At 70.0% G+C, this 54434-nt stretch carries 59 protein-coding genes and 3 pseudogenes (1 of these 62 only partly in view); 26 read left to right on the plus strand and 36 right to left on the minus strand.

The features are described from left to right. Positions 1 to 78: 78 nt before the first annotated feature. From AAT21_RS21055 to AAT21_RS21070, 4 genes are all read left to right on the plus strand, one after another. Complete coding sequence (locus AAT21_RS21055) at positions 79 to 891, plus strand: hypothetical protein (protein ID WP_235438989.1); 813 nt, start codon at positions 79 to 81, stop codon at positions 889 to 891. 668 nt (positions 892 to 1559) lie between these two features. Next, a complete protein-coding gene (locus AAT21_RS21060) occupies positions 1560 to 1985 on the plus strand; it encodes a subtilase-type protease inhibitor (RefSeq protein WP_046778306.1) in 426 nt (141 codons plus the stop codon). A gap of 278 nt (positions 1986 to 2263) precedes the next feature. Beyond that, positions 2264 to 2875, plus strand: coding sequence for a CAP domain-containing protein (locus AAT21_RS21065; RefSeq protein ID WP_046778307.1), 612 nt, complete (start codon positions 2264 to 2266; stop codon positions 2873 to 2875). 189 nt (positions 2876 to 3064) lie between these two features. Beyond that, positions 3065 to 3292 carry a hypothetical protein gene (locus AAT21_RS21070; protein WP_046778308.1) on the plus strand — a complete coding sequence of 76 codons (228 nt, stop codon included), beginning with the start codon at positions 3065 to 3067 and terminating at the stop codon, positions 3290 to 3292. 582 nt (positions 3293 to 3874) lie between these two features. On the opposite strand, the gene AAT21_RS21075 is transcribed toward AAT21_RS21070, so the two are convergent. Both AAT21_RS21075 and AAT21_RS37690 read right to left on the minus strand, forming a co-directional pair. Further along, positions 3875 to 4357 (minus strand): hypothetical protein, encoded by a 483-nt coding sequence (locus AAT21_RS21075; RefSeq protein ID WP_046778309.1) that lies wholly within the window; start codon positions 4355 to 4357, stop codon positions 3875 to 3877. A gap of 621 nt (positions 4358 to 4978) precedes the next feature. Beyond that, on the minus strand, positions 4979 to 5389 hold the full coding sequence (locus tag AAT21_RS37690; protein ID WP_157879759.1) for a hypothetical protein: 411 nt from the start codon (positions 5387 to 5389) through the stop codon (positions 4979 to 4981). A 701-nt stretch (positions 5390 to 6090) separates the two neighbouring features. Between AAT21_RS37690 and AAT21_RS21085 the strand changes: the two genes are divergently transcribed. Next, complete coding sequence (locus tag AAT21_RS21085; RefSeq protein WP_046778311.1) at positions 6091 to 6570, plus strand: ricin-type beta-trefoil lectin domain protein; 480 nt, start codon at positions 6091 to 6093, stop codon at positions 6568 to 6570. Positions 6571 to 6685: 115 nt separating this feature from the next. On the opposite strand, the gene AAT21_RS21090 is transcribed toward AAT21_RS21085, so the two are convergent. Further along, a complete protein-coding gene (locus AAT21_RS21090) occupies positions 6686 to 9079 on the minus strand; it encodes a phosphoketolase family protein (RefSeq protein WP_046778312.1) in 2394 nt (797 codons plus the stop codon). Between the two features lie 268 nt (positions 9080 to 9347). Between AAT21_RS21090 and AAT21_RS21095 the strand changes: the two genes are divergently transcribed. Then, positions 9348 to 10259: a universal stress protein gene (locus tag AAT21_RS21095; protein WP_046778313.1), complete on the plus strand. Its 912-nt coding sequence runs from the start codon at positions 9348 to 9350 to the stop codon at positions 10257 to 10259. 50 nt (positions 10260 to 10309) lie between these two features. Here the strand turns inward: AAT21_RS21095 and AAT21_RS35935 are convergent. Further along, positions 10310 to 10642 (minus strand): annotated as a pseudogene (locus AAT21_RS35935) (LuxR C-terminal-related transcriptional regulator); the annotation flags it as partial. A gap of 226 nt (positions 10643 to 10868) precedes the next feature. Between AAT21_RS35935 and AAT21_RS21105 the strand changes: the two are divergent. Further along, positions 10869 to 11195, plus strand: coding sequence for an STAS domain-containing protein (locus AAT21_RS21105; RefSeq protein ID WP_046778315.1), 327 nt, complete (start codon positions 10869 to 10871; stop codon positions 11193 to 11195). A gap of 142 nt (positions 11196 to 11337) precedes the next feature. Continuing rightward, positions 11338 to 11805: a pyridoxamine 5'-phosphate oxidase family protein gene (locus tag AAT21_RS21110; protein WP_052757934.1), complete on the plus strand. Its 468-nt coding sequence runs from the start codon at positions 11338 to 11340 to the stop codon at positions 11803 to 11805. A 215-nt stretch (positions 11806 to 12020) separates the two neighbouring features. On the opposite strand, the gene AAT21_RS21115 is transcribed toward AAT21_RS21110, so the two are convergent. Together AAT21_RS21115 and AAT21_RS21120 are read right to left on the minus strand one after the other, a co-directional pair. Beyond that, a complete protein-coding gene (locus tag AAT21_RS21115; protein WP_046778316.1) occupies positions 12021 to 12893 on the minus strand; it encodes an aldo/keto reductase in 873 nt (290 codons plus the stop codon). A 287-nt stretch (positions 12894 to 13180) separates the two neighbouring features. Further along, on the minus strand, positions 13181 to 15370 hold the full coding sequence (locus AAT21_RS21120) for an endonuclease (protein ID WP_235439058.1): 2190 nt from the start codon (positions 15368 to 15370) through the stop codon (positions 13181 to 13183). A gap of 423 nt (positions 15371 to 15793) precedes the next feature. Between AAT21_RS21120 and AAT21_RS21125 the strand changes: the two genes are divergently transcribed. Further along, positions 15794 to 16486, plus strand: a complete 693-nt coding sequence (locus AAT21_RS21125; protein WP_046778318.1) for an N-acetylmuramoyl-L-alanine amidase — start codon at positions 15794 to 15796, stop codon at positions 16484 to 16486. A 16-nt stretch (positions 16487 to 16502) separates the two neighbouring features. Here AAT21_RS21125 and AAT21_RS21130 read toward each other — a convergent pair whose 3' ends face one another. From AAT21_RS21130 to AAT21_RS21150, 5 genes are all read right to left on the minus strand, one after another. Then, positions 16503 to 17999 (minus strand): M1 family metallopeptidase, encoded by a 1497-nt coding sequence (locus AAT21_RS21130; protein WP_235438990.1) that lies wholly within the window; start codon positions 17997 to 17999, stop codon positions 16503 to 16505. A gap of 119 nt (positions 18000 to 18118) precedes the next feature. Further along, on the minus strand, positions 18119 to 19168 hold the full coding sequence (locus tag AAT21_RS21135) for a DUF5914 domain-containing protein (protein ID WP_046778320.1): 1050 nt from the start codon (positions 19166 to 19168) through the stop codon (positions 18119 to 18121). After that, on the minus strand, positions 19165 to 20181 hold the full coding sequence (locus AAT21_RS21140) for a phytoene/squalene synthase family protein (protein ID WP_046778321.1): 1017 nt from the start codon (positions 20179 to 20181) through the stop codon (positions 19165 to 19167). The genes AAT21_RS21135 and AAT21_RS21140 overlap by 4 nt, the downstream gene beginning before the upstream one ends. Continuing rightward, entirely contained in the window at positions 20178 to 21698 is a 1521-nt protein-coding gene (gene crtI / locus AAT21_RS21145; RefSeq protein WP_046778322.1) for a phytoene desaturase family protein, read from the minus strand. The genes AAT21_RS21140 and crtI overlap by 4 nt, the downstream gene beginning before the upstream one ends. Then, on the minus strand, positions 21695 to 23101 hold the full coding sequence (locus tag AAT21_RS21150; protein WP_052757911.1) for a polyprenyl synthetase family protein: 1407 nt from the start codon (positions 23099 to 23101) through the stop codon (positions 21695 to 21697). Before AAT21_RS21150 ends, crtI begins: the two co-directional genes overlap by 4 nt. Positions 23102 to 23355: 254 nt before the next feature. Here AAT21_RS21150 and AAT21_RS21155 point away from each other — a divergent pair, with 254 nt between their 5' ends. From AAT21_RS21155 to AAT21_RS21165, 3 genes are all read left to right on the plus strand, one after another. Beyond that, on the plus strand, positions 23356 to 24570 hold the full coding sequence (locus AAT21_RS21155; protein ID WP_235438996.1) for a lycopene cyclase family protein: 1215 nt from the start codon (positions 23356 to 23358) through the stop codon (positions 24568 to 24570). Between the two features lie 77 nt (positions 24571 to 24647). Then, complete coding sequence (locus tag AAT21_RS21160) at positions 24648 to 25367, plus strand: class I SAM-dependent methyltransferase (protein ID WP_046778323.1); 720 nt, start codon at positions 24648 to 24650, stop codon at positions 25365 to 25367. Continuing rightward, complete coding sequence (locus tag AAT21_RS21165) at positions 25364 to 26938, plus strand: FAD-dependent oxidoreductase (RefSeq protein ID WP_079025838.1); 1575 nt, start codon at positions 25364 to 25366, stop codon at positions 26936 to 26938. Before AAT21_RS21160 ends, AAT21_RS21165 begins: the two co-directional genes overlap by 4 nt. Before the next feature lie 14 nt (positions 26939 to 26952). Here the strand turns inward: AAT21_RS21165 and AAT21_RS21170 are convergent, their stop codons facing one another. Then, complete coding sequence (locus AAT21_RS21170; protein WP_046778324.1) at positions 26953 to 27132, minus strand: DUF6480 family protein; 180 nt, start codon at positions 27130 to 27132, stop codon at positions 26953 to 26955. A 250-nt stretch (positions 27133 to 27382) separates the two neighbouring features. Between AAT21_RS21170 and AAT21_RS21175 the strand changes: the two genes are divergently transcribed. Both AAT21_RS21175 and AAT21_RS21180 read left to right on the plus strand, forming a co-directional pair. Further along, a complete protein-coding gene (locus tag AAT21_RS21175) occupies positions 27383 to 27970 on the plus strand; it encodes a TetR/AcrR family transcriptional regulator (protein WP_046778325.1) in 588 nt (195 codons plus the stop codon). After that, positions 27967 to 28347 carry a hypothetical protein gene (locus tag AAT21_RS21180; RefSeq protein ID WP_046778326.1) on the plus strand — a complete coding sequence of 127 codons (381 nt, stop codon included), beginning with the start codon at positions 27967 to 27969 and terminating at the stop codon, positions 28345 to 28347. The genes AAT21_RS21175 and AAT21_RS21180 overlap by 4 nt, the downstream gene beginning before the upstream one ends. 118 nt (positions 28348 to 28465) lie before the next feature. Here the strand turns inward: AAT21_RS21180 and AAT21_RS21185 are convergent, their stop codons facing one another. Both AAT21_RS21185 and AAT21_RS21190 read right to left on the minus strand, forming a co-directional pair. After that, entirely contained in the window at positions 28466 to 28711 is a 246-nt protein-coding gene (locus AAT21_RS21185; RefSeq protein WP_046778327.1) for a ferredoxin, read from the minus strand. Beyond that, positions 28708 to 29901: a cytochrome P450 gene (locus AAT21_RS21190; protein ID WP_046778328.1), complete on the minus strand. Its 1194-nt coding sequence runs from the start codon at positions 29899 to 29901 to the stop codon at positions 28708 to 28710. Before AAT21_RS21190 ends, AAT21_RS21185 begins: the two co-directional genes overlap by 4 nt. Before the next feature lie 708 nt (positions 29902 to 30609). Here AAT21_RS21190 and AAT21_RS21195 point away from each other — a divergent pair. Further along, on the plus strand, positions 30610 to 31455 hold the full coding sequence (locus AAT21_RS21195; protein ID WP_046778329.1) for a hypothetical protein: 846 nt from the start codon (positions 30610 to 30612) through the stop codon (positions 31453 to 31455). Positions 31456 to 31620: 165 nt separating this feature from the next. Here the strand turns inward: AAT21_RS21195 and AAT21_RS35940 are convergent, their stop codons facing one another. The 4 genes from AAT21_RS35940 to AAT21_RS21220 all read right to left on the minus strand — a co-directional run bounded on the left by AAT21_RS35940 (position 31621) and on the right by AAT21_RS21220 (position 34995). Continuing rightward, entirely contained in the window at positions 31621 to 32175 is a 555-nt protein-coding gene (locus AAT21_RS35940) for a LysR substrate-binding domain-containing protein (RefSeq protein WP_327152754.1), read from the minus strand. A 30-nt stretch (positions 32176 to 32205) separates the two neighbouring features. Beyond that, positions 32206 to 32679, minus strand: a complete 474-nt coding sequence (locus AAT21_RS21205) for a nuclear transport factor 2 family protein (protein ID WP_046778331.1) — start codon at positions 32677 to 32679, stop codon at positions 32206 to 32208. A 359-nt stretch (positions 32680 to 33038) separates the two neighbouring features. Next, positions 33039 to 33497 (minus strand): RpiB/LacA/LacB family sugar-phosphate isomerase, encoded by a 459-nt coding sequence (locus tag AAT21_RS21210; RefSeq protein WP_046778332.1) that lies wholly within the window; start codon positions 33495 to 33497, stop codon positions 33039 to 33041. A gap of 538 nt (positions 33498 to 34035) precedes the next feature. Next, positions 34036 to 34995: an alpha/beta hydrolase family protein gene (locus tag AAT21_RS21220; RefSeq protein WP_046778333.1), complete on the minus strand. Its 960-nt coding sequence runs from the start codon at positions 34993 to 34995 to the stop codon at positions 34036 to 34038. Between the two features lie 173 nt (positions 34996 to 35168). Here AAT21_RS21220 and AAT21_RS21225 point away from each other — a divergent pair, with 173 nt between their 5' ends. Next, positions 35169 to 35765, plus strand: a complete 597-nt coding sequence (locus tag AAT21_RS21225) for a TetR/AcrR family transcriptional regulator (RefSeq protein WP_046778334.1) — start codon at positions 35169 to 35171, stop codon at positions 35763 to 35765. A 181-nt stretch (positions 35766 to 35946) separates the two neighbouring features. Here AAT21_RS21225 and AAT21_RS21230 read toward each other — a convergent pair whose 3' ends face one another. Further along, positions 35947 to 36810: a LysR family transcriptional regulator gene (locus AAT21_RS21230; RefSeq protein ID WP_107081354.1), complete on the minus strand. Its 864-nt coding sequence runs from the start codon at positions 36808 to 36810 to the stop codon at positions 35947 to 35949. A 93-nt stretch (positions 36811 to 36903) separates the two neighbouring features. Here AAT21_RS21230 and AAT21_RS21235 point away from each other — a divergent pair, with 93 nt between their 5' ends. The 3 genes from AAT21_RS21235 (at position 36904) to AAT21_RS21245 (ending at position 40699) form a co-directional block, all read left to right on the plus strand. After that, the gene (locus tag AAT21_RS21235; RefSeq protein WP_046778584.1) at positions 36904 to 37641 is read left to right on the plus strand and encodes an SDR family oxidoreductase; all 738 of its coding nucleotides are present in this window, start codon (positions 36904 to 36906) and stop codon (positions 37639 to 37641) included. Between the two features lie 562 nt (positions 37642 to 38203). After that, on the plus strand, positions 38204 to 39229 hold the full coding sequence (locus AAT21_RS21240) for an NAD-dependent epimerase/dehydratase family protein (protein ID WP_046778336.1): 1026 nt from the start codon (positions 38204 to 38206) through the stop codon (positions 39227 to 39229). 447 nt (positions 39230 to 39676) lie between these two features. Beyond that, positions 39677 to 40699, plus strand: a complete 1023-nt coding sequence (locus AAT21_RS21245; protein ID WP_157879760.1) for an SDR family NAD(P)-dependent oxidoreductase — start codon at positions 39677 to 39679, stop codon at positions 40697 to 40699. Here AAT21_RS21245 and AAT21_RS21250 read toward each other — a convergent pair. Next, positions 40696 to 41067, minus strand: a complete 372-nt coding sequence (locus tag AAT21_RS21250; RefSeq protein WP_157879761.1) for a hypothetical protein — start codon at positions 41065 to 41067, stop codon at positions 40696 to 40698. The genes AAT21_RS21245 and AAT21_RS21250 overlap by 4 nt on opposite strands. Positions 41068 to 41337: 270 nt before the next feature. Between AAT21_RS21250 and AAT21_RS21255 the strand changes: the two genes are divergently transcribed. Further along, entirely contained in the window at positions 41338 to 41601 is a 264-nt protein-coding gene (locus tag AAT21_RS21255) for a GlsB/YeaQ/YmgE family stress response membrane protein (RefSeq protein WP_046778338.1), read from the plus strand. A gap of 35 nt (positions 41602 to 41636) precedes the next feature. Here AAT21_RS21255 and AAT21_RS21260 read toward each other — a convergent pair whose 3' ends face one another. The 8 genes from AAT21_RS21260 to AAT21_RS21295 form a co-directional block, all read right to left on the minus strand. Continuing rightward, on the minus strand, positions 41637 to 41975 hold the full coding sequence (locus AAT21_RS21260) for a gas vesicle protein K (RefSeq protein ID WP_079025864.1): 339 nt from the start codon (positions 41973 to 41975) through the stop codon (positions 41637 to 41639). Between the two features lie 61 nt (positions 41976 to 42036). Further along, entirely contained in the window at positions 42037 to 42282 is a 246-nt protein-coding gene (locus AAT21_RS21265) for a gas vesicle protein (protein WP_046778340.1), read from the minus strand. After that, positions 42279 to 43136 (minus strand): GvpL/GvpF family gas vesicle protein, encoded by an 858-nt coding sequence (locus tag AAT21_RS21270; RefSeq protein WP_046778341.1) that lies wholly within the window; start codon positions 43134 to 43136, stop codon positions 42279 to 42281. The genes AAT21_RS21265 and AAT21_RS21270 overlap by 4 nt, the downstream gene beginning before the upstream one ends. Continuing rightward, on the minus strand, positions 43133 to 43546 hold the full coding sequence (locus tag AAT21_RS21275; RefSeq protein WP_046778342.1) for a gas vesicle protein: 414 nt from the start codon (positions 43544 to 43546) through the stop codon (positions 43133 to 43135). The genes AAT21_RS21270 and AAT21_RS21275 overlap by 4 nt, the downstream gene beginning before the upstream one ends. Positions 43547 to 43568: 22 nt before the next feature. Then, the gene (locus AAT21_RS21280) at positions 43569 to 43817 is read right to left on the minus strand and encodes a gas vesicle protein GvpG (RefSeq protein WP_046778343.1); all 249 of its coding nucleotides are present in this window, start codon (positions 43815 to 43817) and stop codon (positions 43569 to 43571) included. 47 nt (positions 43818 to 43864) lie between these two features. Then, a complete protein-coding gene (locus tag AAT21_RS21285; RefSeq protein ID WP_046778344.1) occupies positions 43865 to 44581 on the minus strand; it encodes a GvpL/GvpF family gas vesicle protein in 717 nt (238 codons plus the stop codon). Between the two features lie 3 nt (positions 44582 to 44584). Continuing rightward, positions 44585 to 45040, minus strand: coding sequence for a gas vesicle protein GvpJ (gene gvpJ / locus AAT21_RS21290; protein ID WP_046778345.1), 456 nt, complete (start codon positions 45038 to 45040; stop codon positions 44585 to 44587). Between the two features lie 27 nt (positions 45041 to 45067). Further along, positions 45068 to 45442 carry a gas vesicle protein GvpO gene (locus AAT21_RS21295; protein ID WP_063838130.1) on the minus strand — a complete coding sequence of 125 codons (375 nt, stop codon included), beginning with the start codon at positions 45440 to 45442 and terminating at the stop codon, positions 45068 to 45070. 214 nt (positions 45443 to 45656) lie between these two features. Here AAT21_RS21295 and AAT21_RS38145 point away from each other — a divergent pair, with 214 nt between their 5' ends. Continuing rightward, positions 45657 to 46691 (plus strand): hypothetical protein, encoded by a 1035-nt coding sequence (locus AAT21_RS38145; RefSeq protein ID WP_046778586.1) that lies wholly within the window; start codon positions 45657 to 45659, stop codon positions 46689 to 46691. Positions 46692 to 46693: 2 nt separating this feature from the next. Further along, on the plus strand, positions 46694 to 47770 hold the full coding sequence (locus AAT21_RS21305; RefSeq protein WP_046778347.1) for an SRPBCC family protein: 1077 nt from the start codon (positions 46694 to 46696) through the stop codon (positions 47768 to 47770). A gap of 651 nt (positions 47771 to 48421) precedes the next feature. Here the strand turns inward: AAT21_RS21305 and AAT21_RS38150 are convergent. From AAT21_RS38150 to AAT21_RS21320, 4 genes are all read right to left on the minus strand, one after another. Further along, complete coding sequence (locus AAT21_RS38150) at positions 48422 to 48592, minus strand: hypothetical protein (protein ID WP_167350606.1); 171 nt, start codon at positions 48590 to 48592, stop codon at positions 48422 to 48424. Positions 48593 to 48693: 101 nt separating this feature from the next. Then, positions 48694 to 48867 (minus strand): CsbD family protein, encoded by a 174-nt coding sequence (locus tag AAT21_RS21310; RefSeq protein WP_046778348.1) that lies wholly within the window; start codon positions 48865 to 48867, stop codon positions 48694 to 48696. 72 nt (positions 48868 to 48939) lie between these two features. Next, complete coding sequence (locus tag AAT21_RS21315) at positions 48940 to 49338, minus strand: ATP-binding protein (protein WP_046778587.1); 399 nt, start codon at positions 49336 to 49338, stop codon at positions 48940 to 48942. A gap of 55 nt (positions 49339 to 49393) precedes the next feature. Beyond that, positions 49394 to 49714: an STAS domain-containing protein gene (locus AAT21_RS21320; protein ID WP_046778349.1), complete on the minus strand. Its 321-nt coding sequence runs from the start codon at positions 49712 to 49714 to the stop codon at positions 49394 to 49396. Positions 49715 to 50013: 299 nt separating this feature from the next. On the opposite strand from AAT21_RS21320, the pseudogene AAT21_RS39235 reads away from it, so the two are divergent. After that, a pseudogene (locus AAT21_RS39235) lies at positions 50014 to 50160 on the plus strand (serine/threonine-protein phosphatase); the annotation flags it as partial. A gap of 362 nt (positions 50161 to 50522) precedes the next feature. After that, positions 50523 to 50747, plus strand: a complete 225-nt coding sequence (locus AAT21_RS21330) for a DUF6480 family protein (RefSeq protein ID WP_046778351.1) — start codon at positions 50523 to 50525, stop codon at positions 50745 to 50747. A 45-nt stretch (positions 50748 to 50792) separates the two neighbouring features. On the opposite strand, the gene AAT21_RS21335 is transcribed toward AAT21_RS21330, so the two are convergent. Both AAT21_RS21335 and AAT21_RS21340 read right to left on the minus strand, forming a co-directional pair. Next, a complete protein-coding gene (locus tag AAT21_RS21335; protein ID WP_046778588.1) occupies positions 50793 to 51305 on the minus strand; it encodes a hypothetical protein in 513 nt (170 codons plus the stop codon). Positions 51306 to 51650: 345 nt separating this feature from the next. After that, positions 51651 to 52376, minus strand: a complete 726-nt coding sequence (locus AAT21_RS21340) for a hypothetical protein (protein ID WP_046778352.1) — start codon at positions 52374 to 52376, stop codon at positions 51651 to 51653. Between the two features lie 240 nt (positions 52377 to 52616). Here AAT21_RS21340 and AAT21_RS21345 point away from each other — a divergent pair, with 240 nt between their 5' ends. Together AAT21_RS21345 and AAT21_RS21350 are read left to right on the plus strand one after the other, a co-directional pair. Further along, complete coding sequence (locus AAT21_RS21345) at positions 52617 to 53060, plus strand: hypothetical protein (protein ID WP_046778353.1); 444 nt, start codon at positions 52617 to 52619, stop codon at positions 53058 to 53060. 24 nt (positions 53061 to 53084) lie between these two features. Then, a complete protein-coding gene (locus AAT21_RS21350; RefSeq protein WP_046778589.1) occupies positions 53085 to 53576 on the plus strand; it encodes a hypothetical protein in 492 nt (163 codons plus the stop codon). 102 nt (positions 53577 to 53678) lie between these two features. Here AAT21_RS21350 and AAT21_RS35955 read toward each other — a convergent pair. After that, positions 53679 to 54101 (minus strand): annotated as a pseudogene (locus tag AAT21_RS35955) (transposase); the annotation flags it as partial. A 44-nt stretch (positions 54102 to 54145) separates the two neighbouring features. Next, positions 54146 to 54434, minus strand: partial view of a hemerythrin domain-containing protein gene (locus AAT21_RS21355; protein ID WP_046778354.1) — the 3' portion only. The gene runs 272 nt beyond the window's last position; only the last 289 of its 561 coding nucleotides appear in the window; the start codon falls outside the window, past its right edge; the stop codon is at positions 54146 to 54148.

The following is a 54434-nucleotide window of genomic DNA, read 5'->3' on the forward strand; positions in this document are numbered from 1 at the left end:
GGTGTCTGGACGGAGGAGTCCACCCCAGCAGCCAGCTGGGCACTACCTCCAAGCCCGGTCCTTCAGGGCCGGGTCAAGTTGACCAAGTCCCTGTTCGCTGCGTACATCCAGGCTCTGGACGCAAGCCGTGCCCAGCTGGACCGGGACACCTGCGCCTGCCCGCCCGACGCCCATCCCGCGGACCTGGACTCGGAGTACGCGGTCGAGGCGGGAGCGAGCATGCTCAGCGTGGCCGGACGGGCCGCGTTCGCCGAGGACTACGGTCTCGATGAGGAGGAGCTGGCGGCGTTCGACTGCGAAGGGTTCCTCGCGGACCTCGCCGACGAGGCCCTGGCCCGCCTGCACGAGGCCCACCAGGAGCTGTTCGGCGACATCGACGTCTCCCACCTGGACGTTAAGTTCCTCCTGGAGGACGGAGGCGTTGACGTCGTCGCCCTGCAGGAGGCGCTCAGCCGCAGTTGGGAGCACAACAGCGGTCAGGTCGCTCTGTGGTCCGCCCGCCGCTGGCTCGCCGGGCAGGTGCGGGACGAGGAGCGGATCGCCGTGTTCCTGTGCCTGTGGATGGGCATCTCCCAGTCGTACGCGGGCCTGCCGCCCTCGTACGCGCGCGACCTGGCCGCCGCGCTCGCCACCATCGACCTGGACGCCTCCTGCGAGCACCCTCGGCACCCCTGGTCCGCCGCCGAATCCACCGGGCAGTCCCAGTACCGCGCGGTGGTCCACCTGCACGCGCCGGACGACCACCCCGACACCCCCGTGCCCGCCGAGCTCTCGTCACGCGAGCTGTGGGAATGCCCGGTGCACTACGCCCAGTTGGCGCGGGAGGCGCTGAAGGAACTCGAAGGATGGCGCACCATGCGCGGCGGCGACGCGGAGGACTGGGAGGACTGACCGGTCCCGCTACCGCTACCGCTACCGGTCCGGTCCAGTCCCGGTCCCGCTCGGCGCCGGTCGCCTCACCCATCACCCGTCTCCGTATTCCCTCACGACGACCGAGATGAACTCACGCAGGGAACTGGCCGGGCGCCGCTTGGTCGACCGCCTTGGTCGTCTCCGGCGCCCGCCTGGTTCACCTCCTCCCGACCCATGACGAATACGGCCTCGTCGGACGACTCCCGCCCGCCAGAACCGCCCGGCGGCCCACGTCCGCCCCGCACCCGCCCCGCCGGCGGTGAGGAGGGCGAGGCGCTGGGGGCAATGGTTCCGGAGCCTCGGGACTTGACGTCCCTCTGCCTCCTCCGAGAGCCCGCCCGACCGCAGTCATCCCGTCACCCTTCACCGCGAATCGGCGCACTGTGCAACGCCGTCACCAGGGAGGTACGGGCCGCCGAGGGCTCCGAAACCCCGCCTCCCCCGCCCCGCGCGGGGCCTGGGATGTGCCGCGCGAGCTGCGTGAATGCGCGACCGCACGCGGCTGCGGTCCGGTATCCGGATGATGTGTCCTTAAATCGACCGCCGATTAGCCGCGCTCCTTTGAACCTGCCAGTCTGAATCTCAGTTGAGCGCAAGATCGCAGCCGTGAATACCAATCAACCCTAGAATCGAAGGCGAAACTTGTCATGCGTCACCACGTCATCGCCGTATCCGCCCTCAGTCTTCTCTGTCTCGCAGGCAGCACCGGTCTCGCGGAGGCTCAACCCGCAAGTGCCCACGGCCCGTCCGCGATGGTCTTCACCGTCATCCAGGGCTCCGGCGAGCCCACGGACACCGTCCTGCGCGCCACCACCCTGAGCTGCGCCTATACGGCCGAAGGCACTCACCCCGACCCGCGGGCCGCGTGCGACGCCCTCATCGCCACCGACGGCGAACTCAACCGCCTGCTGACGGCGCCGGACCCGTCGCTGGCCTGCCCCATGTACTTCGACCCCGTGACGGTCACGGCGGACGGCGTGCTGAACGGCCGGCGCGCGGCCTGGAAGCACACCTTCTCCAACACCTGCGTGATGTCCGCGAACCTGAACTCCAGCCCGGTGTACGCCTTCTGACGCCGTGCAGCCTGTAGCTCGTTCCAGCCCGGAGGATGGCGGCCCATGGGCTCGCGGAGGGCGGCTGGGCAAGGCGGCGGTACGTCCGCCGGCCCAGCCGCCCGCTCACCTGCGCACCGGCCCGCTTGCCTTCCCGCGGCCGGATGGCGGGCCGGTACGACGGCTGGCAGCCTGGAAGAGAGGCCGTAGCGGAGGCCTGTGCCACGCGCCGCCACTCGCGCGACGCGGCACCTCAACCGCTGGAAACCACAGTTCGTGTTCGCAGGAGGTGGACCTCCTTGACCAGGCACGCTTCACACACCAGAACCGCACGGAGCCTCGCGGCGGCCGCCATCCTGTCGGCCGCGCTGGTTCCCGTATCGGCAGCACCGGCGCCGGCCGTCGCCTGCGACACGGCGGCCGCTGCCCGGGCGCCGAGCAGCAGTAACGACACTGCCGTCCGGAACGCGGTGGTATGCCTCATCAACGCTCAGCGCACGCAGAGGGGGCTCCCCGCCCTCACCGTCAACCAGGCGCTGACGACGGCGGCGCAGCAGCACTCCGCGGCCGCCGTGCAGCTGAAGTGGTGGGGACCGGGCCAGGATTCGCATCGCAATCCGCAGACCGGTTCGACACCGGAAAGCCGGATCAAGGCCGCGGGCTACTGCCCGAACCCCAGGTCCTGGGCCGTCGCCGAGATCACGTACACCGGCTGGGGCGGCTACGGAACCCCGAACGCCGCGGTCAACTGGTGGATGAACGTGAGCACGTGGGGCCACCGCCAGAGGATCCTCGACCCGTCGATGCGGGAGATCGGAGCCTGGGCCCAGCCGGGTGCGGCCGACCGCGCCGGGGCCGGCGCGAGCCAGGCCGGAACCTACGTCGTGACCTTCGGGCGCTGCCAGCAGTGAATCACGTCGCCGGACGAGTAGACATTCCTCACCCGGGTCGGCGTACAGCGGCTACGGCAATCACTGCTGCTACCCGACATCCGCCGACCATTCCACGTCGCCGCGGTGGGCGGACTGCATCCTTCGGCCTACCGGGTTTTCGGACCTGCGGAGGACGATCTCTCGGCACCGCCGCGAGAGGGTTGATGCGTGCGAACAACCATTGGATACACCGTCGAAAGCATCGGCTACGTCGTAGGAGCCCAGGGGGTCGTCAGCTTCGCGTCGCAGACCTTCTTCGGCACCGAGTGGGGCTGGCTGCACAAGGTCGTCGACCTCCCGTCCGCCGCTTACCTCGGCCTCGTCGCCCTGGGGCTGGCCCTCGTCGCCGGCGGCGTGAAGACACGCAAGGCAGCCGAGCGCCAGGAGACCGCCTGACCGCCTGACGGGCAGAGCACCGGACCGCCGAGCCCGCCGCTCACGGTGGGTTCGCCGGCGCTGCCGGGCATGCGCTCACCTTCCGCCGTGGCTGTGTCGCGAACCCCGCCGAATCCCCCAGACTGCCGCCCGTTTCTGCCCCTGCCGTAGCTTTCCGGCCATGGAAACGAACCCACAAAACGATGAGATAGAGCTGATCCGGCCGGCCGACCCCGCCCAGAGCGTCAGCGTGCGCCTGCGGTCGACCGCCCCGACCCTCGAAAGCCTGGGCGGCCCGGGCTGCCCTCGACACAGCGGATTACCGAACAGAACGTCGTTGAATACGATGGCAGACGGCATACCGGCGCTTCGTGAAATGGACGCGGGACCGAGTCGGGGCCCGAGTGCATCGGGTCGCCCTGGACGAGCTCGGTACCCAGGGGAGAACCGGACTGGTTGCTGTGTGCCATGACTCGTGGGCATCCGTGCCCTCGAAGGGAGCCGCTGACCGGGACCGAATGCGACTGATCGCCCGCCGTGGAGCGACCTCTCCCCACATCCGGGCGGCAGCCGTGGCCTGGACCGTGTCGGCGGGCGGACCGGTCAGTGCGAGGCCGGTCCCACACTGCGGACCCACACGGGAAAAGGTGCGGCATCCATCTCGGGAGCGGTCTGGTCTGACTGGCCGTTTTCGGCCTCAAGTTCCGACCAGGGGACCAGGCCAGGGTCCTGGTCGCAAAGGAAGCCCTCGACGACAGGACCGAGATCGTCGGTAGGCACGTAGGCGCCACCAAAGGGCAGCTTGTCCGCGGCCACCGATCCGGTTGAGCACCGGAGCTGCCCAGCCTGCTCGTCGTGCCATACGTAGAACGTCGCCACCCCACCGAAGCCCATCTCGCGGATGCGGAGCCGGATGCCTTCGGCAGTCCGCTCGAAAGCGGCGACCACCTCCGGCACGGACAAGGCGCGCCTGTCCTCCTCCTCCGCCCCCAGCCACCAGGTGTTGGTCTCCGTCTCCACCCGCCGATCAGCCGGCTCCAGCACCAGAGGTTCGTCCGCCACCTCGGCGATCCATGTCAACAACATCTCAGAATTATCCGGTACACCCCGGCGTGGTGGACACCATCGCCCTTCAAGCGGCAGCCGCGGAGGTTCTTGCGGAGAACGGAGGTATGCCGTCGATGCTGCGCGTCAGCGGTGGTTTCTCCGTCCTGCTTCGGTGAGGGCCAGGGTGAGGCACCCCAGCCACTCACCGGATGGCCCGAGAGAGCCATCCCGCGCTGTCCAGCGAATTTTGTTTTGATGGGCCGGCTGCCGTCGGCTCCATCGCTGCTACGCACGCAAGCCCGAACACGTCCTGGGCCTTCGCCGGCAGAGCCGCAGCCGTCGTCCAACGCCGGCGTTTTACCAGGACCCAACTCTGACGCCGGCGAGGATCCGGCTGGATGCGCTGGTCAGTCGAGACCAGCTGAAGGAGCCTCGATGAGCCATTACTTCGACCTCGGCGACGAGACACTGTGGAAGGCTGCCACCATGTTCGACGGATGATTCGAGCGGAAAGTGAGGCGCGGTACCCTCCGCACCGGGCTTGTCTGTTGGGTTCGGGTGCACCCATGGCATCGATCGTTCCAGCAAACTCGGCCTGCCAAGGACCATCCCAATCTGTGGCCCGAGTGTGCTTCTGCGACGGCCCGTTGGTGGTCGGGGCTACCGTGCGGCGTTGAACGAGTAGGTGGCGGTGCCCTTGAAGAACTTGTAGTCGTCGAGTTTGCCGAGTTCGAACTCGTAGGTACCCGCCGGATGGTCTTCGAACTTGGCCGTCTGGCCGTCGCGACACTTGATCTTCTCGGTGCCGGAGACGTAGTTGTAGCCGTCGGTCCGCCGCAGGAGCACGGTCATGTCCCCGTTGGGGTGATCGCACTTCTTGACGGTGAAGTGAATGCGACCCCGAATGCCCGTCTTGAACTCGGGTGTCAGCCAGATGTGCTGGTACTCGAAGTTGACAGTCCTGCTTGCCGCGCTGGCCGACGCCACCTGCGTAACGGCAAGCGTCGTGGAGCAGCACAGGATCGCGGCGATGCGTGACAGGTGTCGCAGGGCGGCGTGATGGGTGGGCATGTCGAACACTTTCCGTCGGTGCGTACGATTCATCGCTCATCCTCCCCGAGGGGGTGCGGCCGGGGCATCGCGCGCACAGGTGACAGCGTTGCGATGGTGTTGACCGGCGTCCGCAACGATCCGTCCTGGTGTACTCCCTGAGCGGCCGCGCCTGTGGGCTGCGTTGTGCGAAGCGCGTCTGCATCGCCTGACGGGGGTGCGGTGACGTTTTTGCTTCCCTGTCCGCCGCTCGGCGCGTATCGCGGGTATCGCATCGGATATCCGCCATATCGACGTTCCGGCTGGATTTCGCTTATGGGGTGGTCTTGAGGGATATGTCGAGGTGGGTGTGAGGAACGTTTCGGCAATTCGGTGGATGTAGTGGCGAGGGATTACGCCGGGCGGGCTTTTGTCGTGCTGCGTATGTGCTGATGACCCTGAGGGTGGCTCGTGTGGGGGTGGGTGAGGCTGGATGGGCGGTGACTTCCTTCGGTGTCCCTGGGGGTGGTGCGGGGAGGGTTTTCCGGCCAATTCTCAAATGTGTGAGGCGGTCGGCTTTCTTGGGTGAATCGTTTCTCGGAGATCATCGGATGTTCCGGTGACTGCGTGTTCCGAGTGAATGGGCTGTTCAAATTTATCGACGGGCCTGTGGGGGCTGGTAGTAATTCCCTTGCGCTCGGATTCGAGCCGATTAGCCCTGTACAGAGAATGGAATCCGCACCATGGGCATCGCCCTGCGCAACACCGTCGCCCTCGCCGCGCTGGCAGTGACCGCCTCCCTCCTGCCGGTCGCTCAGGCAGGCGCGGCGAGCACCACCCAGCAGAGCGCGCGCATCCCCGGCCGATACTGTCTCGCCAACGCCTGGGAGACCCCGAACATCTCCACCAAGCCCTGCGACGCCGCCGACCGGGGCCAGCACTGGACCGTCTCCGGCCACCAGATCTCCCTCACCAACGCGCGCGCCTACTGCCTCGCCAACACCTGGAACACCGCACAGGTCTCGGTGAAGCCGTGCAACCCCAACGACCAGGGGCAGTACTGGAACATCTCCGGCCAGCAGATCTCCCTCACCTACGCCCCGGCCTACTGCTTCGCCAATGCCTGGGAGACCCCGAACGTCTCCACCAAGGCGTGCGACCGCGCCGACCGCGGGCAGAGCTGGGCGGTCTTCAACGACCAGGTCAGCCTCGGACTCGCCTGATCCCTGACCCCTGATCCCCGATCCCGCTGCCGTGCCCAGGGCCGATGCCTCCGCCCTGGGCACAGCAGTCAGGACTCCGCTCCCACGCGCCGCGCTGAAGGTGGTCGGTTCCTGGTCAGTACGGCCAGGACCAGTTCGCGACCTCCGGGAGGTCCGTGCCGTGTTCGCGGATCCAGGCGTGGTGGCGCACGCGCTGGTCGGCCATGGTCCGGCGCAGCCCCTCGGCGCTGCCCGTGAGGCCGGGGACGCGGTCGATGACGTCCATCACCAGGCGATAGCGGTCCATGTCGTTGCGGACCACCATGTCGAACGGGGTCGTGGTCGTGCCGGACTCCTTGTACCCGCGCACGTGCAGCCGGGGGTGGCCGCTACGGCGGTAGGCGAGGCGGTGTACGAGCCACGGGTAGCCGTGGTAGGCGAAGATCACCGGCCGGTCCGTCGTGAACAGGGCGTCGTACTCGGAGTCCGTCATGCCGTGCGGGTGTTCCCCGTGGGGCATCAGGCGAGCGATGTCGACCACGTTCACGACGCGGACGGCCAGCGAGGGGAGGTGCTCGCGGAGCAGGGCCGCAGCGGCCAGCACTTCCATGGTGGGTACGTCGCCGGCGCAGGCGAGGACGACATCGGGCACGCGGGAGCCGTCGTCGGTGCCGGCCCACTCCCATGTGCCGGCACCGCGCGCCACGTGCGTGCGCGCCTCGTCGAGCCCGAGCCAGTCGAAGCAGGGCTGCTTGCCGGCGACGACCACGTTCACCTGGTCGCGGCTGCGCAGGGCGTGGTCGGCCACGGCGAGGAGTGTGTTGGCGTCCGGCGGCAGGTAGACCCTGACGACCTCGGGGCTCTTGTTGAGGACGTGGTCGACGAAGCCCGGGTCCTGGTGCGAGAAGCCGTTGTTGTCCTGGCGCCACACGTGCGAGGTGAGCAGGTAGTTGAGAGAGGCGATCGGCGCGCGCCAGGACAGTTCGCGCGAGGTCTTCAGCCACTTGATGTGCTGGCCGACCATGGAGCCGACGATGTGCGCGAAGGCCTCGTACGTGGAGAACAGGCCGTGGCGGCCGGTGAGGAGGTAGCCCTCCAGCCAGCCCTGGCAGACGTGTTCGGAGAGGATCTCCATGACCCGGCCGTCGCGCGACAGGTTCCGGTCGGTGGCCTCGGTGATGCCCTGCCAGGCCTTGCCGGTGGCCTCGTACAGGTCGTCCAGCCGGTTGGAAGCGGTCTCGTCCGGTCCGACGACCCGGAAGTCCCTCCGTCCGGCGGTGTCCCGCATGACTTGCGCGAGGAAGTGCCCGAGAACGCGGGTCGGTTCGTGCAGCGTACGTCCCGGTTTGTCTACCGGGACGGCGTGCGCGTCGAGCGTGGGCAGGGGGAGCGGCCGGAGCAGTCGGCCCCCGTTCGCGTACGGTGCGGCGCCCAGCCGGCGGTCTCCCTCCGGGATGCAGGCCAGGACCTGGTCCACCGGGCGGCCGGCGGCGTCGAAGAGCTCCTCCGGCCGGTACGAGCGCAGCCAGTCCTCCAGCTGTTTCAGGTGCGCCGGATTCTCGCGCACCCCGGCGAGCGGGACCTGGTGGGAACGCCACGTGCCCTCGACCGGGTCGCCGTCGACGCTCGCGGGCCCCGTCCAGCCCTTCGGCGTGCGCAGCACGATCATCGGCCAGCGGGGGTACTCCCGGCCGGAGCCGGAGCCGGAGCCGGAGCCGGAGCCGGAGCCCGCCGCCCGCGCCCCGCGCTGGATGGCCGCGATACGGTCCAGGGCGTGGTCCATCGCGCGCGCCATGGCCTGGTGCACCTGGGCGGGGTCGCTGCCGGTGACGTACAGCGGCTCGTGGCCGTAGCCGCGCAGCAGCGCGTCGAGCTCGGCCTCGGGGATCCGGGACAGCACCGTAGGGTTGGCGATCTTGTACCCGTTGAGGTGCAGGATCGGCAGGACCGCGCCGTCGTGGACCGGGTCGAGGAACTTGTTCGCGTGCCAGGACCCGGCCAGCGGCCCGGTCTCCGCCTCGCCGTCACCGATGACGCAGGCGACCAGCAGGCCGGGATGGTCGAAGGCGGCTCCGTAGGCGTGGGCGAGGGCGTATCCGAGCTCCCCGCCCTCGTGGATGGACCCGGGCGTCTCCGGGGCCACATGGCTGGGCACGCCGCCGGGGAAGGAGAACTGCCGGAACAGCGCTGCCATGCCACCCGCGTCGCGCGTCACGTCCGGGTAGCACTCGCTGTACGTCCCCTCCAGCCAGGAGTTGGCCAGTACGGCGGGGCCGCCGTGCCCCGGACCCCAGACGCACAGGGCCTCCAGCGAACGCTCCTTGATCACGCGGTTGAGGTGGGTGTGCACCAGGTTCAGGCCCGGAGAGGTGCCCCAGTGGCCGAGCAGCCGCGGCTTGATGTGCTCCGGCCTGAGCGGTTCGGTCAGCAGGGGATTGGCCATGAGGTAGATCTGGCCCACCGCCAGGTAGTTGGCGGCGCGCCAGTGGGCGTCCAGCTCCGAGACGGAGTGCGCGGTCAACGCGGTCATGTCCGCTCCTGAGGGCGAGTGTGAGGGCGAGGACGAGTACAGGGGCGAGGGACGTTCGTCGACTGGGTCGATGCCGACACTGTGCGCGCCTCCCGGGTGCGCCGGGGAGGGGAGGACCGGCCCTCGGGGAGGGACCGTCGGCCCTTTCGCGCACCTGCCCGGCCCGGGGAAGGTGAATCCCGGTGGCGCCCGGTCCTTCCCCCGGCCGGCGCCACCCGTACCTGCCATCGACCCCGATGCCTCGCGCATCAGTACGGAGGACAGCACCGTGAAGCGCACCGTCGTCGTCGGCGTGGACGGCTCCCCCGAGAGCCGGGCCGCAGCCGACTGGGCCGCCGAGGAAGCCGTACGCCGCGACCTGCACGTGCACGTGGTCCACGCCTGGCTGTGGCAGCCGCTGGCCGTCCCGGTCGTCCAGGACCGCAGCGTCGAGGCCCGCCGTGCGCAGGAGATCCTGGACGAGACGCGGGCGGACCTCACCCGACGCCACCCGCGGCTCTCCCTCACCGCGGAAGTGGTGCCGGACGTCCCCGTGCCCGCCCTGCTGCGCGCCGCCAAGGACGCGGAGATGCTGGTGCTCGGCACGCGCGGGCACAGCGCGCTCGCCGGCTTCCTGCTGGGCTCGTACGGACAGCAGCTGATCGCCTCCGCCGAGTGCCCCGTCGTCTCCGTGCGGGCCCGGGACGGCATCGCTCCGCCGGAGGCCGCCGGAGACGAGGGGGCCGCCGAGGGCGAGGCGGTCGCCGGAGGCGAGGTGGTCGTCGGCCAGCAGGGCAGCGTCGAGGAATCCGCCGACGTACTGCGCTTCGCCTTCGAGGCGGCCGCGGCACGCAAAGTGCCCCTGCGCGCGGTCCGCGCCTGGAGCCTGCCCCCGGTTTACGCCTACAGCCTCGGGTCGATGTGGATCGCCGAGCTGCTCGGCGGGCTGGAACCGTTCGAGAAGGCCGCGCTGGAGCAGGCACTGGAGCCGTGGAAGGCGAAATATCCCGAGGTGGACGTCGTCGCGCAGGTGGAGCAGGGCAGTGCCGGGCACGTGCTGCTGTCCGCCGCGTCCGACGCGCGACTGCTCGTCGTCGGCCGCCGGATCCGGGAGTCGGCACTGGGACCGCGTACCGGCTCGGTGGCCCATGCCGTCCTGCACCACTCGGTCTGCCCCGTCGCCGTCGTGCCGCACCACTGAGGCGGCGCCGACCCCGGGAAGGGGCCGGGCAGCAGGCCACGCGGCCTGATGTTCTTGACGGTCTTCTCCGCCAGGTAGAGCCACTTGCCGATCTCCCGGTTGGTGAGCCCCTCGCTGACCATGACGAGGATCTCCTTCTCCCGCTCCGTGAAGCCGGGAAGCCCCGGGACCTGCTCGTCCTGGGGCACCTCCCCCCGCATGCGGGCCATCAGCCGGCTGGTGGCCCCGGCGTCGAGCATCGACTGGCCCGCGGCCACCGTCCGTACGGCGGTCACCAGGTCGGTGCCGGTGATCTGCTTCAGGACGTAGCCGGAGGCCCCCGCCATCGCGGCGTCCAGGAGCGCTTCCTCGTCGTCGAACGACGTGAGCATGAGGCAGGCCAGCCCGCAGACAGGGCGAACGGACAGGGCCTGTCGGTCCTGACCGGACGGGGACGATTCCTGCGGCAGGTACCGACCGGTATACCGACCGGTCCCTGCGAGAGGGACCTTCGGCCCCGTCCGGAAGGACTGCCGGGCCTTCCCGGGATGCCGCGGCAGCGGATGAACTGAGGGCGGACGGGGACGGCGCGACTCCACAGAGCCGCACGCAGCGCGGAGGACGGACGCCATGACGAGCGCCTTGATCGACCTGAGGACCGTGGCACGGGACGATGACGGTCTGAGAATCGCCCTGGCCGGGGAGCTCGACTTCCACACGGCCGAGCAAGTGGGGCCCCGCCTGCGCGAACTCGCCGGATCCGGCCACCGCACCATCGTCCTGGACATGTGCGGTCTCTCCTTCTGCGACAGCGCGGGCATCGACCTCCTCACCTGCTTCAACCGCCACTGTCGAGCGGCCGGTACGCGGCTCCTGCTGTGCGACGTACCGCCCCTGGTGATCAAACCCATGCGCGTGCTCGCTGCCGACCGGGAGCTGAGGTTCGTCGTCTCGTGATCACGGGGGCTGCTGAAAACGGCGCCTGGAAACGGGGCTCGGGGAAGGGGACCGTTCGGCCCTGTTCTCAGCGGCGGAGCGAGAGGGAGGCTGGAACATCGGAAGCCGTAGGACCGAGCGGGGCCGGATGAAGGTACGGATCATGGATCAGGACGGCGAACGGCGACCCGCCGGCCGGAAGGGTGGCGCGATGTCCGCCCGCCACATGCGGGAGGTGGACAGGGCAGAGGCCCTGAGGCTCCTCGCCACCGTGTCACTGGGACGCATCGTCTTCACACAGCACGCACTGCCCGCCGTCCGGCCGGTGAACCACCTCGTCGAGGGCGAGGACATCATCATCCGGATCCACGAGGGCGGAGCACTGGCCTCGCTGGCGGCACCCGCCGACGTCCCGGGCGTGGTGGTGGCGTACGAAGCGGATGCCATCGACCCCGACACCCACCTCGGGTGGAGCGTCGTCGTCACCGGCTACGCGCGGGCGGTGGACGACGCCGAGGAGACCGACCGGTACGCGGAGCTGCTGCGCCCCTGGGTGGGACAGCCGATGACCGGCACCCTGCGAATCCGCCCGGATCTCGTCACGGGTTTCCGGCTGGAGGCGGCACCGTAGCCCACCACCCCCGCCCCGCCCCGGCTACCGAGTCGTGCCGCCGGGGCGTGCCGCCCACCGCCTTCCTCAGCCGCTGCGGAGCGGTGCCCGCCACACGAGCCGGCTGCCGCCTTCCTCGGGAGTCTCCGCGGTGAAGCTCCCGCCCACGACCCGGGCCCGCTCTCACGGTCCTTGGTGCGGAGCCCTGACCATCGACAGGCCGAGGGCGGGGACGATCACGTCACCGGGGGCGAGGCCAGGGCGTCGAGACGGTCGAGCTGAGCCCGGCTCGGCCGGAAGCCGGCCGCGGCGACGTTCTCCTGGAGATGGGCGAGCGAGGCCGTACCGGGGATCGGCACCATGACGGGGGAGCGGGCGAGCAGCCAGGCGAGGAGGAGCTGCGGTGTCGTGGCACCGAGTTCGGCGGCGACGGCGGCGAGTTCCGCGGCCCGGCCAGGCGTTGCAGCGGCGACGGGACGCCAGGGCAGGAAGGCGATCCCCGCGGCCTCGCAGGCCTTCAGGACGGGCTCGTACTCCCGGTCCATGAGGTTGTAGCGGTTCTGCACGCTCGCGATCTCGGCCGTCCGCCGGGCCTCGGCGAGCTGTTCGACGGTGACCTCCGACAGCCCGATGTGCCCGATCTTGCCTTCCAGCCGTAGCTCGTGGAGCGCGCCCACCTGCTCGGCGACCGGCACCTTCGGGTCGACGCGGTGCAGTTGCAGCAGGCCGATCCGCTCCGTACGCAGGCGGCGCAGTCCGTGCTCGACCTGTACGCGCAGGCTTGCCGGGTCGGCGTCGTAGGCCCACCCCTCGGGGCCCTCGGTGCGGACGACGCCCACCTTGGTGGTGACCAGCAGGCCGTCCGGGTACGGGTGCAGGGCCTCGGCGAGGAGTTCCTCGTTCGCGCCCCATCCATAGAGGTGCGCGGTGTCGATCAGACCGACCCCCAGGGCGACGGCGCGCCGGGCCACCGCGATCGCGCCGCCCCTCGCGGCAGGAGGCCCGGTCGGCAGGCGCATGGCACCGAACCCGATCCGGGACACGGGGAGTTCACCCCCGATGGAGAACGTGCGGGCCGGGCCGCCACCGGCGGGCGTACGTGAAGTCATCGGTCTCGTCTCCCCCCTCGTCGGGGCGACGATACCCGTCCCACGCCCGCGCGTCCGGCGGAGACGGCGGGCTGCCGAGCGCATCAGCCAACGCTGGACCGCCTGCCCTGAGTGGCGCCGACGTGACCCGCCTCGCCGCCGTCCCTGTCCGCGCCGTCGGAGCCCTTCACGGGTCTCTCGCCCCGTGGCGTCACGAGAAGCAGGCTGCCGCGTACCCCGCTGGCGCGAGGACCTCACCCTCCCGCCGACCCGGCTGGCCCCGTACCCTCGGCACAGGCCCCTGTCGCTCAGGTCCAGGCGCCGGCGAAGTCGATCTCCTCGGCCCACTCCGGGTGGTCTATCAGCGGATTGCGGTTGCCCTGCATCTCGGCTATCGCCGCGTTGCGGTGCTGCTCGTAGACGTCCACCGGGTGGTCCCTGTGCCAGTTCAGCAGCATCTCGAGGCCGGAACGCTGGAGTTCGCGTGCCTCGTCGCCGATCCTGCCGGGGTAGCGGAGCAGGAAGTAGAGCGTCGCCCTGGCCACCGGTCCCTTGCCCTCCGAGGGTTCGAACTTCCCCGGATCCCGGCGCCCGCAGTCGTGCCGGACGGCCTCGTCGAAGTCCGGGAAGTCGAAGTAGGGGATGTTCCCGCGGAAGCTGTTGCACGTCGACTCGCAGGCGAAGAGATGGTGCAGGTCTCCGCGCATCGGCTCCTTCTTCGCGAACCAGGACTGGGGCACGACGTGTTCGCAGTTGAAGGGCAGCGTCGCCTCCAGGAGGTCGAGCTCGGCCTCGACGGCTTCCGGGCCGGGTGCGCTCTCGTGGAGCATGAACTCCTGCCAGCGCCCTATTCGGGCGGCCTCCACCGCCGCGTCGGCCTCCATGAGTTCCTGTGGAGTGAAGCCCGTGCCCGAATAGATGCCGTGCAGCTTCTCGTCGGGGTGCAGGTCCACCCAGGGGTAGAGCAGGCGCATCGGCTTGTACGCGGGCCGGCGCTCGTGCGTGGACTCCAGGTGCTCGGTCAGTGCGAGGCGCAGGCTGGTGGGGTTGCCGACGTGGATGCCCGCGTAGTAGGCGTCGCGCGCCGCCAGGTCCGCGGCCTCGTCGTAGTAGGGGCGGTCACTGAAGGCCGCGAGGTTGACCAGGGCGGCCGCCAGGTCCCGCTCGGCGGGCGAGTGGCCGTCGATACGTCCGATGCCGGCCGGCACCGTTACCGCGGCAGGCGATTCGGCCCGGGGCTGGAGGGCGTCGGCGCCGGTGTCCGCGTCGAGGCTGACGCTGACGCTGATGTGCAGGGGGACGTTCCAGCTGACCGATCCTGTCGTGGCGTGCTGCTCACGCCTCCCGTCCGGCGTCACGCTCTTCGGCGCCGCGCCGTTCGTCCGACCCGTCAGGACCGTGGGGACCGTCGGCGGCGAAGCCTCCACGGGATGCAGGGAGGAGCCGGACGCGAGCAGCTCCGCGCGGAGCGCCGCGGCGGTGCCGGACAGGGGGAACTGCTGGATCGTGCCGAGGATGCGGCTGACCCGCACGCCCTCGTTGGCCATCCAGTCCACCCGGTGTTCTCCCATGCTCGGATGCCAGCGGGTTCCGTCGACGGCCAGTACGTTGCCGTCGTGGTCCCTGCGGGGAGCGCCGGCGTGGTGCAGGGCCACGACCTCCCACTGGTCGTTGAACACCGGAGCACCCGAGGAGCCGTGTGCTGTGTCGGCCGAGTAGTGCACGAAGTCCTCCAGCACGTCCACGATCCGGTTGTCCCGGAGGGCGAGCTGCTTGGGCTCGCCGTTGGGGTGCTGGATGATGTTGACGAGCTCCCCGATGACGGCCTTGCCCTGGGCTTCCTTGAGCGGCAGTCGTCCGAAAGCCGTCAGCGGCTGACCGTCCTGGGAGCGTTCGGCGACCGCCACCACGGTGAAATCGAGGTCACGGTGGGTGACGAAGAAGCGGTGCGGATCGAGTGTGAAAACGACCGGAACGAGCGGCTGCCCGTCCAGGCCCGCCTGGAAGTTGAACGCGATCACTCCGGCGGCCGCTTCCTCGGCGGAGCCCAGCACGTGATTGTTCGTCATCAGCAGTGAGGGGGACACCAGGAAACCGGTCCCGTGGTGGGACGATCCGGGACTGCGGACGGTTATCCGGCCGATCGAGCGGGCGGCGAGGAAGCCGCCTTCGAGGTAGTCGATTCCGATGAGATCATTGCGGCCCATGAACCGTTCAAGCATCAACAGGTCGGTGCCGACCAGCTCGCGGTCCAGATCCAGGCTGGTCCCGGTCGTGGCGGTCGCCGGTGTCCGCTCGATCGCCGTGGCCGTCGCCCAGTCGACGCCCAGCCGGTTCAGCCTGCTGCTGACCCGTTCCGGGGTGTCGGCGTAGAGGATGCCCTGCTGTTCGAGCGCCGCCATACGGCCGCCACGTTCTCCCGTACGGCTCGCGTAGCGCCGGCCGGCATCCTCCATCTGCTCCAGGAAACCCTTGTCAACGTGTGACAACTGCTCCACTGTCATTTCGGCTCGCCTCCTCGGCGGCACCCCTCCTCTTCGGATGTCAGAGTTCCTCCCCGTTCCCCCGCCTTTCCTCCCCCCTATTTCAGTATGGGCACAGGGCGTGTGCGCCGCGCCCAGTCGGGCCGAGGGGCGGTCCGCGGTGGTTGCTGCGTCAATTTCTCGCTGCCGCGAGGAGAGGACCACCCGGTCGAGTCGGCGAGCTCGGACTCCTGCGCACCGAGCGCGTGGAGTAGCGCGCTCCGGCGGGGACAGGGCTGGTCAGCGCGAGGGCGTGCGCCGAGTGGTGGAGGGACCGGTTGCCGGGGTGTGGGCACTGGTGAAGCATCAGATTACGGGACGTGCCGCCTCCGCATCGTCATTGCGGGATGCGCGGCGCGTCGTCCTCTGCCTGCCTGCTCGACTTCATGAGGAGTGTCCATGGAAGACAGCCCGCTGAGTCGTCGACGGCTGTTGTGGGGTGCCGCCGGCACGGCGGGTGCGGCCCTGGCCGCCGTTGGGCTGCCCCAGCTGATGAGCCCCGAGGAGCAGGCGAAACCTGCGCTGCCGCGCCCCGGACGCAAGGCTCCCGTTGCGGCAGGGCCGCCCTCGGCCCCGCGTACCGACCCCTCGGTGGACTACGCCCCTGCCGTCTGGGTCGAAGCATCCGAGTCCAACTACACGGCCTCCGACCGCCCCGAGGCGTACCCCATCGAATACGTCGTCATTCATCTGACGACGGACACCCTGCCGGTCATGTTCGCCAAGTTCCGGGACGACGCCGAGAGGGTGTCCGCGCACTACATGATCAGCGCGACCGGCACGCGGATCGCCCAGTGCGTGCGCGAGCGCGACGTGGCCTGGCACTCGGGCAGCGTCTGGTACAACTACCGGAGCATCGGCATCGAGCACGAAGGCTGGACCGATCAGCCCGTCTACACCGACGGGATGTACGAGGCGTCCGCCGTGCTCACGGCCACGATCTGCGCGAAGTACGACGTGCCGGTCGACCGGGACCACATCCTGGGCCATGTCGAGGTTCCGCTGTCCACGCACGACGACCCCGGGACCGTGTGGGACTGGGACAAGTACATGAACCTCGTCGGGACCGCGCGCCGGCGCATCAAGGCCTGACACCGCGTCGGCCCCGTCACGCGGGCTTGCCGTGGCCGTGGAGCCACGAGTCCCAGATCGGGTCGAGGTCCCGGCCGGCCGCGGCTTCCACGTACGCGGTGAAGTCGTCCGTCGAGGCGTGGCCGTGCCGGTGGCGCAGGGTCCAGCCCCGCACCAGGGAGCGGAAGCCCTCGTCGCCCAGGGCCTGGCGGACCTTGTGGATCACCATTGCGCCGCGTACGTACACCGGCTGGCCGGAGATGTCCGAAGCGCTCGGCGGATCGGCGGGCGGGAAGTCCCACTCGTCGTCGTCCGCGGCCTTGGCGTGGTTGCGGTCGAAGTGGTCCTGGGCACTGGCCCCGTCGTGGTCCTCGGTCCACAGCCACTCCGCGTAGGTCGCGAAACCCTCGTTGAGCCACATGTCCCGCCAGGTCCGCGGGGTCACGGAGTTGCCGAACCACTGGTGGGCCAGTTCGTGCACCACGTTGGTGGTGTGGAAGATGCCGGCCGGAATGGTCGGCCGGGTCTGCGTCTCCAGGGCGTAGGGCACGTCGGCCGCCTGATCGACGATCAGCCCGGCGGCGGCGAAGGGGTAGGGACCGAACCTCCTCTCGGCCCATTCCATGATCTCGGGGAACCGGCCGAGGACCGCTGTGTCTTCCTCGTCCATGTCCGCGGTCGTGTCCATCGCCGACACGACCGGGACGCCCGATCGGGTCCGGGATGTCCTGATGTCGTAGCTGCCGATGGCCACCGTCGCCACATGGCTGGCCATGGGCTCGGCCTGGTGCCAGTGGAAGGTGGAGCGGTCGCCGCTGGTCCGCCGGGCGCGAAGCTGCCCGTTGGAGATCGCCTGCACCCCCTTGGGGACCGTGATGGTGATGTCGTAGGAGGCCTTGTCCGAGGGGTGATGACTGCCGGGGAACCAGGACATGGAGCCCGTCGGTTCACCGAACGCGACCGCTCCCTCGGCCGTCCTCAACCAGCCCTCGCGCCACCCGTGGTCATGGGTGATCGACTCCGGCGTGCCCGCGTAGCGCACGACGCTGCGGAAGGCAGCGCCCTTCCTGAGGTGATGGCGCGGCTGCAGGGTCAGCTCCTGCCCGTCCTGGCGGACCTGCGCCGTGCCGCCGTCGACCGTGGCACCCAGCACCTCCATGCCGAGGAGGTCGAGATTGAAGGTGCTGAGGTCCGCGGTGGCCTTCGCGGTGATCTCCGCGGTGCCCTTGAGACGGCCGTTGCCGGGGTCGTAGTCCAGGGTCAGGGCGTAGTGGGTGACGTCGTAGCCGCCGTTGCCGAGCTGCGGGAAGTAGGGGTCACCGGCGCCTGCGGCACCGGGGCGCCCGCCCCGGAACACCGTGCCGGGTGCCTTCGTCCGAGCGCTGTCCGAGCCTCGGGGGGCACCCGCCCTCGCTTCCGCGCCGGAGCCGTCCCCGGCCCCGCTGCTGCCGCGGCCGCCGGACTCCGAGCAGGCGGGGAGCACGGCGAGCAGGCCCGCGACGGCGCAGGCGGTCAGACGTCCGGAGGTCTTCACGCAGCCGATCATGACCCAGTACGTGAGCGCTCCGACCTCGCCACGCCGTGTCCGTGGCCCCTCCGGCGGCCAGCCGTGGCGACGGGGTGCACTCCGGCACCCGAAGGCGAGCGCCCATGTCACTGTCCACCAGGGAACCTGCCCGTCGAGCGCAAGTGCCAGCGGCGTTCGGCGTACGACAGGTCGTCCCGCCAGAGCCGCGCCGCCGCCATGCGCATCACGGGGGCAAGGATCGGGGCGGCCTTGCGGGCGAGGGCGAATCCCGGCCGGTCGGAGGCGGCCACCACGGCTTCGATCACTGCCGTCCGCGGACGACCCAGCTCGTCCGGCCCGAGGGGGGTGGCATGGGTTTCCACCACCGACCCCGCGCCTTCCCCCTCGGTGATGCGCATGACGACGGTACGTGGTCCAGGAGCGGTGAAGACCGCCCGCACCGGTACCACCAGGCGTCCGGCCACCTTGAAGGAGACATCGACGGCGAAGCGGTCCTCGTCCCTCTCCTCGCCCTCCTCCTCGTCCTCGGCCTCCGTGTCGTCCCGGCCGGGCGAGCCGACGACCGTGAGGTCGACGAACGAGTAGGGATGGAACCAGGCTCCGTGCCATGGGTCCAGTCGATTGGCCACGACGTCCTCGGGTTCGCAGAGCCCTGTGCCCTCGTACACCGCCGTCACCCCGCGAGCGACGTCCGGCCGTACCGGTACCGCCGGGACATCGAGTGGTTCCTCTCCGCCGACCTCGTCGAGCCGTACCCAGACAAGTACGCCGTCGTCGAAGGCGGGCAGCGGCTCCCAGCCCGCGAACGAGGTTCCGTCGAGGGCGAGTCCGTGCCAATGACACACCAGGGTTCCGCACCGGACGGGGCTGTCCGCCAGAGGGGCCCCCAGGTGCGGGCAGACACCGGGGCCGGCGTGCGGCTGCCCGTCGGCGCCGCGCCAGACCACCACCTCGCGGCCCGCGACGTCGAGGGCCAGGGGGCGGTCGCCCGCCAGTGCGGCGGACGCCCCGACGACGTACCAGTTCCCGGACGGCCGGGCCTGCGCCCGTTTCAACGCCTCCGCGATCAGGGCCGGCCTGGCCTCGCGCCAGGTCGGCCGCTGCCGGTCCCACGGGACAGGCCTGCGGCGCAACGAGAAGGGCAGGGCAGGCCGCCGGAACGGGTCGGGAATCACACGACCTCCTCGGAGACCGCTCGTGCGGGGGCGGCAGGTGGTGTCGGGTGCGTCCGCCGACGCCCTGCCGAGGGCCGCCCGCGGTGACGCAGCCTGGCTGCCACGACCCTGACCAGACCACCCACCGCGACCGTCGCGCGCCTCCGGCGCGGCACCACGGCACGGCGGTGCAGCACGGTATGGCCGTCCCGGGCGACGGCGTCGAGGATGTTCCCGTACAGGATGTACGCGGTGCGGATGCAGGGCCGGGACACCGGATCGAGCATGGCGAGGCCGGGCCGGGCCTCCTGGTAGACACGGCGGGTGAGCGCCTCGAACTCCCGCAGAGCGGCCAGCACACGACGGTCCTGCCTGCCCGTTTCCCGGCACCGGCGCAACAGCTCCCGGTCGACCCCGTGCGCGGCCAGCAGGTCGGCCGGCAGGTACACGCGCCCGCGGTCGAGATCCTCGCCGACGTCCCGCAGGAAGTTGGTGAGCTGGAAGGCAACGCCGAGCGCCGCCGCGTGCGGCTCGGCCTCCGCGCGCGGCACCACCGTGCCCAGCACCGGCAGCATCTGCAGACCGATCACGGCGGCCGAGCCGTGCATGTAGCCGAGCAGGTCGGTGTAGGTGGGGTAGTCCGTCACGACCAGGTCGGACCGCATCGCGGTCATGAAGTCCTGGAAGTGGCGGTGATCGATGGCGTAACGGCGCGCGGTGTCGGCGAGGGCGGCCACTACCGGCTCGGCGTCCCGCCCGTGCCTCAGCCCTTCGGCCAGATGCCGCTGCAGTTCCGCCAGGCGCGCACCGCGCAGACTCTCGTCCGCGGCGGGATCGGGCGAGTCGACGATGTCGTCGGCCCACCGGGCGAACCCGTACAGGGCGTGCACGGCGGGCCTGCGTTCCGCCGGCAGCAGACGGGTGGCGAGGAAGTACGTCTTTCCGTGCGCCGCGTTGAGCTCGCGGCACCGGTGGTAAGCCGCTCGCAGTACCGGGTCGGTGATGCCCGCCGCGTCGAGTTCGCGTCCGGTCATCGGGCTGCCCCTTCGGTCCGGGCGGATGAGCGCCGGGAACGGCCCGTGACTCTGGCTGCCGCCAGCTTCCCCGACACCAGGGTCGTCGGGACGCCCACGCCGGGAGTGGTGCCGCAGCCGGCCAGGACGGCGTTCTGTGTGCCCCGGACCAGATTGCGCGGCCGGAACGGGCCCGTCTGCGGGAACGTGTGCGCCGCCGAGAAAGGGGTGCCCGCCGCATGCCCCTGGCCGAGCCAGTCCGCCGGGGTGACGAGGGCTTCGTCCTCGATGGCCGCCTCGATCCCGTCGAGGCCTCGGCGTTCCAGCTCGCACAGCAGGTCGGCCCGGTAGCGGGGTCCGAGCTCGCCCCATGCGGCGCCTCCGGGCCCGATCTCCGTGTTGGGGCAGGGAGCCAGGATGTAGTGGAGGTGACGGCCGGGTGGGGCGAGCGTGGGGTCGGTGGTCGTGGGCCGGGTGATGAGCAGGGACGGATCGCTCATCAGCCGCCCCTGCCGGGTCAGTTCGTCGAACGTCGACCGCCAGGCGGCACCGAACGAGATCGTGTGGTGGGCCAGCTGGGGCCAGGTACGGTCCGTGCCCGCGTGCAGCACGACGGCGGAGGGGGAGTGCCGCAGCCTCACCGGCCTGAGGGGCCGGCGGCCCAGGAGCCGGTAGGTGACGGGCAGGTCCGGCGTGAGGACGACGGCGTCGCAGGGGATGCGGTCGTTCTCGGTGACGACGGCGGTGATCCGGTCGCCGGAGCGTTCCAGCCGGGTCACCGGCTCGCCGAACCGCAGCTCGGCGCCCGCGTCGGCGGCGGCGTCCGCCATGGCCTGCGGCAGCGCGTGCATGCCGCCGCGCGGGAAGTACACCCCGGCGACCGTGTCCATGTACGCGATGACGGCGTAGGCAGCGAGGGCCCTGGCCGGAGGCACGCCCGCGTACAGGGCCTGGAAGGAGAACACCCGCTGCAACCGCTCGTCCTTCAGGAAGCGGCCGATGCTCCGGTCCAGCCGTCCGAAGCCGCCGAGCGCCGCCAGCCGGGCGAGGTCACCGGTGAGGAGGTCCAGGGGCGAGTCGAAGTTCGCGTCGATGAAACGGCACATCTGAGCCCGGTAGATCTGCTCCAGCCAGATACGCAGCCTCCGGTAGCCCGCCGCCTCACCCGGTCCGGCGAACCGCTCGACCTCCGCGGCCATCGCCTCGCCGTCGGTGTGCACGTCCAGGGTGCTGCCGTCCGCGAATGACGCCCGGTAGGCGGGGCGCAGCGGGATCAGCTCCACGCGCCGGTACAGGCTGTCGCCGACCGCCGCGAAGGCTTCCTCGGCGAGGCCGGGCATGGTCAGCACGGTCGGGCCGGTGTCGATCCGGTAGCCGTTCAGATGGAGGCGGCCCGCTCGCCCGCCGGGCAGGCCGTCCCGTTCGACGACGGTGACCCTGCGCCCCGCGCCCAGGAGGTGGAGAGCCGCCGACAGGCCGGCCAGACCCGCCCCGACCACGACCACGTGGTCCGTGCGGCCGCTCACCGTACGGGTCATCGCCCTACCTCCGGGGTGACGAAGTCCGCCGGGGCGGGACGGGGCGCCGGACGCGATGCCGGACGCGATGCCGGATGGGATGCCGGATGGGATGTGGGACGGGGTGCCGGATGGGGTGCCGGACGGGAGCGGGCGGGCGGGCCGTCCGCGGTACGGGGCACCGTTGCCGCGGTCAGCAGCCGGCGCAGGCGGTCCTTCGCACCCGCGTGGAGCGAAGCCCCGTCGAAGTGGCGCAGCCCCTCGGCCGCCAGTCGATCGATCTTGGTCTCGACCGCCTGCCGGGCACCCGTCCGCACCAGTACCTCCCGCACCTCGTCGAGTCCGGCGGCGGTCAGGTGTGCATCACCCAGGGCTCGTTCGAGCACCGCCAGGGCCGGACGGTCGCCCGTGGCCTCGGCCCGCGTCACGGCGAGCGCGGCCAGATAGGTCGGCTTTCCCTCGCGAATGTCGCCTCCGCAGCTCTTGCCGGTGCGCCCCGGGTCGCCGAAGACGTCGTCGAGATCGTCGCGCAGCTGGAAGGCCAGGCCCACGCAGCGCCCCGTCGAGCACAGCGCGCGTATCGTGCGTTCGTCCGCGCCCGCCACCACCGCACCCAGCGCCAGGGGCCGCTCGACCGAGTACAGCGCGCTCTTGAGATGAGCCGCGCGCAGGGCCTCCGGTCGGGAGCGGGTACCGGTCAGCTGACCTCGGAGGTCGAGGAACTGGCCCGCCACCATCTCGGTGCGCATGTCGCTCCACAGTCGGCGCACCGCGGTCGCCGTCCCCGGGTCGAGCACCGTCTCCGCCACCACGTCGTCCGCCCACGCGAGCGCCAGGTCCCCGGCCAGGATCGCGGCGGCCTCACCGAAACGGGCGGCGCGGGCCGGCGACGCGGCGCTGCCGTACCGGTCCCGGACGTCGGCGTGCAGAGCCGGCCGGCCGCGTCGTAGCGTCGATCCGTCCATCACGTCGTCGTGGACCAGGGCGCAGGTCTGGAGCAGCTCGAGCGCCGCCCCCAGGCGCAGCGCCGCCACGGCCGTCGCCCCGTCGTCCCCGCCGCAGGCGCGCATCGACCACCAGAGGAGCTGGGACCGGGTGCGCTTGCCACCCTCCCGGGTGAAACGCGCGACACGCTCGGCCAGTTCACGGCTGAACAATGGGTCCAGGGCGCCGGTCCGGATGAGGCGTTCGGACAGCACCTGCTCCAGCATGTGCCCGATCGCGGTGGGCACGTCCGCGTCGACGCCGACCGGCCGGGGTGCCGGCAAGGTGTCACCGGGTGCGTCCGCAGCCCCGGGCAGAGCGCCGGCCGCTGCCTGGACCGGCTGCCTCCGCCGCGGCGAGGATCCCGAGGGGGTCGCCGGACGGGGGCCGTGCGACGACTCGGCCGCGGAGTGGTGGTCCTTCGCCTGCGTCGGGCGCATCCCGGTTCCTCTCATCGTGGTATTGATCGCTCATCACGGGTCTTCGGCTTCTTCCCGCGATACGGATGCGGCGCGAAGTGAATGCCTGAAAAATTGCGGATTGCATCCTTCTGGGCGCGCCTGACCGGGTGACGGGTGAAGGATGACCGGCTCACCGGATGACCAGGTGACCGTGAGCGATGCGTGAGAAACGACTGCATCCGATCGCGCACCGCGGAGCGAAGTCGGTCCTGTTACGTGCACACGGACTCGGGATGGAGGCGGCAACCGTGCTCGACGCGGACGTGGCAGTCATCGGGGCGGGAGCCGCCGGGCTGTCCCTGGCCCACCGCTTGAGCGGACACGACTCCGGGGCCCGGACCCCCTCCGTACTCCTCGTCGACGCCCCGCCCGGCCCGCTGCGCCCCGGCCCGCGCACCTGGTGCTTCTGGGAATCGGGCCGCGGCCGCTTCGACGCTGCGGTGCGCTCACAGTGGCGACACCTGCGGGTACGGCCGCCGGCCGGCCCCGCGATCCGGGAGGACATCGCACCACTGCGGTACAAGATGATCCGCTCCGACGACTTCGAGTCCCTGGTCTCCCGGGACCTCGCGCGCAGCCCCAACGTCCGACGCCTGGAGGCGACCGTGGACACCGTGGAGGAGGGTGCGGACGGGGTCCGGGTGCAGATCACCTCGCACGGCGGCCACCAGCAGGCCCTCCGGGCCCGCTGGGTGTTCGACTCGCGGCCGCTGGGCAGTATCCCGGCCGCTCGCACCACGTTGCTGCAGCACTTCCATGGCTGGTTCGTCCGCACGGCTCGGCCCGCCTTCGACTGCGGGACCGCGGAACTGATGGACTTCCGGACGGTACAGCCCGCCGACGGGCTCTCCTTCGGCTACCTCCTGCCCACCGGCCCGCGCGAAGCCCTCGTGGAGTACACGGAGTTCTCCCCGCAGGCGCTGACGGCGAGCGGCTACGAGAGCGCGCTGCGGCACTACACCGAGGAGATCCTGTCCCTCGGTGAACTGGAGATCATCACGACCGAGACGGGTCTGATCCCCATGACGGACGCGCCCATGCCGCGACGCGTCGGCGCGTCGGTGTTCCGGATCGGGGCCGCCGGCGGTGCGACCCGCCCGTCCACCGGATACACCTTCGCCGGACTCCAACGCCAGACGAGCGCGGTCGCCGCCGCGCTGCGGCAGGGGCGCCGCCCGGTCCCGCCGGCCGGCCATTCCCTGCGGGCCCGCACCATGGACGCGGTACTCCTGCGCGCCCTGGACAGCGGCCGGGTCGACGGCCCCGACCTGTTCTGCCGGCTGTTCGCCCGCGTACCGGCAGCGCGCCTGCTGCGTTTCCTCGACGGGCACACCAGCCTGTTCGAGGACCTCGCGGTCGGCCGCCACGCCCCGATCGGCCCCATGCTCCGCAGCGCGGTCGAGCTGCCGGTCCTGCCGCGCCGCCCTTCGCCCGACCCCTTCGCCTGATCCCCTGGCCTGATTCCTTCGCCCGACCCCTTCGCTGATTCCCTTCGTTCCCCGGCTCACCCGCACTTGGAGACGGTATGACCCTGCTGCGCGACGAGGACCTCGCCGCCGCGTTCGACCACGCGTCCCGCAGTTATGACGCGCTGGTGGCCGCGAACCCCGGCTATCACGCCCACCTGCGGCGCTCGGTGCGCCGACTCGGCCTGGCCGGACACGGGGAGGGACTGCGGGTGCTGGACCTCGGCTGCGGGACCGGTGCCTCGACGGCCGCGCTCCGTTCCGTCCTTCCGGCCGCCGACATCACGGCCGTGGACGCCTCGGCGGGCATGCTGGCGCGGGCCGCCGTCAAGCCGTGGGCCGACGGCGTGCGCTTCGTCCACGTCCCCGCCGAGCACCTGGCGGACGCGGACGTCGACGGCCCGTTCGACGCGGTGTTCGCCGCCTACCTCTTCCGCAACCTCACCGATCCCGACGCCGTCCTCGGCACCGTACGCAGCGTGCTGCGACCGGGTGGCCGGCTCGCCGTGCACGAGTACAGCCTCAGCGGCCGCCGCGTCGACCGGGCGGTGTGGACTCTGGTGTGCCGTGGCATCGTCCGGCCCGCCGCGACCCTGCTGGGGGACGGGCCGCTGTACCGCCATCTGTGGCACAGCGTCGTCCACTTCGACCGGGCCGACCGGTTCGCCGCCCGAATCCGCGACGCGGGTTTCGAAAGGGTCCGCGCGCTGCCCCTGCCGGGCTGGCAGACGGGTATCACCCACACCTTCGTGGCCGTACGCGCGGAGGACGCCCGATGACCGGCCTTGCGCAACAGCAGCCTGTCGCGCGCCAGCAGCCTGCCGCGCGCCGCGGCAGGGACCGACGGGCACGCATCCTGCCCGCCCACGCGGGAGCCCGCCACGGACAGGGCCGCCCCACGGCGGCCGTGATCGGAGGCGGGATCGCCGGCCTCGCCGCCGCCACCGCGCTGGCCGAGCGGGGCGTGAGGGTGACGCTGTACGAGCGCGAGCCCTACCTCGGCGGGCGGGCCGGCGGCTGGCCGACCCGATTGCGGGACGGCAGTACCGTGACGATGAGCCGCGGCTTCCACGCCTTCTTCCGCCAGTACTACAACCTGCGTGGCCTGCTGCGTCGTACGGACCCTGCCCTGGCCCGGCTGCACGGACTGCCCGACTACCCCCTGCTGCACGCGGACGGGATGCGTGACAGCTTCCGGCACGTGCCGCGCACCCCGCCGTGGAGTGCGCTCGGCTTCGCGGCGCTGAGCCCGTCGTTCCGGCTGCGGGATCTACGCCTCATGAACCCGGTGCGGGCCCTGCCCCTCCTCGACGTCCGCGTGCCCGACGTGTACCGGCGGCTCGACGACATCAGCGCCTACGACTTCCTGGAGACCATCCGCTTCCCGGAACGGGCCCGCCACCTGGCCTTCGAGGTCTTCTCCCGGAGCTTCTTCGCCGACCCGAGGCGCCTGTCGGCGGCCGAGATGGCGCTCATGTTCCACATCTACTTCCTGGGCTCCGCCGAGGGCCTGCTGTTCGACGTGCCCAGGTCGCCCTACCCGGCTGCCCTGTGGGGTCCCCTGGCCGGATATCTCGAGCAGCATGACGCCGAGGTGCGGACCGGAAGCACCGTGGAGCAGGTCACGCCCGCGCGCGGCGGTGGGTTCGATGTGAGCGCGGACGGCGAGGAGCGCCACCACGACGCCGCGATCCTCGCCCTGGACACCGCCGGCCTGCGTTCCCTGGCGGCCCGCTCGGAACAGCTGGGCGACCCCGGCTGGCGAGAGCGCGTGGCGCGGCTGCGCAATGCCCCGCCGTTCCTGGTCACCAGGCTGTGGCTCGACCGGCCCGTCGCTCCCGACCGGCCCGGCTTCCTGGGCACCAGCGGCTTCGGCGGCCTCGACAACATCAGCGTGCTCAACAGATGGGAGGACGAGGCCGCCCGGTGGGCAGCGCGCACGGGAGGTTCGGTCGTGGAACTCCACGCCTACGCCGTCGACCCTCGCGCTCGGCGCACCGCCGAGGAGCGACGGCTCGTCGGGCAACTCCACCGCGTGTACCCGGAGACCCGGGCGGCCGGGGTCGTCGACGTCCGCCATGAATGGCGCGAGGACTGCCCGCTGTTCGAAGTGGGCGGCTACGCCGAACGCCCCACCGTGCGCACCTCCGATCCAGGCCTGGTGGTCGCCGGTGACGGTGTCCGTTGCGAGCTTCCGGTCGCCCTGATGGAGCGGGCCGCCACCACCGGTTTCCAGGCCGCGAACGCCCTGCTCGAAGGCTGGGGCCTACGCGGGCAGACCCTGTGGACGGTGCCCGACCGCGGCCGAGCCGCCGTACTCCGGCAGGCCGCCGCCTGGGCGAGCCGCTGAGCCGGCGCGGCGGCTCACAAGGTGATCACCCGCACCAGGAAGAAGGCGGCGACGAGAAGAGCGCCGAGCATGATCAGGAACAGCCAGAAGCGAGGATGTTCCCAGATGCCGCCGTCCGGTCGCTCGCGGTGCGCCTCGGCCGTCGACCCCTCGGCGGCGGGTGTCTCACCGGGCGGATGCAGGGGCTCAGTCATGATCACTCCTCTGCGAGTGCGAGATGCATCCCCATGCGATCACGAAAGCCGCTGGGGATGTCATGCCATGGCCTCTTCGCTCCTGGCACCGCGTTCGGATGCGCTGCGGTCGGTGAGGGCGGCGGTGGGTGAGGGCAGCGGTGGGTGCGGCCACCGCGGCGATCCGTCAGCCACGGGCACAGGAAGCGCGGACCGCGCGACGTACGTCCTTGCTTGATAACCATACGGGTCGACCCGTATGGTTATTGCCATGAGCTCTTCTCCGCCCTCCAGAGGGCGTCCCAGGGATCCCCGTTCACACGAGGCGATCGTCGGCGCGGTCAGCGAACTGCTGGCCGAGGTCGGCTACGCCGCGACATCGATCGGGGCAGTGGCCGCCCGTGCCGGTGTCGGCAAGGACACGGTCTACCGTCGGTGGCGGGGCAAACCGGAGCTGGTCTTCGAAGCCGTGTTCACCACCACTGATCTTGCGCCCACCCCGGACACCGGAACGCTGGCCGGGGATCTGACCGCCCTGCTGCAGGGCCTCGTCGAGGAGTTCGAGGCACCGGCAGCCGCAGCGGCACTTCCGGGGCTGCTGGCCGACTTCGCCGCCGATCCGGTGCTGAGAACCGGTATCCGCGACCAGTTCCTGGCGCCCTCCAAGCAGCGGCTTGCAGCGGTCTTCGAGCGCGCTGCGGAGCGCGGCGAGATCGCGTCCGACACGCCCGTGGACCTCGTCCTGGACACGCTGGCCGGAGCCGTGTTCTTCCACATCGGTCTGGTCGGGGAGAGCCCCGACCCTCAGCTGGCCGGCCGGCTGGCTGCCGTCATAGCCAAAGGAATCGAGATCCGATGAACGGCTGGCTCCTCGCAGCGGGCATCACCGCGTTCGGTGTGGCAGCGGTCCACTTCGCCGCCGGGCATCGGGACGTCGTCCGCCCCCTGCTGTCCGGCGGTCTCGCCGACGAACCCAAGCGGGTCCTTCATGCCGTGTGGCACATGGTCAGTGTCGACCTGGTGCTCTCCGCGGCCGTCCTGGTCCACCTCGCCCTCGCGGGCGACCTGCCGGTGACCCGCCCGCTGGGGTGGTTCGTGGCCGCGCACTTCCTCGCGTACTCGGCCGTCTTCCTCGTCATCACGCTGTCGGTCGGGTGGCGGAAGCCGCTGCTCCGCCTGCCGCAATGGATCCTGCTCCTGCCGGTCGCGGTCCTGGCCATGGCGGGCACCGCGTAGCCGCCGGCCTGGACCGCGCAGGCCTTCTTCACCGCGCACGGACACGTCAGGGGTGGGTCTGGTCCGGCCGTACCGGTTTCGCCGGCCTCGGCTCATACGGCTTATCCGGCTGTCCGGCTCAGCCGGACGGGAGCCGGAGCTCTGCGGGGCCACCGGTGTCAGGCTCGCTGAGGGTGATCGCCCCGGAGGGGCACATGCCGGTGGCCATGCGGGCGGCCGCGACGTGGGCTGCGGCCGGCTCGGCCCGCAGCAGGACCACCAGGCCGTCCTCGGTGTCCTGGTCGAAGACGTCCGGGGCGGTCATGGCGCACATCCCGGCGCCGATGCACCGCCCGCGGTCGATGCTCAGGCGAGCCGTGCTCATTTCGCGTCCCAGGTGACCGGGAGGCTCTTGACGCCGTAGATGTCCGCGCTCTCCGGCCGCAGGCGGACCTCGTCGGCCGGTACGGCCAGGCGCAGCGTGGGGAAGCGTTCGATCAGGGCGCGGAACGCCACCCGCATCTCCGTACGGGCCAACTGCTGGCCCAGGCACTGGTGGATGCCGTGGCTGAACGCCAGGTGCCCTTCGTGCGGCCGCCGGAGGTCCAGGACGTCGGGGTCGGTGAAGCGGGCGGGGTCGCGGTTGGCCGTGTTGAACGACAGGACGACCGTCGTGCCGGCTTCGATCGTCTGTCCGCCCACCTCGACGTCCTCCAGCGCCGTACGGTGGAAGGTCTTGGCGACACTCAGGTACCGCAGCAGTTCCTCCACCGCGCCGTCGGTGAGCGAGGGGTCGGCGCGCAGGGCGGCCAGTTGCTCCGGGTTCTGCAGGAGGGCGAAGGTGCCGAGGGACAGCATGTTCGCGGTGGTGTCGAAACCAGCCGCGAGCAGAATGAGGCTGATCCCTTTCAGTTCCTCATCGGTGAGATCGCTGTCGGTGAGCTCGCTCAGCACGTCGTCGGTGGGGTTCGCGCGCTTGGCCGCCACCAGCCGGGCGAGGTACTCCTGGGTCGCGGTGTAGGCGGCGATCAGCTCCTCGTCGCTCACCTCCCCACCCATGAACGCGTCGATCTGCCCCTGGAAGGACGCCCGGTCCTCGTAGGGCACGCCCAGGATCTCGCAGATCACGATGGTGGGGATCGGTTTGGCGAACGCGGTCACCAGGTCCGCCGAAGTCCCTGCCTTCTCCATGGCGTCGAGGCAGTCGGCGGTGATCTGCTCGATGCGCTCGGTCAGCATCCGCATCCGCCGCACGGTGAACTTGCCCACCAGCGGCTTGCGGTAGAGGCTGTGCTGAGGATCGTCCATGAGGAGGAACTCGCCGGGCGGCGCCGGAGGGAGCTCGAAGTCGACGACGTTCATCAGCTCCTTGCGCGAGCTGAACCGCGGGTCGGCCAGGACCGACCTGACCAGGTCGTACCCGGTGATCAGCCAGCCGGGCTTCCCGCCGGGGTGGGTGAAACGGCTGATGGGGGCGCGCCGTTGGGCGTCGGCCAGCCCAGTCGGCGGATCGAACGGGCAGCCCGGCCGGCGCTCCGTCGGCATCGCCTCGACCGTGTGAACGGACTCGTTCATCGCACGCTCCTCATCTCGCGATATGACGCGTTTGGTGTCCCCCGAAAGCTACGTTGCATTCAGAATGTGGTCAATTCCCGGAACGCATAATCGCAGCTAGACGGAGGCAAATTGATGCAATGGTCTGCGTTCGAATGCAACAGCGCATTGCAATGAGTGAGAGCGAAGGCAATACTGGCCCCCGCGCGACGCGGGCCGAGCGGCGGGCGGAACGGCGGGCGACGGGATCGTCGAGCTGGCGGTCAGGTCCGGGATGCCGAGGATGACGGCACGCGTAGGGCGGAGCGTTCCTGGAGCACGTCATCCACGACATGCGGGAGTCAGCCGACCGCCGGCGCCCCTCCTCATGTGACGGACTACCGCGCGCCGGGACTACGAGAAAGATCACCCGCACCGGCCGCGCCACTTCTTCGCCCCGCCCGGACTGCGAAGGGGGTACCGGTGACGGGCATGGCCGAGTGGCCCGGGCGCCGGGATCCCCGCACCACCCGCGAGAGGCAGCGATATCCGACCTTCACGCGTGAGACCGAGCTGAGCCTTCCGCTGGGGTTCGATGCGGCGATCCTTGCGGCGGGACCTTCACGTCCGTTGACGACAAGCCCCTAATAGGCTGACGTTTGGTCATACCGGCACATAAGCGCAGTGGTTGTGGATAGCGTCGCCTGCGCACTGCAGACTCCTCTGCCCATCGTCACGCCCGGAGACCACATGCGCCGCTCCGCCCTTGGCACCGCCACCGTCACCGCCGCCGCCCTGGCAGCAGTCCTTGCCCTCACGTCCTGCTCCAACTCCTCGACCGGCGCCGCGGACGATGCTTCCCAACCGTCCCCCGCGGGATCCTCCGCAGAGGCCTCCGCCGGGGCGACCGAGCCCGGAGGGGCCACCGCCACCCCGGCGCAGCCCGCAGACTTCGCCGGTACCGCCCACGTCACCGACGCCGACAACTACACCTTCGACATCACCTACTCCTACCGCACGACCGGCGTGCAGAAGGACACCACCAACGACAAACCGGGCTACTCCTCCGCCCTCATCAGGACCAATACGGAGCTGACGGTCACCAACACCACCCCCGGGCGCACCCTGTCCTTCAAGCCTGTGAGCGGTATCGTGGCGCCCTTCGGCGATCCCCAGCTCCAGGTGCTCGCCTACTTCAACCCGGGCCGTGCCGTGTGCTCCCTCGAAACCGTCAACTCCTTCCTTGCCACGAAGGAGAAGCCCCAGGCAGGCTGCACCGTCCAGCTCAGCTTCGCCCGCCCCGCCACCACTCTCACCGCCGGCAGCAAGGACACGCCTGAGGTGTTCAAGGGCCTGCAGAACGGCCAAGGCACGGCCGGCGTGGCAGGCGTGCCCGACGCCCGATGGGCTGCCGTTGAGGCCGAGTTGCGTGCCCCCGACAACTTCCTCATTGCGTACGTCGGAGCCGACACCGACCGGTTCAAGAGCTACCTCTGCTCCGAGAAGATGTCCAAGCTCACCCCCTTCGTCGTCAGCGCCAAGCCTGGCTGCCTCAACCTGAATCCCAGCGCAGTGCGTCAGCCCAAGACCTCCTAGCGACCCGAGTCCGAGATTCGTTCGTCAGGGTCGGGCAGTTGGCCATGATCAAGGGGTGGCGGCCTCGGTGCCCCGGCCCCGCCCGGGAGCAGTCCGGCGGCCTCGCGGCTGCCGGGCACCGGATCTTGCGGTCGTTGTGTATCCGTCACCGCCCGGCCCGGTCGGTCAGGGGCTTGCGTGAAACGTCAGTTGGCGCGCGAACACTGCCTGGACGGTTTCGGAGGCCAGGTCACGCAGCCAGCCATGGGCGCGGTCGTCGTCGTAGCGCTGGTGCCACAGCAGGTACAGAGGGACCTCGGGCAGCGGGAGCGGCAGTGGCAGCGTGACCAGGCCGAGCTGGTCCCGGGTCGCCCGGGTGACCGCGTCCGGGAGGGTGACGACCAGGTCGGTGTCGAGGGCGAGTTGCAGGGTGAAGGCGGCGGTGGGCCCGGCGGCGGCGATGCGTCGCTCCAGGCCGCGGGCGGTCAGGGCGTCGTCGATCGGGTCGCGCAGGCTTCCGCGTCGCGAAACGGCGAGGTGTTGGGCTGCCGCGTAGCGCTCGATGGTGAGCGGGCCGTCGGTGAGGGGGTGGCCCGGTCGGACGACGACGACCAGCCGGTCACTGCCGACGAGGCGGTGACGGATGCCGGGGAGCGTCGGAGCGCCCGCGCTCGATTCGAGGTCGACCTCACCCCGGCGAAGCTCGGCGTCGTCCGTCCCGGGTTCGGCCGACAGGCGCAGCCGGACGCCGGGGTCGCCCGGGAGCCGTCCTCATGACCGGCCGGACCCGTCGAGGCGTTCCGTGGGACCGGCGAACGAGAGGAAGAGAGTCCGCGTGGTGAGCAGCCAGGTGTCGTCCACCTTGCGGAAGATGTCTTCGTAGTGCCCCACCTGGACCGGGGGCCGCGGCGGTACGAGGCCCTCGCTGTAGCCGTCGACACGGTACGTGGTGAAGTAGGTGGTGGCGGAGGCGGTGTCCGCAGAGGTCACGTCGACCAGGATGTTGGTGCAGATGCGGCGTGAGAGTCGGTCTGCGGGCCGGTTGCCGAAGTAGACGCGCAGGGCGTCGTGACCTGCAATGCGGCGGTCACCGGCGGGCCATTCCCAGGTGCCGTCCGGTGTGAAGAGGTCCGCCACCGAGCCCGGGTCCCCGAGGTCGAGCCGGTGGACGAACTCGACGACCAGCCGCTCACAAGCCCGCTCGGCGAGCAGGCGCTCCATCGGGTCAAGAGTTTCAGTATTCATGATCAACTCATATCAGGTCGCCCCTGGAAGGGTGGTGGACACCGCCTGCTCCGAGGTTGTGGGCCCTCCCGGCGCGGCCCCGGGCGAGGCCGGAGTGGGCGAGACCCAGGAGCCGTCGAAGCCGTCCTCGGCCTCGCGCTCCTTACCGCCTGCGGCCTTCCCGGCCCCAGTCGTACGCTGGGCACGCGCCTTCGGCCGGATCGTGCCGCACCGCGCCGCCGACCTGCAGGCGCTGAGCGAGCCGGAGGCCGCCCGGGCATCACGGTGGAGAACGCAGATCGGTCTTCCAACAGCAGGTCGGCCGTCGGCTCTGGCCGCACATGTGGCCCTCCGTGTCCGCCGGCGTCTCCGCGTTCATTTCAGGGTGTGGTCCTCGTCGTGTCGTCGAGCCGGTTGACGCGCGACACGTTCTCCCGGTCCTCGGCGTCCGTGCTCGCCTCGGCGGCGAACCAGGCGTCGAGGATCTCCCCGAGGAGCGGTTCCGAGGTCAGGCGCAGGCTGAGCGCGAGCACGTTGGCGTCATTCCAGCGGCGCGCACCGTCCGCGGTGTAGGCGTCCGTGCACAGGGCTGCGCGTACACCGGGAAGCTTGTTCGCCGCGATCGACGCGCCCGTACCGGTCCAGCAGCATACGACCGCCTGGTCGGCGTTCCCGGCGGCCACGTCGCGGGCCGCCGCCTCCGAGCAGGCTGCCCACTGCGGATCGTCGCCGGGCCTGAGCGCCCCGTACGTCATCACGTCGTGTCCGCGGTCGCGTAGTTGCCCGAGGAGTGCGCGAGCCACGGGTTCGTCCATGTCCGAGGAAACAGAAATCCGCATGCCCCGAGACTAACCAGCCGTGGGAGGACGGTCGCCGCAGGTCGCGGTTCTGGGGGCAGCAGTACCACCAGGCCACCCCCACCCCCNCCCCGCCCAAGCCGGTCGCGGACCGCATCGGCACGGCGGTGTGCGACCGCCGGCAGTCCGTGGTTCGCGGCCGGCGTCGCAAGGAGGCCGCCACCAGGAGTGGTATCACCGTCGGGACCCGCGCCCGGGGCGCCGACGACCGCCACGTGCACGCGATCGTCGCCGAGGGGCTGCGGGAGATCTACTTCCAGGACGGCGGAACCCGAGCCGACCGGCTCCGCGTCGGGTTCGCCGACATCGACTCCTTCGACGTCTCCTTATGAACCCGGAAGATGCGTGGCACGGAACCGCCTTCGGACGGGTCGCTGTCAGCCCCGTGGCGCTGTCGGCTGCGGGCAGGGCTGCCGTCGTACGTCACACGTCACCGCCCCGGGCCGACATCCTTCAGCGGCGCACGAGTACCGGCCCGCCGAGTGACCCCATGCGCGCCCCCGGGCCGACGCGGCGGGGCCTACTTGGATTCGACTCGTCCTGCCGGGTGGGGTGCGATGGCCAGTGCCTCCTGGGCGGTCTGCCAGGCGTTGTCGCCGGGGTGGAGCCGGCTGCGGAGGTATGCCGCGGTGAGCCGGGCCAGGGCGGCGACTCGCTCGGGGTTTTCGTCGGTGGTCTCGGCGGCGTCGTAGCCGGCGATCCCGCCGAGTCCGTGCTCCGCGTCGAACAGGGTGAGCAGGGTTTTGGGGCCGGGGGCGAGGGTGTAGGGGTCGGCGTGCCAGTCCGGGCCCATGTCGGTGAAGTGCCGGGGGTCGTCCTTGTCGCCGGTGACGACCAGCGTGGGTGCGGTCATGGTGGAGAAGTCGACGGCCCCGATGACCGGCCACTGCTCCGCCATGGGCCCGTTGAAGACATCGCCGCCCCTGCCGGGCGGGGCGAGCAGTACCCCGGCCTTGATCCGCGGCTCGAGGAGGTGTACGAGGTTGCCGGTGCCGGGGTCGGTGAGTCCGGCACCCAGCAGGAGGGCGGCGGTGAAGCCGCCGAGCGAGTGTCCGGCGACGGCGACCCTGGTGGGGTCGATCCGCCCGGCGAGCTGCGGCACGGCGTTCTCGATCGCTTCGAGCCGGTCGAGGACGTGGGTCATGTCCTCGGCGCGGGAGCGCCAGAAGTCGGGTGCTCCGGGGGCGTCCGCGACCAGGGCGGTCAGTGTCCTGGAGGTGAGGTGGGTGGGCTGGACGACGACGAATCCGTGTGCCGCCCAGAAGTTGGCGAGCGGCGCGTAGCCGTTGAGCGAGGAGAGGTGGTGCGAGGGGCCGTGGCCGTGGGAGAGGAGGATGACGGGCAGGCTCGTTCCGGTCGCGGGCGCCGAGACCCGCACGTGGAGGTCCACGGGACGACCGGGCACGGACAGGACTACGGGGCTGAAGGACAGGACCGGGGCAGCCGTGCCCAAGGCGTCGGCGGTGATGGCTGTGCTCACGGCGTGGATTCCCTTTCGGTGGCGCCCGCCGCCCGCCCGCCGGGCTCTCTCGGTCGGCGGGCGGACAAGGCGGTCAGGGGTGTCCCGCTTCGACTAAGCTGAAACGGAACGCTGCTCCATTTACTATCTGGAGCATCGCTCCGTTTTGTCAACCGGTGTCGAAGGAGAACGCGATGACCGCCGAGGACCCAGCAGCGGATCCGCCGTCCCGAAGCAAGCGGGCCGACGCCCGGCGCAACCGGGAGACGGTGCTCACTGCCGCAGCCGAGGTGTTCGTCACCTCCGGCGTCGACGCACCGATCCGCCGGATCGCGGACCGGGCGGGCGTCGGGATGGCCACGATCTACCGCCACTTCCCGACCCGGGCGGACCTGGTCACCGCGGTGTACCAGCACCAGATCGAGGCATGCGCCGAAGCCGGCCCGAGGCTGGCGGCCGACGCGGATTCCCCGCTCGACGCACTGCGCCAATGGATCGACCTCTTCGTCGACTTCCTGGTCACCAAGCACGGCCTCGCCGACGCACTTCAATCCGACAGCGACCGCTTCGCCGCGCTGCACGCCTACTTCCTCGACCGCCTGCTGCCCGTCTGCGCCCAGTTGCTCGACGCCGCGGTTGAGGCCGGCGAGATCAGGCCCGGCACGCAGCCCTACGAGCTGATGCGCGGCATCGGCAACCTCTGCATCGGACGCGACAACGACCCCCGCTACGACCCCCGACGCCTGATCGCCCTCCTCCTCCAGGGACTCCAGCGATCCGGGCAGGCCTGATGCCGACGGGCGGCATCATGCCCGGGGCGCTGCCATGCGATCCGAACGGTTACTTCTCAGGCGATCCGGTCTGGTTCGCTCGCCGTTTCGGATGATCTGGTCCGGCGGTCCGCTTCTTCCGTCCCACCGGCTCGGTGGCGTCTGAGCCGTTCCGGGTGTGGCCGACGGGGTCAGGTCCTGGTCATAGCCGTGCGGCCGTGCGCACCAGGCCCGCCAGGGTGAGGGAGCGGCTGTGCGCGGGCCAGGCGAGGTGGGTCACGACGGGAGGTGCGTCGGTCAGGGGGACGGCCGCGTGCTCGGTCCACAGCCAGGAGCGGGCGGAGTCGGGGACGACCGCCACGGTGCGCCCGAGGGCGATCAACTGGGCCAGTTGCGTCTGGTTGTGGATCTCGGGGCCCGGGCCGGGTGCGTAGGTGCCGTGGGTGGGCCAGCGGGCGAGCGGCAGATCGGGGACGTCTCTGACATCGGCCAGGGACAAGGTCTCGCGGGCGGCGAGCGGGTGCCCGGCCGGCAGGACGGCGACCTGTCCCTCGGTCGTCAGTGCCTCGCTGTCGAACCCCGCGAGGGAGTTCCACGGCGCGTGCATCAGCGCGACATCAGCACGTCCGTCGCGCAGTAGCTCCTCCTGCTCGCACATACCGCACAGCAGCACCTCGATCTCGGCACTGTCGGGCTCGGCCGCATAGGCGTCGAGAAGCTTCCGCAGCAGTTCGTGGGACGCGGCGGCCTTCACCGCGAGGACCAGCCGACCGCGGGGGCCGCCAGGGCTGTCGTCGCCGCCGGCGCGTCGGGTGCGGCGAACGGCGGCCGCGGTCGCGTCGAGGGCCGCCCGGCCCTCGTGCAACAGCACCTCTCCGGCGCCGGTCAGGCGGACGCCACGGCGGTCGCGCTGCAACAGGCAGACCCCGAGGCGCCGTTCGAGCTGCTGGATCGCCCGCGACAGGGGCGGCTGAGCCATGCCGAGGCGCTCGGCGGCGCGCCCGAAGTGCAGTTCCTCGGCGACAGCCACGAAGTACCTCAACTCGCGGGTCTCCAGGGTGTCCACGGCCGGCAGCATACGCGGTGATACCTGCCGGGTATGACAGGGCACCGTACCGGTCTTGGCCGCACCACCCGCCCACGGGCCAACATCATCAGCATGAGCGAAACAACCACCGCGCTGGTGACCGGCGCGAACAAGGGCATCGGCTACGAGATCGCGGCCGGACTGGGCAGCCTCGGCTACCGCGTCGGTGTGGGAGCCCGCGACGCCACCCGACGCGAAACCGCCGTCGGCAAACTGCGCGCCGCCGGCGTGGACGCGTTCGGGGTGCCGCTGGACGTGACCGACGACCAGAGCGTCACCGAGGCCACGGAACTGATCGAACGGCTGGCCGGGCGTCTGGACGCCCTGGTCAACAATGCCGGCATCTCGGGCGAGATGGACCCGGGGTGGGTGCAGGACCCGACCGTGCTCGACCTGGAGGTGCTCCGCGCGGTCGTGGACACCAACGTCATGGGTGTCGTCCGGGTGACCAACGCGATGCTGCCGATGCTGCGGCGTTCGGCCTCGCCACGCATCGTCAATGTCTCCAGCAGCGTCGGCTCCCTGACCCGGCAGGCGGACCCGGACATCGAGATCGGCCCGGTCATGGCGGCCTACGCGCCGTCGAAGTCGTTCCTCAACGCCCTCACCGTGCAGTACGCCCGGCAGTTCGCCGATACGAACATCCTGATCAACGCAGCCTGCCCAGGACTGGTCGCGACCGACTTCACAGGCTTCCACGGACCCCGCACTCCTGAACAGGGCGCGACCACGGCGATACGGCTCGCCACCCTGCCCGACGGCGGCCCGACCGGTTCGTTCTTCGAGGACGACGGCGTCGTCCCCTGGTGACGAAGCCTTCCCAGGGAAACCCGGCGGCGGCGTCTCGATCGGGGCGGAAGCCGGCAGGCAGATGAGGGTGCAGGTGCCGGCGGGTCCGGGCATCGGGCGCAGAGCCACCGGGCCACGCGTCGCCAGGACGATTCTTCACGGAGGAACCCACTCGGTCGTTCCGGCCCGCCGGGCCGGAACGGTCCGGTTCTGACGGCAGATGCCTGACTCACCTCACGCCGTCGAGAAGCCCGTCCGGGACCGTGGGCGGGGACCAGAGGTCGGCGAGCAGCGCAGACTCCGATCCTCACGGCGGTTTCTCCACGGTTGACAGGGGAAGGCGCTGGCCAGGTGACCGGACCGACGGGGCGGCCCCGTCGCCGTATGGGCCCGAGTCCCAGATGGGAGCTGGTGACATGTCCTCCGAATCAGGCCTCAGTCGCTCGCTGCTCAGCCCTGCCGGCCCCGCGGCCATCGAGCGACGACCACCCCAGGTGGAGCCTCCGGCCAGTCGGCCGAGCGCGCGGCACGTCACGCGGCACGGACGGCGGCACCATCCGCACAGCCGGGCGGGGAGGGCGTCATGAGGGTCGTGGTGACCGGAGCCACCGGCAACGCAGGGACGAGCGTGGTCCGCGCCTTGGCGGCGGACTCGAGAGTGACGGATGTCCTCGGTATCGCACGTCGCCTTCCCGGCCTGGACATTCCGGGGGTGCGGTGGGCAGAGGCAGACATCGATCCCGGCGGGGCCCACCTGAGCGACCTGTTCTCCGGGGCGGACGCGATCGTCCACCTGGCCTGGAAGTTCCAGCCCACGCACGACCCGGTGGAGACCTGGCGTACCAACGTGCTCGGCGGCATCCGCGTCTTCGAGGCCTGCGCAGCCGCCGGGGTGCACGTCCTGGTGCACGCCTCCTCGGTCGGCGCGTACTCGCCTGGCCCGGCCGACGGCCGGCCCGTCGACGAGTCCTGGCCCACACACGGCTGGCCCGGTGCCCCGTACACCCGGGAGAAGGCCTATCTGGAGCGGTATCTCGACGGCTTCCAACTGGCCCACCCTCGCATGAGGGTGGTGCGGATGCGGCCCGGCTTCCTGTTCAAGACGGCCGCGGCATCCGAGCAGCGCCGGATATTCGCCGGCCCGCTCCTGCCCTGGCGGCTCGTCCGGCCCGGGCTCATCCCGGCACTGCCGGACATCACGGGGTTCCGCTTCCAGGCCCTGCACACCGACGACGCCGCCGAGGCCTACCGGGCCGCGGTACTACGGCCCGTCCGCGGACCGTTCAACCTGGTCGCCGACCCCGTGCTGGACATTGCGGCCGTGGCCCGACTGCTCGATGCACGGACCGTGCCGATGCCTGCCGGAGCGGCACGGGCCGCCCTGGCCGCGGCATGGAGCCTGCACATGGCCCCCGCTCACCCTGGCCTGCTGGATGCCGTCCTGCGACTGCCGCTCCTCGACGCCGGACGAGCCCGTGACGAACTGGCCTGGGCTCCTGCACACACCGCCACGGACGCCGTCGGAGCCTTTCTCGAAGGCCTCCGCCACGGGACCGGTCTCGACACCCCACCGCTCGCCGCGGCGGCGGGCGGCGCCGCGGACCGGTAGCACACCGAAACCATCCGGAGGGAGGCAAGGAGGCTCGCGATGCCCAGAGGTTCGTACGGGAACCTCGGATCCCGGCGTGACGGCGGCGACAACCCCGGAGGGACGAGCCCGTGATGACGAGCACCGGCCGGAAGGAGACGACGACGACGGGCCGGCTCTTGGAGCAGGCCATCGTGAAGCTTCTGCAACACCGCGGCCCGACCGCGGCGATCTGCCGGCCGTGACCAGTCGGCGGGCAGCGCGGCGCGCCGGTTCCATGAGGTCGCGCTTGACTGAGCGCACCAGGACCTCATGGCCGCGGCGGCCCGCGCCTCGGAGGGCTCGGGCGACAGACGGCTCGCAGCTGGATCAGGGCGTTGAGGAGGGTGGAGTCGCAGAACTCCGCTCACATTGCGAGTCCCCGCAGCACATAGGTCGCCTGCCCACGGTAAGAAGCGAGGGGTGAGGATGCGCGATGCTGTCGTCGTGGTGACCGGCGCTTCGAGTGGTGTGGGCCGGGCCACGGCCCTTCAGTGCGCGGGCCGCGGGGCGCGTGTGGTGCTGGCAGCCCGGAGTGCCGCCCGGCTGCGCGAGGTGGCGCGAGAGTGCCGGCGCCGCGGTGGTGAAGGCTACGCCGTGCCCACCGACGTGGCCGACGAGATGGCGGTGTGCGACTTGGCCGCTGCCGCCGTTGCACGGTTCGGCAGCATCGACGTCTGGGTCAATGCTGCCGGGATGGGGATACCGGTACCGCTCGATCAGACTCCTGGACGGGATCTGCGGCGGTTGCTAGGGGTCAACGTTCTCGGCGCCGTGCACGGGGCTCGCGCCGCGGTGCCGGTCATGCAGCGGCAGGGCAGGGGGGTCGTCATCGACATAGCATCCTTGCTCGGGACAGTCGTCGAAGCACAGTTCGTGGGCGGCTATGCCATGTCCACGACAGCACTCGTCACGTTCGACGAGGTGCTCAGAGAGGAGCTGGCCTCCATCGGTGAGCACCGGATCGCCGTCTGCACGATCCTGCCCAGTGGTCCACCCAGCCCCATCGGCCGCCGTACGGCCGAGCGCCGCGGCAGCGGTCTGGGGTCGGCTTCCGTCGGCCCTGCCGAGCGCATCGCCCGAGCCGTCGTGCGAACGGCCGTCAGGCCGCGCAACCAGGTTCTCGTCGGGCCGTACGAGGGACCCCTGGCTGCGGCGCACGTGCTCGCACCCGCCACCATGCGTCGGGTCGTGGCGTGGCGCACCGACAGGAACTACTTCGGGGCGGGCGCGGGGGAGCCACACTCCTCCGGCTCCCGCCACGGTGGGGGCCGCCGGAGAGGGGAACGGCTCGGTGTGTGTCGCGGCAGCCTGTGGAGGGCCGGCCGCCGGGTCGGCAGGGCTGCCGCGATGACGGTCGTGCGGGCGGCCGTCCGTCACCACCGGAGAGGCCGGAATCCATATCCGGGTGACCGGGCAGCCGGATATGGATTCGACGGACCGGCGTCCTAGTCCACGATGACCATGGCAGCTGTCGGCTTCGGGCCGACGGCCGCCGGAACCGCTGCATGCGAAGGGTCGCCCGCCACCTCTCTCCAGACACGAACGTACGTGGCTCTCGTTGCCCACACCCCCAGATCCGAGGTGTCCGCGCTGTAGGCCTGCCAGGTTCTGCCCCGTTGGTCGTCGCGGGGCGTGCCGGCCTGCGGCCTGTCGCGCCAGACGGTGACGTTGACGACCCAGCGCATCTCCTGCTTCAGCAGGTGGCCGGCGTCCGCAGGCAGGGCGGGGGCCCTCAGCGAGCCGAGGCGTTCCAGACCGAGGTGGGCGAGCGAGTAGGCGATCGCCTCTCCTCCCACGTCCCCCGTGTCGGGGCGCACCGACACAGAGATCCCCCGGAAATGCGTCGCGTCATACAGCGTCGCAGCGATTGTCGGACTGACGTCTTCCATACGCCGGCTCCCGAACGGGTGGGCATCCGCGCTGCCGCGGCTGCCGCTTGAAGGGACCGCGGTTCGTCCGGCACCTACCCGTACACGGTGCGCGTACGCCCTCCCACCCGCCAGGGCCAGTGCCGCACCCACTCCTGGTTTGAGACGCGGTAGGTGGGCAGACAGCAAGCACAGGATTCATGTGAGAAGAGGCATGTCATGGGCATCATCAGCTGGATCGTGCTGGGGCTGCTCGCCGGGATCATCGCGAAGTTCCTGATGCCGGGCCGCGACCCTGGCGGCTGCATCGTTACACCACTGATCGGCATAGTCGGAGGCCTTCTGGGCGGATGGCTGGGGAAGGTGATCTTTGGAGTCGACTCCATCGACGGCTTCTTCGACCTCTCGACCTGGATCGCCGCCATCGTCGGATCCCTGATCCTCCTCGCCGCGTACCGACTCTTCGTCCGCGTAAAAGACTGATTGCGCCCGGCGAACGGCATGGCCGCACAGGGGCCCTACTCACCGCGCGGGAGCAGCGGGCCGAGGGGCCCCAGGTCGAGGTTGAGGTCTTCGAGTGCGTAGCCGTGTTCGGCACAGAGATCGGAAAGGCTGTCGTGGAGGGCGAGCAAGGTCGCGCCCAGTTCCTCCTCCTGCTCGTCGGTCAGGTCACCGGCGTCCACCCGGCGCAGCGCCTGCCGTTCGATGAGCTGGCGCAGAAGTTCGACGATGGTGAGGACGAGTTTCAGTAGGTCTTCCTCGACGGTGTCGCGATCGGCACGAATGCGGTGTGCGACTCCGGGATGTTCCTCGCAGGAGGCAGGGGGCGGCTGTACGAGCCGGAAGGCGCGCGCCATGGTGTCGCCGACCTCGTCGAGTGCCCCCTCGGCGGGCCGGCGGGGGTGACGCGCGTGGTCGTCAGCGGTCACGGCCGTTCCCCTCCTGCGCGTCCTCGTCCTGCTCGTCCTGCACCGTGCCGGGACTTGTTTCGGAGCTGACGGACACGATGAGGGCGCGCAGTGAGATGCGGACGAGGTCGATGTCCGCGATGGACAGGACGATGTCGCCGACGACGACCACTCCGCCGCTGAGCAGCCGGTCGAGGAGGTCGACCAGAGCGACCTGGCGGCCGGGCAGCGGCTCGTCGTACTCCGCAAGGCTCATGGCGCACGCTCCGCACGCTCGTCACCGTCCGCCGGGACGGGGGCGTCGGCCGGCGCCATGGCGAAGGAGTACGGGGCCCACGGTCCGGTGACCTCGATGCGGATATCGGGGAAGTCCCGGGCGGCATCCGTCATGGCGGCCCGGAACTGCTGCGCGTGTTCGTCGGCGATCAGGTATGCGTCGTTCAGCACGTTCTCCTGCGGGCCGCTCAACGCGCCGCTCTGCGGGGCGTGGCGTATGCGCTGGGAAGTGAAACGGGCTGCGATCGCTTCGATGGTCGCCGCAGCGAGCTGGGCCTGCTCGTAGACCTTCTCGCGGGCGTGGTGCTGAATTCTGCGGCGTTGCAGGTACGCCTTGCCCGGCGTGGTGGGAGGGGCTGTGCCGACTTCACCGGAGGGCTCGCCCGCCGTGGACGCTGCGGGTGGCGGGAGGTAGATCTTCACGCCGTACTCGGTATGGGCCTCAAGCGCCGCCAGTCGTTGGGTGAAGGTCCGGCGCTGTCCGCCGAGAGCTTGCCGCGCCCGCGTGTCGTCCTGGTAGACGGTAGCCATGCGCAGCGGCAGCACCGTCGCTGCGGCGGCGACGGCCTGCACGACATCGTGGTGCGCGCGTGCCACGTTTTCGAGCCATCGGAGGTCTTCGAAGTGCGTCTTGAGGGCGGTCTCGTTGAAGTCGCGGTGCGATACGGGGCTGACGACGAAGGCGAGCGGGTCGGAGGCGGCGTCGGAAGTATCGGCCAGAAGCGTGACGGGTGCGGCGTCGATGCCACGTAGGCCGGACACGACGTCCGTGAGGTGCTCGGTCTGCCTGGTGACGGCGTAGACGTAGGTGAGGGTGCCCGGCTCGGTGCTCACTGCGGACGCTCCCGATTCGTGCGGCTGGACGGTTCACGGCGTCGTTCGTCGGGTTCGGAAGGGTCTGTCTCGCCCGTCCGGTCGCGCCGCAGAGCCTCCAGTTCGGCGCGCAAGCGGCGATTCTCCTGTTCCAGAGGGCTGCCGGTGTGGCGGGAAGACAGGGAGGGGTCGTGTTCCCACCAGTCGATTCCCATTTCCTTGGCCTTGTCCACGGAAGCGATCAAGATCCGGAGTTTGATGGTCAACAGCTCGATGTCGAGCAGGTTGATGCGGATGTCACCGGCGATGACGATGCCCTTGTCCAGGACTCGCTCGAGGATGTCGGCAAGGCTCGACGACGAACTTGAGCCGTAGGGCATCGGGGCGCGGGAGGGGAAGGCTCCGAATCGTTCGGGCAGGGGGTCGGTCACGATGGCGGCCTCGTTTCGGCAGTCACGACATGCCGCGCCGGAATTCTGCGATCTCGGCGAGCCTGTCGAGCAACTGGTTCTCCCTGAGGTCGAACTCTTCCTCGCTGATCTCCCCGTTGAGCAGCTCTTGCTCCAAGTCGCCGAGCTCGCGCCAGACGGGGGCGGGGTCGTAGTACTCCTCCTCGGCCTTTTCGACGACGCGTTCGGCGACCCATGTGACTGCCCGCATCGGTGCGACGGGGAGCGTCAGCAGGTAGGTCAGCAGTCCCATGGTGCTCTCCTCCCTTCAGACGGTGGTGGAAGGGCTGGGTTGACTCCCTACACGAAGCTGTACGGAGGCAGGGGGCCTGCGAAGCGAAGGCCGACGCCTCCATCGAGCTCGCGGCTCAAGTTCGTGTGTGCCGTCAGCAGGTCCTCCTTCTGCTCGTCGGACACGAGGAGCGAGAGGTTGAGGAAGTCGTCTCCCGTCGGTGGGTGGGTGACGTGCGCGCGAGCGAAGGGCAGCAGCGCCTGGACGAGACCGGCGGCAAGTGACTCCTGTCGTGCTTCTACCTCGCGAGCGACCAGTTCACCCAGGGCGAGGGGCAGCTGCGGGTCGGGGTCCCCCGCGCGGATCCGCTCGTTCAGGTCTCCGGCTTCGGGGGAGTCCTGCAGGATCTGGTGCAGCAGCGGCCCCTCATCGTCCTGGGAGACCCGCACGTTGTACTCTGCGCAGCCTTCAAGTCGCCGGAGGGCGTCGAGGTAACCGTCGGCGTTGCTTTCCAGTACCTGCCGGACCGCGCTCTCGTCAGCGGCGATGTAGCCGAACTGCAAGGGCAGAATCGGGCCGTCGGCCATCAGCTGTTCCTGCACCTCCTGGTGCAGAAGGAGGTCCCGGCGCTTCGGCCGGATCTCCTCGGAGACATCACTGACGACTGCGCTCAGGGACCCGGCGGTGACCGAACGCAACGGCGCCGGCTTGGAACCCACGCCGTTCAGGCCGTCGAGACGCCGCGGATGAGTGTCGGCGGCGATCGAGTACACGTAGAGCGCCATGGCTCACTCCTTCTCCCGGCGCACCGGGCGCCGGGCCGGACGGCGCCGTCTGGGAGCTTCCTCTTCCTCCGCTTCCTCGTCCGGTTCCTCACCGCGGGAGGACTTGCCGGTCAGGGAGTCCGTGACCGCTTCGACGGCACCGCTCAGTGCGCCTTTGGACTTTCCCCGGGCACCTCCCTCCACCACCTTGCCCACGACATCCGGCAGCTGCGCCGGGGCCTTGCGGCCGGCTTCCAGGTCGAGTCGGTTGCATGCCTCGGCGAAGCGGAGATAGGTGTCGACGCTGGCCACCACGATGCGCGCGTCGATCTTGATGAGTTCGATGCCCACCACGGAGATGCGCACGAACACGTCGATGACCAGCCCGCGGTCCAGAATGAGCTCAAGGACGTCGTAGAGGCTGCTGGTGTTCCCGCCCCCTCGGGCGATGGCGCTGCCGCCCTGCGGCACCATGGTCATGGCGCTCCTTCCCCCGGCGGCCTGTGCTCAGGTCGGCCGGTCGATCATGCCTCGGGTGTAGCGGCGGGTGCGTTCGTAGGAGATCAGCTCGCCGTCCTCGTCCAACGCCACCTTGTAGCTGGCCATGACGCTGGTGGTGTCCGGGATGCGCTCCAGCTCCACCACCTCCACCTGGGCCACCCAGCCGTCATCCGTGGGCTTCAGTGAGGAAACGGAGTCCGGCGTCCGCCCGAGAAGCTGTGCCAGCTGCTCGGCCGCCGACTGCATCGCCGACGCGGCGTTGCGCACGCCCGCCCGCTTCCGGGCACCGGCGCGCCGTGACGGCTGCCGACCCTGCTGTTCGCCCTCGTCGGCAGTCCGAGAAGGGACCCGCCGCGGGCGTGCGGGTTCTGATGCGGCCATGTGCCACTCCCCTGGGAGACGGCCTCCCAAGAACAAGAATGTCACTAAATCTGCGCATAAGTCCTGGATGGGGGGCAGGTGCTTGTCAGGACAGCCCAGGCAGGACCGATGCGTCGGCCGGAAGAACAAGACGTCCCGCTGAGCTGAACACGTCCTGCTGCGCTGTCGTCCACGTCACCGACAGGTCCGAGGTCCCTGGCCAAAGGGGATGATCATGCAAGACACCACCAAGATTGCGCTCGCAGCCGCGCTGGCTGGGGGCTACGTGCTCGGCCGGGCGAAGAAGGGCCGGATGGCCTTCGCCCTGGCGACTTACCTTGCCGGCCGTCGCTTCGGCCTCGAGCCGGAGCAGCTGCTCAGGCAGGGCATCTCCAAGGTCAAGGAGATGCCGCAGTTCGCCGATCTGAGCGACCAGCTGAGGGGTGAAGCCCTCGATGCCGGTCGGCAGGCTTTGACTGCTGCGGCCAACCGTCAGCTCGCCAGCTTCGCGGACTCGCTGCACGAGCGCACGCTCGAGCTGACGCGTGGTGGCCGGCGGCAGGAGGACGAAGACGAAGAGCCCTATGAGGACGAGGCCGACTCCGACGAGTATGACGAGGAGGAAGAGGAGGAGGGCTACCCCGAAGCCGAAGCCGAAGCCGAAGAGGAGGAGCCTGAGGAAGAAGAGGAGGAGGAAGAGGAGGAGCCAGAGGAAGAGGAAGAAGAGGAGGAGGAAGAAGAGGAAGAAGAGGAACCGAGAGACGAAGAAGAAGGTGCGGAGGAGGACGAGGAGGAAGAGGAACCGGAACCCGCGCCGCGACGGCCCGTCCGCCGTCGTGCACCACAGGCCGCTGACACCCGCCCGCGTGGAGCCACGCAACACCCCCGCGCCCGCAAGAAGTCCACGCCGGCCAAGAAGACCGCGTCAGCCAGAAAGTCCGCTCCCGCTCCCGCAAAGAAGGCCGCTCCCTCGAAGAAGACCGAAGCGAAGAAGCCGGCGGCCAGGAAGACGAGCAGCGGAAAGCCTGCCGCGAAGTCGGCGCCACCTGCGAAGAAGGCCTCAAAAACTACCTCATCGGCCCGGCCCGCCAAGAAGACGGCTACGGCCACTCCGAGGAAACGATCGGCAGGCCAAGGCCCTCCGCGTAAGACAGCTGCGAAGAAGACAGCCGCGAAGAAGACGGCCGCCAAGAAGACAGCAAGCCGAAGTCCGGCACGCAAGACGGCCGCCAAGACGACGGCGTCCCGCAAGCAGTCCGCGCGGAGGTAGCCATGGCAACCTCAGACCGCCCCAGAGGAAGCGAATCCACGACGGGGCTGGACCAACTGCTCGACGAGCTGTCCAAGTTCCTCGGCGCTCAGGCGGAACAGCTGGCCGAGAAGGCAACCGACAAGCTCGGTGACATCACCGACCAGCTTTACGACGTGGCCGAGAACGGCGGAAAGCTCTCCGACGTCGGGGGCATCGGTGCACGGCTCCTTCAGGGTGACTCGCCGCTCAAAGCTGTCGCCGGCCAGACACTGGGAAATCTGAAAGACAAAGTGGCCGACACGGCATCCCAGGTCTTCGGCAAGAAGGGTCGAGGGCGTAAAGGAGGAGGCGGCGTCGTCAACATCATCGAGGCGATGGACATAGGGCTGCCCTTGCGCACCACGTATGACCACTGGACGCAATACGAGAACTTCAGCAGTTTCACCAAGGGCGTACGTGATGTCTCACGCAACGACGACACCACCAGTGACTGGAAAGTCAAAGTCGGCCCGTCAACCCGGGGCTGGAAGGCGACAGTCCAGGAACAGATACCCGACGACCGCATCGTATGGAGCTCCGAGGGGGCCAAAGGTACTACTCGCGGCTGCGTGAGCTTCCACGAACTGGCCCCGTCCCTGACCCGGATCGTCATCGTGGTCGAGTACCACCCGGCAGGACTGTTCGAGAAGACCGGCAACCTGTGGCGGGCTCAGGGCCGCCGTCTGCGCCTGGACCTCAAACACTTCCTGCGCTACGCCACCCTGAGCACGGACGAACCCGAGGGCTGGCGTGGAGAGATCCGTGACGGCGAGGTGGTCCAGACCCACGAAGAGGCTCTCGAAGCGGAAGAGGAACAGGACGCACAGGGCGGGGAGGACGACGAACAGTACGAAGGAGAGAACGAAGAAGAGGAGTACGGGGAGGACGAGGAACCCGACGCGTACGAAGACGAATCCGACTACCCCGACGAGTCCGAGGAAGGGGCGGCAGAGGAAGAGGCCGACGAAGACGAGGCCGACGAGTACGAGGACGACGAATATGAGGACGACGAATATGAGGACTCTCGTCCCCGCCGACGCGTCCGACAGGCGGCCTGAGTCTCTGGGGACCTCGCGCAGGCCGCGGCGCGCTGAGGTCTAGGAAGATGATCCTGATGTCTCCATGGAGGCGGCGCCTGCGGCGCTTCAGCAAGAGGAGGAAAAGACGTCGTGCGCTGCACCGCTGGAAGCCGCGGTCCGTTATACGACGGATCTTCACGCGCCTGGCGGTGTGGGGAGCACGCGCGACGCTCTGGGGCATGCGGCTGGCGGCGCGACGCTTGCTGCGCGCCATCTTCCTTGCCCATTGGGTCTGAGACTGACGGGCCTACCTTGCTGCGCACAGACGGGTGTCTGCTCCGTCCCCGGTGACGCGGACGGTACCCGTGGCTCTGTGCGCGGAGATCGGGTTCTGGCACGACCTCCGTCAAGCGGTCACGGTTGGTGACCAGTGTGCGTTTCGAGTGCGTGATCCGTCCTGGAGAACCCGGTCCCGTCCCCGCCATTGACGCGGTCTCCCGAGCCGGTGACTCGCTGGAATGCCCGCTCCAGCACGTCGATGACCTGCTGGTCGGGCAGTCCTTCGAGTTCATCGACGAAGTCTGCGGCGGGGGAGGGCGAGGGGCCGGACGTGACCGGCCAGGACCGAGCGGCTGGGCACGCCGCCGCGGTCGGCACGCAGCCGACCGCGGCACGGATGGCTCACCGTGATCACAGGAGGGTGTCCTTGCCCTCCTCCTTGAGCTGACGGGCCCGACCCCTGGTCTCCAGAGCCGCACCCTTGGCCGCCAGGGTCTCTTTGCCCATCGCGTGGGCGGTTTTCCGGACGACCTTGCCCGCTACTTGCTCGATCCCAGCTTTGACCTTCTCGCTCGCGCTCATGTCCATCCTCCCGATGTCGGACTCGGGCCTGTGTTCATCGAGGGTCGGCAGGAATTCTCCTGCCGACCCTCGTGCATCTCCACACCCGGCACCCGTAGGGGTCAGTGCTTGAGTGTGTCCTTGGCCTTCTCGGCGGTCTGCTTGGCATCACCTGCAATCTGCTCGCGCCTCCCCTTCATTTCCAGTCCCTCATTGCCGACGACCTTCCCCGTGGTCTCCTTGACCTTTCCCTTGGTCGTCTTGGCTGCACCTTTCACCTTCTTGCCTGCGCCCATGCATTTCACCTCCGTCGGCATTCAGCACCCGGCCTCTACCCGGTCTGGCGACGACAATGCATATATTCGCTCTCATTTGTCACGGTCACATGCGAGGTGGGCGGGGAGGGGGGCGACGATGGTTTTGCCGCCGCGGTGGGAGCGGACGAAGGTGCTGGGGGCAAGGGCCTTCACCATCCGCCATCCGAAGCCGCCGGGGGTGTGCGGGGAGGGCGGCCTCAGGTGCGGCTGGAGAGCCGAGTGGTCGGACACCTCAACGGTGACCTGGCCGCTCCGGGCCGTCACCCGGAAGCCTGTGACCCCTCCTGCGTGACGCAGCGCGTTGGAAACGAGCTCACTCACCACCGTCAGCACATCGGAGACCAGTGCGGGGGGTGCGTCCTCCTCGGCCAGGACAAGGCGTGCGGTCTCCCTTGCCTGCGCACACGTCATCCCGGCCGCCAGACCCGACGTGCCGATGCGGGGCCTCATGCTCCTCTGCTTCCCCAGGTGTGACAAGAGATTCCGGCCCTGCACCCGCAGCGGTTCATCCGGCTTGGCCAGTGGTGTCGCGAATTTCGAAAAGAGGCAGCGCTCCGGTCATCTCCAACATCCTGCGCAGCTGGCTGGGAAGCGGGCCCTGGAGGGCCAGCGCACGGGTGTTCCGCAGCCGGATCAGGGCGTTGAGGAAGCTGGAGTCGCCGAACGACACCTGCCGCACGTCGACAATCAGGAGGCTGGCCGGCACCGGCCGGACGTCGCAGGCATCCATCAGCAGTCCCGTGGTGTCCAGGTCGAACTCGCCGGAGCAGACGACCACCCGCACACCGTCGGCCTCGGCCCTGACCGTCACCTGCGGCGCATGCATTTTGCCTCCGGAAACACGAGCGGATCTGACCACGCTGACCGTATGGGATGCCTATCACAGGCCGTAAGCCACGAAACGAAGCTTCAGAAGCTTCGCCGGATGACCTTGAATGCGTATACCTGCGTGTCGTCGATGTGGACGGGCAGGGTGGGCAGGGTGGGCTGGTCAGCGGGGGCACGCTCTCCCCAGGTTCATGCGAACCTCCCCGCGCCGCACAGGTACCGCTGTCCGGGCAGAGCATGTACGACGAGGTGGAGCTGTTCCTCACCGAAGCGACACCGCAGGTGCTGGAGCAGGTCGAACAGGCCCGCCGGACGCACCAGACCCTCCTCGACCACGGCCACCGCAGCATCGCCACCGGCCAGCTCCTGCGGATCGCTCTGGTCGGCACTCACAGCCGGCTGGTCAACGCCGGCCAACCCCGGCCGCTGCGGGTACGCAACGGGCTGGCACGGCCCCGTCCGAGGCGCCGCAGGCCACACCGAATGAGGTGTCGACGGTGGGAGACGCGGCCCCCGGCTCACGTCCGTCGATGTCGCCTGCCGGCCCACCACGCCGCAACGGCCACCCCGGTAGCGGCCACTACCCATACTCGACGACGGGACAGGACGGCCGGCGTCGCTGGGACGCCATGGGAGGCCTCGCCTTGCCCCGCCGGGCGACAAGCAGACGCAGCTGCGCATGGGGCAGGCCGACGTCCACCGGGGTGTCGAGGGAGGGGTGAGCAGACACGGGGCGGGTAGGCGCCGGGAGTCCTGGCCGACGTGTAGGCCGGCCGGGCGCGGCCTTCGAGGAGAGGGAGGCAGACATGTCAGCACGTATTCCGGACCCAGAGCCGCGCAACGCGTCCCGGCCCTACGAGGGGGTGCCTCCCGGCGAAACCCCGCCCGGCGAGTCGAGCACCGGCTCCGGCGCGGGCCCGTACCGTCCCCTGACCCGCGGATGGGGCAAGGGCCCCCTGGTGGTGATCTGCCTCGTGGCCCTGGCCTGCGCCCTGTTCTTCCTCGCCTACGCCATCATGCTCAACGTGTGAGCGGCGCCGACGGCGCGCACACGGCCTGCCGGCCGGCGTTTCGGCCTACTTCACAGCGGCGTTCTCGTTGTCCAGCAGGTCCAGCAGCAGTGCCCGGTGAAGGGCGGCGACCGGTTCGAGCAGATCCGGGTGGCGCAGCAGGGGAGCGGCGTCGTGTTCGTGGTCCCCGGGGTGCGTGAGACGGGTGAGTTCGCCGGCCTGGCCACGGTCTACGAGCTGGTGGGCGTCGGTGGCGAGGGCAGGGGTGGCGAGGAGGCAGGCGGCCCAGCTGACGACGGTCTCGTCCACCCAGGTCCGCCAGCCGGCGTCGGTGTCCGGGCTGTCCGGGCTGTGCTCGGCGCCGGTCAGCCAGTCCAGCCGGGCGCTACCGCCCGGGCCGAGGAGGTGCAGGAGCTGGGCGTCGAGCGGGGTCGGGTAGCGCAGGGCGGCGGCCAGAGTGACGGCCTGCCGGGCCTGAGCCTCAGCCAGGGCCCGGCTGAACGCGCCCGGGGCGGGCGGGAAAGCGGTCAGGAGCCAGCGGGTGCCGGCGGCTATGACGGGTGTGAGTTCGGCGGACACGGCGGCTTCCTCGGGGGCGTGCTCGCCCTGTCCCATGGGGTTCGCGAGCTGCGGCGCGAAGCTGCGCCGCTCCGCTCGTGGCCGACCAGCGTAGCCGCAAGGGTCAGCCGTGCGGCATGACGCACGTCACCGTTCGCCCGCAGGCGGCGGGCCCGGATGGGTGTATGCGGGCCCGCCCCCCAAGACCGTGTCCTATGTGGTGAGGCGGGTCAGCCGCTTGTAGCAGCAGAGGGCTGCTGCTACAGGGCTGTCCCGTAAATGATCTCCGAGTCGGGGCTATCCAGGACGACTCAGACGCCGTGATCACTGCTGCCATGCGGAGATCATCCCGCACGGCGGGAACGCCTACGTGGACTGCAACTCGCGAACTCGGGCACGGAAGATGCGCCAGCGCCGCTCGTTGTCGTGCACCAGCGTTGCCGACTCCGTCATCAGATCAGCTGCCCGGTCCAGCAGCTCGGAAGCCGAATACAGGTAGGCGGGGGCCGTACGCCCGCCCCCCAGATCGGCCCGCAGCGCCGCCGGAGCGAAGTCGATGCAGGCCAGCAGGTCAAGAGCGCGCCGCAACAGCCGTGCGACCAGGGCCTGGAGGCCCGCCGACTGCCAGTCGTTGGCGATGATCCGATGCCGCTCCCCGAGCAGGTCGACCAGCGCGGGATAGGCAGCCAGGCCCCCCGCGATCTCCCACGCCTGCTCCATCGCACCGGCCAGCCAGGCACCCGTCTGCTCGACGTCATCCGCCAGCAGCCCGACCTCACGTTTCAGTCGCTGTAGTTCGACCGGCTCGCCCTCCCCTTCCATGAAGAGGATCCCCGACGCCGCGGCAAGCCCGGGGGCATTAAGGTCCTCCGTGCCGGCGAACGCGGCCGCCGACGTCTGCTCACCCACGCCTACCACGCTCCACCGGTCGGCCAGCGTCTTCAGCGCCCGAGACCGCGCCTGCAGCTCGGCGGCCTGCCGCAACGGAGCCTGCGAGTAGTACTCCTCATGCTCGCGATGGAACCGCGCGAGATTGTCGATCAACTGCAACAGCGACTCAGGAGGGCTGAGCTGCGCCTCGTCCTCGGCCATGTCAGCAGTGTGCACCAGGTCCCACGGGCACAGACGTCCAGCCACGCCCGCACGCGTCGGATGCGAGCCGCGCGGCCCTCACAGATCTCTACGGGACAGCCCTTGGCTAAGTTAGGCCGAGAAAGGCCAGGTAGTTGCGGGGGTCACTGCAATTTCTTCAGGCAGTACGACCCGGAAGCGGCGCGTTATCTGACGACGGATCCGCTCGGGCTGATTGCCGCTCCCGATCCGTCCTCCTGTGTGCACAATCCTCTGACGTGGTGCGATCCTCTCGGTCTGGCCCTTGACTGCACGCCGCTGAGAGAGGGCTACACCTTTCAGCCGGGCTTCGAAAAGGGGCCGTACCGCATTGACGTTGTAGATAAGCGCATCGCGGACATGCGTGAGATCTACGGAATCAAGCCCAAAGATCCCGACGCCATGATCGGCGTCATCGGGACCCGGATCACCAGTAAAACCCTCTGGAACAACGGGCCCTACCGCATCGACGTGGAGAATCCGGATCCCGGCGGTGGAGCCGGTCAGCTGTACTTCCAGGACCAGTCCAACAAGGGGGCCAAGTGCCAGTACAATTTCGAGACCAATCGGTTCGACGGCCTTCCGCGATATCCAGAAGGCGGTAGGGAATACTCCGGGTTTATCGGAGGCATCAGGAAGGGGCTCTCCGCACTCGGAGAGGGGTGACAAGCCATGCGTATGAACCGGAAAATGACAGAACTCCTGGCGCAGTACCCGCCGACAGGGCTCACGGACGATGACATCCCGTCCCTGTTTCGTGAGGTAAAGGAGGAGGGCTGGTCATACACGCCCAACGGGGCCCGCGTGCTGACCGGGCTCCTTCCTGATTTCGCCGCCTCATACTCCGACGTGCTCCGGGAGGAGACGTCGATCAACGGGCGGGGTATGACGGACTACGACCTCCCCGTGGCGGAATCCGAGCGCACGAGGCCCCTCCTGAGGCGCTGCCTCGCCTACGCCCTCGCTTGCCTCGACGAGGCGGAGAAGAAATTCGGCGACCAGGAGGTACGGTCCTACGTCGTCCTTTCCTTGGGGGGTGTCGACGACGACCTCCTGACGGCCACCGTCACCTTCTGCACACACGACCCGAACACCAACCCCTATATTCCGGACCTCGAGAACGTTCAGAACGAGGCCGTTGCCGAACTCACCTCGTCCGACGGACGTGTGTGGTGTCCATAGGACGGCTGCTGGGGAAGGGCGGGCGCTGCGCTTCATGGCGCCCGCACGGTCTGGACCGGGCCGGTCCGGCGACCGTCGAGTGGGGCGGGGTCGTGCGGAGCGCAGGGTGACGCCGCTTGCGAGTTGATGCCGATCCGGTGGCCGAGGGCCGCATCCCTGCCGATGAACGCCGCCGTCACCTCGCAGGTGAACCCGACCGAGGCGCCGACGCACACGACGCTGCCTCACCGCGGGCGCCGAGCTCGTCAGCACCAGGCGGTGGAGCTTGGCCCACACCCGGGCCTTGCTCCACTCGGAGAAGCGCCGGTGGGCTGTTGCCCCCGACGGCCCGAACGATGCCGTCGGCAGTTGCTGCCACGTACAGCCCGACGTGGCCACGAACACGATCGCGGCCAGCACTTCCCGATCACTGTGCCGGCGCCGGCCACCGCCCCGAGACCGGGACGGAGCCTCCGGCACCACCCGCTGGAACAACACCCACAACTCATCCGGCACCAGCCGCTCAACAATCCCCACCACGACCAACAGCCGTAGCCAAGCATCCGAATGAGATGAGTTCTAAGGCGGGTTCAGGACTTGCCACGACCGGTCACGAAGTCGCGTGCCCGGTCCACCAGGCCGGCGCCCGGTGCCAGGAGCTTGCTGGCCGTGGGGCTGCTCGGGGCGGCGGGGTGCGGGCGGGTGGGCGCCATGGTCTTCGCGCGGCGGATCTTGTCACCGAGGTCGTCCAGCTGCTGCGGGGTGCAGGCTCGCTCCAGCATCGGGAAGAGATTGCTTTCCTCGTCCTGGACGTGGGCGGCGACCTCGTCCATGAGATCCTGCAGGAGCGGGCTCATCTGCGCGTCGTCGGTGTCCATC

Origin of the sequence: Streptomyces yangpuensis, from assembly GCF_001005295.1 — a bacterium.
Classification (GTDB): Bacteria; Actinomycetota; Actinomycetes; order Streptomycetales; family Streptomycetaceae; genus Streptomyces; species Streptomyces yangpuensis.

Coding starts and splice junctions, on each gene's coding strand:
- AAT21_RS21060 (WP_046778306.1), top strand. CDS start 1,560: ATGCGTCACCACGTCATCGCCGTATCCGCCCTCAGTCTTCTCTGTCTC.
- AAT21_RS21075 (WP_046778309.1), bottom strand. CDS start 4,357: ATGTTGTTGACATGGATCGCCGAGGTGGCGGACGAACCTCTGGTGCTG.
- AAT21_RS37690 (WP_157879759.1), bottom strand. CDS start 5,389: ATGCCCACCCATCACGCCGCCCTGCGACACCTGTCACGCATCGCCGCG.
- AAT21_RS21085 (WP_046778311.1), top strand. CDS start 6,091: ATGGGCATCGCCCTGCGCAACACCGTCGCCCTCGCCGCGCTGGCAGTG.
- AAT21_RS21090 (WP_046778312.1), bottom strand. CDS start 9,079: ATGACCGCGTTGACCGCGCACTCCGTCTCGGAGCTGGACGCCCACTGG.
- AAT21_RS21105 (WP_046778315.1), top strand. CDS start 10,869: ATGACGAGCGCCTTGATCGACCTGAGGACCGTGGCACGGGACGATGAC.
- AAT21_RS21110 (WP_052757934.1), top strand. CDS start 11,338: ATGGATCAGGACGGCGAACGGCGACCCGCCGGCCGGAAGGGTGGCGCG.
- AAT21_RS21115 (WP_046778316.1), bottom strand. CDS start 12,893: ATGACTTCACGTACGCCCGCCGGTGGCGGCCCGGCCCGCACGTTCTCC.
- AAT21_RS21125 (WP_046778318.1), top strand. CDS start 15,794: ATGGAAGACAGCCCGCTGAGTCGTCGACGGCTGTTGTGGGGTGCCGCC.
- AAT21_RS21140 (WP_046778321.1), bottom strand. CDS start 20,181: ATGACCGGACGCGAACTCGACGCGGCGGGCATCACCGACCCGGTACTG.
- crtI (WP_046778322.1), bottom strand. CDS start 21,698: ATGACCCGTACGGTGAGCGGCCGCACGGACCACGTGGTCGTGGTCGGG.
- AAT21_RS21150 (WP_052757911.1), bottom strand. CDS start 23,101: ATGCGCCCGACGCAGGCGAAGGACCACCACTCCGCGGCCGAGTCGTCG.
- AAT21_RS21155 (WP_235438996.1), top strand. CDS start 23,356: ATGGAGGCGGCAACCGTGCTCGACGCGGACGTGGCAGTCATCGGGGCG.
- AAT21_RS21160 (WP_046778323.1), top strand. CDS start 24,648: ATGACCCTGCTGCGCGACGAGGACCTCGCCGCCGCGTTCGACCACGCG.
- AAT21_RS21165 (WP_079025838.1), top strand. CDS start 25,364: ATGACCGGCCTTGCGCAACAGCAGCCTGTCGCGCGCCAGCAGCCTGCC.
- AAT21_RS21170 (WP_046778324.1), bottom strand. CDS start 27,132: ATGACTGAGCCCCTGCATCCGCCCGGTGAGACACCCGCCGCCGAGGGG.
- AAT21_RS21175 (WP_046778325.1), top strand. CDS start 27,383: ATGAGCTCTTCTCCGCCCTCCAGAGGGCGTCCCAGGGATCCCCGTTCA.
- AAT21_RS21180 (WP_046778326.1), top strand. CDS start 27,967: ATGAACGGCTGGCTCCTCGCAGCGGGCATCACCGCGTTCGGTGTGGCA.
- AAT21_RS21185 (WP_046778327.1), bottom strand. CDS start 28,711: ATGAGCACGGCTCGCCTGAGCATCGACCGCGGGCGGTGCATCGGCGCC.
- AAT21_RS21190 (WP_046778328.1), bottom strand. CDS start 29,901: ATGAACGAGTCCGTTCACACGGTCGAGGCGATGCCGACGGAGCGCCGG.
- AAT21_RS21195 (WP_046778329.1), top strand. CDS start 30,610: ATGCGCCGCTCCGCCCTTGGCACCGCCACCGTCACCGCCGCCGCCCTG.
- AAT21_RS21205 (WP_046778331.1), bottom strand. CDS start 32,679: ATGAATACTGAAACTCTTGACCCGATGGAGCGCCTGCTCGCCGAGCGG.
- AAT21_RS21210 (WP_046778332.1), bottom strand. CDS start 33,497: ATGCGGATTTCTGTTTCCTCGGACATGGACGAACCCGTGGCTCGCGCA.
- AAT21_RS21225 (WP_046778334.1), top strand. CDS start 35,169: ATGACCGCCGAGGACCCAGCAGCGGATCCGCCGTCCCGAAGCAAGCGG.
- AAT21_RS21235 (WP_046778584.1), top strand. CDS start 36,904: ATGAGCGAAACAACCACCGCGCTGGTGACCGGCGCGAACAAGGGCATC.
- AAT21_RS21240 (WP_046778336.1), top strand. CDS start 38,204: ATGAGGGTCGTGGTGACCGGAGCCACCGGCAACGCAGGGACGAGCGTG.
- AAT21_RS21245 (WP_157879760.1), top strand. CDS start 39,677: ATGCGCGATGCTGTCGTCGTGGTGACCGGCGCTTCGAGTGGTGTGGGC.
- AAT21_RS21255 (WP_046778338.1), top strand. CDS start 41,338: ATGGGCATCATCAGCTGGATCGTGCTGGGGCTGCTCGCCGGGATCATC.
- AAT21_RS21260 (WP_079025864.1), bottom strand. CDS start 41,975: ATGGCGCGCGCCTTCCGGCTCGTACAGCCGCCCCCTGCCTCCTGCGAG.
- AAT21_RS21265 (WP_046778340.1), bottom strand. CDS start 42,282: ATGAGCCTTGCGGAGTACGACGAGCCGCTGCCCGGCCGCCAGGTCGCT.
- AAT21_RS21280 (WP_046778343.1), bottom strand. CDS start 43,817: ATGGGACTGCTGACCTACCTGCTGACGCTCCCCGTCGCACCGATGCGG.
- AAT21_RS21285 (WP_046778344.1), bottom strand. CDS start 44,581: ATGGCGCTCTACGTGTACTCGATCGCCGCCGACACTCATCCGCGGCGT.
- gvpJ (WP_046778345.1), bottom strand. CDS start 45,040: ATGACCATGGTGCCGCAGGGCGGCAGCGCCATCGCCCGAGGGGGCGGG.
- AAT21_RS21295 (WP_063838130.1), bottom strand. CDS start 45,442: ATGGCCGCATCAGAACCCGCACGCCCGCGGCGGGTCCCTTCTCGGACT.
- AAT21_RS38145 (WP_046778586.1), top strand. CDS start 45,657: ATGCAAGACACCACCAAGATTGCGCTCGCAGCCGCGCTGGCTGGGGGC.
- AAT21_RS21305 (WP_046778347.1), top strand. CDS start 46,694: ATGGCAACCTCAGACCGCCCCAGAGGAAGCGAATCCACGACGGGGCTG.
- AAT21_RS38150 (WP_167350606.1), bottom strand. CDS start 48,592: ATGAGCGCGAGCGAGAAGGTCAAAGCTGGGATCGAGCAAGTAGCGGGC.
- AAT21_RS21310 (WP_046778348.1), bottom strand. CDS start 48,867: ATGGGCGCAGGCAAGAAGGTGAAAGGTGCAGCCAAGACGACCAAGGGA.
- AAT21_RS21315 (WP_046778587.1), bottom strand. CDS start 49,338: ATGAGGCCCCGCATCGGCACGTCGGGTCTGGCGGCCGGGATGACGTGT.
- AAT21_RS21320 (WP_046778349.1), bottom strand. CDS start 49,714: ATGCATGCGCCGCAGGTGACGGTCAGGGCCGAGGCCGACGGTGTGCGG.
- AAT21_RS21330 (WP_046778351.1), top strand. CDS start 50,523: ATGTCAGCACGTATTCCGGACCCAGAGCCGCGCAACGCGTCCCGGCCC.
- AAT21_RS21340 (WP_046778352.1), bottom strand. CDS start 52,376: ATGGCCGAGGACGAGGCGCAGCTCAGCCCTCCTGAGTCGCTGTTGCAG.
- AAT21_RS21350 (WP_046778589.1), top strand. CDS start 53,085: ATGACAGAACTCCTGGCGCAGTACCCGCCGACAGGGCTCACGGACGAT.